Origin of the sequence: Pseudomonas asiatica (assembly GCF_009932335.1) — a bacterium.
Classification (GTDB): domain Bacteria; phylum Pseudomonadota; class Gammaproteobacteria; order Pseudomonadales; family Pseudomonadaceae; genus Aquipseudomonas; species Aquipseudomonas asiatica.
This window is the reverse complement of record NZ_BLJF01000001.1, coordinates 2,269,573-2,327,243: the sequence shown is the minus strand read 5'-3', so window position 1 is coordinate 2,327,243 and position 57,671 is coordinate 2,269,573. Positions and strand designations below refer to the sequence as shown.

The 57,671-nt window shown below is 64.1% G+C and carries 40 protein-coding genes (1 of these 40 running past the window's edge); 15 read left to right on the top strand and 25 right to left on the bottom strand.

Features of this window, described 5'->3' with window-relative positions:
- The first annotated feature begins 8 nt into the window (after positions 1 to 8).
- Entirely contained in the window at positions 9 to 1,682 is a 1,674-nt protein-coding gene (locus GYA95_RS10785) for a fatty acid CoA ligase family protein (protein ID WP_015270566.1), read from the top strand.
- A 183-nt stretch (positions 1,683 to 1,865) separates the two neighbouring features.
- Here the strand turns inward: GYA95_RS10785 and mobA are convergent, their stop codons facing one another.
- From mobA to GYA95_RS10770, 3 genes are all read right to left on the bottom strand, one after another.
- Complete coding sequence (gene mobA / locus GYA95_RS10780; protein WP_015270565.1) at positions 1,866 to 2,441, bottom strand: molybdenum cofactor guanylyltransferase MobA; 576 nt, start codon at positions 2,439 to 2,441, stop codon at positions 1,866 to 1,868.
- 61 nt (positions 2,442 to 2,502) lie between these two features.
- Positions 2,503 to 5,631 (bottom strand): efflux RND transporter permease subunit, encoded by a 3,129-nt coding sequence (locus GYA95_RS10775; protein ID WP_015270564.1) that lies wholly within the window; start codon positions 5,629 to 5,631, stop codon positions 2,503 to 2,505.
- 11 nt (positions 5,632 to 5,642) lie between these two features.
- On the bottom strand, positions 5,643 to 6,818 hold the full coding sequence (locus GYA95_RS10770) for an efflux RND transporter periplasmic adaptor subunit (protein WP_015270563.1): 1,176 nt from the start codon (positions 6,816 to 6,818) through the stop codon (positions 5,643 to 5,645).
- Between the two features lie 273 nt (positions 6,819 to 7,091).
- Here GYA95_RS10770 and GYA95_RS10765 point away from each other — a divergent pair, with 273 nt between their 5' ends.
- Entirely contained in the window at positions 7,092 to 7,793 is a 702-nt protein-coding gene (locus tag GYA95_RS10765; RefSeq protein ID WP_003259958.1) for a response regulator transcription factor, read from the top strand.
- A 6-nt stretch (positions 7,794 to 7,799) separates the two neighbouring features.
- Positions 7,800 to 9,098 (top strand): ATP-binding protein, encoded by a 1,299-nt coding sequence (locus GYA95_RS10760; RefSeq protein ID WP_013972839.1) that lies wholly within the window; start codon positions 7,800 to 7,802, stop codon positions 9,096 to 9,098.
- A 116-nt stretch (positions 9,099 to 9,214) separates the two neighbouring features.
- Here GYA95_RS10760 and GYA95_RS10755 read toward each other — a convergent pair whose 3' ends face one another.
- The 4 genes from GYA95_RS10755 to nfrB all read right to left on the bottom strand — a co-directional run bounded on the left by GYA95_RS10755 (position 9,215) and on the right by nfrB (position 16,445).
- Positions 9,215 to 10,306 carry a GGDEF domain-containing protein gene (locus GYA95_RS10755; protein WP_015270561.1) on the bottom strand — a complete coding sequence of 364 codons (1,092 nt, stop codon included), beginning with the start codon at positions 10,304 to 10,306 and terminating at the stop codon, positions 9,215 to 9,217.
- Positions 10,307 to 10,429: 123 nt separating this feature from the next.
- The gene (locus GYA95_RS10750) at positions 10,430 to 11,269 is read right to left on the bottom strand and encodes a DUF4434 family protein (protein WP_015270560.1); all 840 of its coding nucleotides are present in this window, start codon (positions 11,267 to 11,269) and stop codon (positions 10,430 to 10,432) included.
- Entirely contained in the window at positions 11,269 to 14,274 is a 3,006-nt protein-coding gene (locus tag GYA95_RS10745; protein ID WP_015270559.1) for a phage receptor, read from the bottom strand. Before GYA95_RS10745 ends, GYA95_RS10750 begins: the two co-directional genes overlap by 1 nt.
- Positions 14,271 to 16,445: a cyclic di-3',5'-guanylate-activated glycosyltransferase NfrB gene (gene nfrB / locus GYA95_RS10740; RefSeq protein WP_013972834.1), complete on the bottom strand. Its 2,175-nt coding sequence runs from the start codon at positions 16,443 to 16,445 to the stop codon at positions 14,271 to 14,273. The genes GYA95_RS10745 and nfrB overlap by 4 nt, the downstream gene beginning before the upstream one ends.
- A gap of 193 nt (positions 16,446 to 16,638) precedes the next feature.
- Between nfrB and GYA95_RS10735 the strand changes: the two genes are divergently transcribed.
- Complete coding sequence (locus GYA95_RS10735; protein ID WP_003259966.1) at positions 16,639 to 17,070, top strand: PACE efflux transporter; 432 nt, start codon at positions 16,639 to 16,641, stop codon at positions 17,068 to 17,070.
- A 181-nt stretch (positions 17,071 to 17,251) separates the two neighbouring features.
- Positions 17,252 to 18,811: a threonine ammonia-lyase, biosynthetic gene (gene ilvA / locus GYA95_RS10730; protein ID WP_015270558.1), complete on the top strand. Its 1,560-nt coding sequence runs from the start codon at positions 17,252 to 17,254 to the stop codon at positions 18,809 to 18,811.
- A gap of 232 nt (positions 18,812 to 19,043) precedes the next feature.
- On the opposite strand, the gene GYA95_RS10725 is transcribed toward ilvA, so the two are convergent.
- The 4 genes from GYA95_RS10725 to GYA95_RS10710 all read right to left on the bottom strand — a co-directional run bounded on the left by GYA95_RS10725 (position 19,044) and on the right by GYA95_RS10710 (position 26,461).
- A complete protein-coding gene (locus GYA95_RS10725; RefSeq protein WP_015270557.1) occupies positions 19,044 to 20,225 on the bottom strand; it encodes a hypothetical protein in 1,182 nt (393 codons plus the stop codon).
- Between the two features lie 56 nt (positions 20,226 to 20,281).
- Complete coding sequence (locus tag GYA95_RS10720; protein WP_015270556.1) at positions 20,282 to 20,755, bottom strand: VOC family protein; 474 nt, start codon at positions 20,753 to 20,755, stop codon at positions 20,282 to 20,284.
- A gap of 110 nt (positions 20,756 to 20,865) precedes the next feature.
- Positions 20,866 to 22,485: an NADP-dependent glyceraldehyde-3-phosphate dehydrogenase gene (locus GYA95_RS10715; RefSeq protein ID WP_015270555.1), complete on the bottom strand. Its 1,620-nt coding sequence runs from the start codon at positions 22,483 to 22,485 to the stop codon at positions 20,866 to 20,868.
- A gap of 148 nt (positions 22,486 to 22,633) precedes the next feature.
- A complete protein-coding gene (locus GYA95_RS10710) occupies positions 22,634 to 26,461 on the bottom strand; it encodes a leucine-rich repeat domain-containing protein (RefSeq protein ID WP_015270554.1) in 3,828 nt (1,275 codons plus the stop codon).
- Between the two features lie 339 nt (positions 26,462 to 26,800).
- Between GYA95_RS10710 and GYA95_RS10705 the strand changes: the two genes are divergently transcribed.
- The 3 genes from GYA95_RS10705 to GYA95_RS10695 all read left to right on the top strand — a co-directional run bounded on the left by GYA95_RS10705 (position 26,801) and on the right by GYA95_RS10695 (position 29,973).
- The gene (locus GYA95_RS10705) at positions 26,801 to 27,955 is read left to right on the top strand and encodes a GNAT family protein (RefSeq protein WP_043935668.1); all 1,155 of its coding nucleotides are present in this window, start codon (positions 26,801 to 26,803) and stop codon (positions 27,953 to 27,955) included.
- A gap of 72 nt (positions 27,956 to 28,027) precedes the next feature.
- The gene (locus GYA95_RS10700) at positions 28,028 to 29,146 is read left to right on the top strand and encodes a glycosyltransferase family 61 protein (protein ID WP_015270552.1); all 1,119 of its coding nucleotides are present in this window, start codon (positions 28,028 to 28,030) and stop codon (positions 29,144 to 29,146) included.
- Positions 29,147 to 29,190: 44 nt separating this feature from the next.
- Positions 29,191 to 29,973: an AraC family transcriptional regulator gene (locus GYA95_RS10695; protein ID WP_161551389.1), complete on the top strand. Its 783-nt coding sequence runs from the start codon at positions 29,191 to 29,193 to the stop codon at positions 29,971 to 29,973.
- A 99-nt stretch (positions 29,974 to 30,072) separates the two neighbouring features.
- Here GYA95_RS10695 and GYA95_RS10690 read toward each other — a convergent pair whose 3' ends face one another.
- The gene (locus tag GYA95_RS10690) at positions 30,073 to 30,654 is read right to left on the bottom strand and encodes a LysE family translocator (RefSeq protein WP_015270551.1); all 582 of its coding nucleotides are present in this window, start codon (positions 30,652 to 30,654) and stop codon (positions 30,073 to 30,075) included.
- 396 nt (positions 30,655 to 31,050) lie between these two features.
- Here GYA95_RS10690 and GYA95_RS10685 point away from each other — a divergent pair, with 396 nt between their 5' ends.
- On the top strand, positions 31,051 to 32,622 hold the full coding sequence (locus GYA95_RS10685; protein ID WP_015270550.1) for a TerC family protein: 1,572 nt from the start codon (positions 31,051 to 31,053) through the stop codon (positions 32,620 to 32,622).
- On the opposite strand, the gene rarD is transcribed toward GYA95_RS10685, so the two are convergent.
- A complete protein-coding gene (rarD, locus tag GYA95_RS10680; RefSeq protein WP_015270549.1) occupies positions 32,585 to 33,472 on the bottom strand; it encodes an EamA family transporter RarD in 888 nt (295 codons plus the stop codon). The genes GYA95_RS10685 and rarD overlap by 38 nt on opposite strands.
- Positions 33,473 to 33,504: 32 nt before the next feature.
- Positions 33,505 to 35,091 (bottom strand): EAL domain-containing protein, encoded by a 1,587-nt coding sequence (locus GYA95_RS10675; protein WP_015270548.1) that lies wholly within the window; start codon positions 35,089 to 35,091, stop codon positions 33,505 to 33,507.
- A gap of 300 nt (positions 35,092 to 35,391) precedes the next feature.
- Between GYA95_RS10675 and hppD the strand changes: the two genes are divergently transcribed.
- The gene (gene hppD, locus GYA95_RS10670) at positions 35,392 to 36,468 is read left to right on the top strand and encodes a 4-hydroxyphenylpyruvate dioxygenase (protein ID WP_013972820.1); all 1,077 of its coding nucleotides are present in this window, start codon (positions 35,392 to 35,394) and stop codon (positions 36,466 to 36,468) included.
- A gap of 16 nt (positions 36,469 to 36,484) precedes the next feature.
- Here hppD and GYA95_RS10665 read toward each other — a convergent pair whose 3' ends face one another.
- Positions 36,485 to 37,291 carry a CSS-motif domain-containing protein gene (locus GYA95_RS10665; RefSeq protein WP_015270547.1) on the bottom strand — a complete coding sequence of 269 codons (807 nt, stop codon included), beginning with the start codon at positions 37,289 to 37,291 and terminating at the stop codon, positions 36,485 to 36,487.
- 126 nt (positions 37,292 to 37,417) lie between these two features.
- Complete coding sequence (locus GYA95_RS10660; RefSeq protein ID WP_015270546.1) at positions 37,418 to 38,104, bottom strand: type 1 glutamine amidotransferase domain-containing protein; 687 nt, start codon at positions 38,102 to 38,104, stop codon at positions 37,418 to 37,420.
- A 211-nt stretch (positions 38,105 to 38,315) separates the two neighbouring features.
- Here GYA95_RS10660 and GYA95_RS10655 point away from each other — a divergent pair, with 211 nt between their 5' ends.
- Positions 38,316 to 40,346, top strand: a complete 2,031-nt coding sequence (locus GYA95_RS10655; RefSeq protein ID WP_161551474.1) for a hybrid sensor histidine kinase/response regulator — start codon at positions 38,316 to 38,318, stop codon at positions 40,344 to 40,346.
- Between the two features lie 6 nt (positions 40,347 to 40,352).
- Here the strand turns inward: GYA95_RS10655 and GYA95_RS10650 are convergent, their stop codons facing one another.
- The 7 genes from GYA95_RS10650 to gspG all read right to left on the bottom strand — a co-directional run bounded on the left by GYA95_RS10650 (position 40,353) and on the right by gspG (position 51,024).
- Positions 40,353 to 41,969: a response regulator gene (locus tag GYA95_RS10650; protein ID WP_015270544.1), complete on the bottom strand. Its 1,617-nt coding sequence runs from the start codon at positions 41,967 to 41,969 to the stop codon at positions 40,353 to 40,355.
- 80 nt (positions 41,970 to 42,049) lie between these two features.
- The gene (locus GYA95_RS10645) at positions 42,050 to 43,105 is read right to left on the bottom strand and encodes a tetratricopeptide repeat protein (protein ID WP_015270543.1); all 1,056 of its coding nucleotides are present in this window, start codon (positions 43,103 to 43,105) and stop codon (positions 42,050 to 42,052) included.
- A gap of 276 nt (positions 43,106 to 43,381) precedes the next feature.
- Positions 43,382 to 44,797, bottom strand: a complete 1,416-nt coding sequence (locus GYA95_RS10640; RefSeq protein ID WP_015270542.1) for an efflux transporter outer membrane subunit — start codon at positions 44,795 to 44,797, stop codon at positions 43,382 to 43,384.
- Positions 44,794 to 47,973, bottom strand: a complete 3,180-nt coding sequence (locus tag GYA95_RS10635; RefSeq protein ID WP_015270541.1) for an efflux RND transporter permease subunit — start codon at positions 47,971 to 47,973, stop codon at positions 44,794 to 44,796. The genes GYA95_RS10640 and GYA95_RS10635 overlap by 4 nt, the downstream gene beginning before the upstream one ends.
- Before the next feature lie 12 nt (positions 47,974 to 47,985).
- Positions 47,986 to 49,227 (bottom strand): multidrug efflux RND transporter periplasmic adaptor subunit MexE, encoded by a 1,242-nt coding sequence (mexE, locus tag GYA95_RS10630; protein ID WP_015270540.1) that lies wholly within the window; start codon positions 49,225 to 49,227, stop codon positions 47,986 to 47,988.
- A 169-nt stretch (positions 49,228 to 49,396) separates the two neighbouring features.
- Positions 49,397 to 50,587, bottom strand: a complete 1,191-nt coding sequence (locus GYA95_RS10625; protein WP_015270539.1) for a type II secretion system F family protein — start codon at positions 50,585 to 50,587, stop codon at positions 49,397 to 49,399.
- 11 nt (positions 50,588 to 50,598) lie between these two features.
- Complete coding sequence (gene gspG, locus GYA95_RS10620; RefSeq protein ID WP_015270538.1) at positions 50,599 to 51,024, bottom strand: type II secretion system major pseudopilin GspG; 426 nt, start codon at positions 51,022 to 51,024, stop codon at positions 50,599 to 50,601.
- A gap of 186 nt (positions 51,025 to 51,210) precedes the next feature.
- On the opposite strand from gspG, the gene GYA95_RS10615 reads away from it, so the two are divergent.
- The 4 genes from GYA95_RS10615 to GYA95_RS10600 all read left to right on the top strand — a co-directional run bounded on the left by GYA95_RS10615 (position 51,211) and on the right by GYA95_RS10600 (position 56,798).
- Entirely contained in the window at positions 51,211 to 51,795 is a 585-nt protein-coding gene (locus GYA95_RS10615; RefSeq protein WP_015270537.1) for a lytic transglycosylase domain-containing protein, read from the top strand.
- A gap of 355 nt (positions 51,796 to 52,150) precedes the next feature.
- Positions 52,151 to 53,611, top strand: a complete 1,461-nt coding sequence (locus GYA95_RS10610; RefSeq protein WP_015270536.1) for a sensor histidine kinase — start codon at positions 52,151 to 52,153, stop codon at positions 53,609 to 53,611.
- 297 nt (positions 53,612 to 53,908) lie between these two features.
- Complete coding sequence (locus GYA95_RS10605; RefSeq protein ID WP_015270535.1) at positions 53,909 to 55,402, top strand: sensor histidine kinase; 1,494 nt, start codon at positions 53,909 to 53,911, stop codon at positions 55,400 to 55,402.
- Positions 55,371 to 56,798: a sigma-54-dependent transcriptional regulator gene (locus GYA95_RS10600; protein ID WP_015270534.1), complete on the top strand. Its 1,428-nt coding sequence runs from the start codon at positions 55,371 to 55,373 to the stop codon at positions 56,796 to 56,798. The genes GYA95_RS10605 and GYA95_RS10600 overlap by 32 nt, the downstream gene beginning before the upstream one ends.
- Positions 56,799 to 57,017: 219 nt before the next feature.
- Here the strand turns inward: GYA95_RS10600 and GYA95_RS10595 are convergent, their stop codons facing one another.
- Together GYA95_RS10595 and GYA95_RS10590 are read right to left on the bottom strand one after the other, a co-directional pair.
- On the bottom strand, positions 57,018 to 57,311 hold the full coding sequence (locus tag GYA95_RS10595; protein WP_015270533.1) for a hypothetical protein: 294 nt from the start codon (positions 57,309 to 57,311) through the stop codon (positions 57,018 to 57,020).
- 84 nt (positions 57,312 to 57,395) lie between these two features.
- Positions 57,396 to 57,671: the 3' end of a GntP family permease gene (locus GYA95_RS10590; RefSeq protein ID WP_015270532.1), read on the bottom strand. The gene runs 1,077 nt beyond the window's last position; only the last 276 of its 1,353 coding nucleotides appear in the window; the start codon falls outside the window, past its right edge — the gene reads right to left on this strand; its stop codon occupies positions 57,396 to 57,398.

Genomic DNA, 57,671 nt, shown 5'->3' with positions numbered 1-57,671 from the left:
GACCGCCCATGCCCCAGCCAAGCTACTCCCAGGGCAACCAGGACAAACCCCTGCTTACCCAGTGCATCGGCGACGCCTTCGACACCACCGTCGCCCGCTTCCCCGACCGTGACGCCCTGGTCGTCCGCCACCAGGCCCTGCGCTACACCTGGCAGCAGCTGGCCGACGCGGTCGACCAGCACGCCCGTGCGCTGATGGCCCTGGGCGTGCAGCCCGGTGACCGCCTCGGTATCTGGGCACCCAACTGCGCAGAGTGGTGCATCACCCAGTTCGCCAGCGCCAAGGTGGGCGCGATCCTGGTCAACATCAACCCGGCCTACCGCTCCAGCGAACTGGACTACGCCCTCGGCCAGTCCGGCTGCCGCTGGGTGATCTGCGCCGACGCGTTCAAGACATCCGACTACCACGCCATGTTGCTGGGCCTGGTTCCGGGCCTGGCCAGCAGCCAGCCGGGCGCCCTGATCTGCGAACGCTTCCCCGAACTGCGTGGTGTGGTCAGCCTGGCCGCTGCGCCACCAGCGGGCTTTCTCGCCTGGCACGACCTGCAGGCCCGTGCCGCGGCCGTCAGCCGCGAAGCCCTTGCCGAGCGCCAGGCGCAGCTGCGCTGCGACGACCCGATCAATATCCAGTACACCTCGGGCACCACCGGCTTCCCGAAAGGCGCCACCCTCAGCCACAGCAACATCCTCAACAACGGCTACATGGTCGGTGAAAGCCTGGGCCTGACCGAGCATGACCGGCTGGTGGTGCCGGTGCCGCTGTACCACTGCTTTGGCATGGTCATGGCCAACCTCGGCTGCATGACCCACGGCAGCACCCTGATCTACCCCAACGACGCCTTCGACCCATTGGCCACCCTGCGTGCGGTGGCGGAAGAAAAGGCCACTGCCTTGTACGGTGTGCCGACCATGTTCATTGCCGAACTGGACCACCCGCAGCGTGACGAGTTCGACCTGTCCAGCCTGCGCACCGGGATCATGGCCGGCGCCACCTGCCCGATCGAAGTGATGCGCCGGGTTATCGGCGAGATGCACATGGCCGAGGTGCAGATTGCCTACGGTATGACCGAAACCAGCCCGGTGTCGCTGCAGACCGGCGCCAGCGACGACCTGGAGCGCCGCGTGACCAGCGTCGGGCGCACCCAGCCAAGGCTGGAGAACAAGGTGATTGATGCCGATGGCAACACGCTGCCGCGGGGCGAGATCGGCGAATTGTGCACGCGGGGTTACAGCGTGATGCTGGGCTATTGGAACAACCCCAAGGCCACGGCCGAAAGCATCGATGAGGAAGGCTGGATGCACACCGGCGACCTGGCGGTGATGGACGAGCAGGGCTATGTGCGTATTGTCGGGCGCAGCAAGGACATGATCATTCGCGGCGGCGAGAACATCTACCCGCGCGAGCTGGAGGAGTTCTTCTTCACCCACCCGGCGGTGGCCGATGTGCAGGTGATTGGCGTGCCGTGCAGCAAGTACGGTGAAGAGATCGTGGCCTGGGTGCGGCTTCATCCGGGGCATACGGCCAGCGCGGAGGAACTGCGCGATTGGGCGAAGGCGCGGATCGCACACTTCAAGGTGCCCCGGTACTTCCGCTTTGTCGATGAGTTCCCGATGACGGTGACCGGCAAGGTGCAGAAGTTCCGCATGCGCGAGATCAGTGTCGAGGAGCTGTTTGCCGGGTAAATCACCCATTGAAAAGGAAGTGGGCCCCTGTAGGAGCGGCCTTGTGTCGCGAAAGGGCTGCAGAGCAGCCCCGGCAATTTGTGCATCTGCGCCGAAATCCCGGGGCCGCTTTGCGGCCCTTTCGCGACACAAGGCCGCTCCTACAAGGACCGCGCAGGGCTGATGGTCAGGCAGCAGATGACCTCAGCCCTGCAGCAACTCCGGGCTGTTGAAGTTGCTCAACCTGCGATCATCGTCGGCACATTCCAGCCCCTGCACCGCTTCACGCAGCAAGGCCTTCTGCAAACTCCGCTCGCCCGTCGCCCAGGCCTGCTCCAGCACCGGCAACACCCGGCGTGGCAGCACGCTGAACATCGGCTGCCAGTACCCACCCTGGCGCACCATGGCCGCACTGTCACCCGCCACCGCCAGGTGCAGCAGGTCCTCGATCAACCCCCGGTCAACCAGCGGTGCATCACAGGCCAGCAGCACCACCCATTCATGCCGCGCCACCTTGAGCCCGGCAATCACCCCCGCCAACGGCCCGGGGTAGTCCGCCTCGGCATCGCCGACCAACTGGTCGGCATACGCCCGGTAGGCCTGCTGGTTACGGTTGCAGGAAATCACCAGGTCATCGCTGAGCGGCCGTACCACGCGCTGCACATGCGCCACCAGCGGTTCGCCCTGCCAGTCGACCAGGCCCTTGTCGCGGCCGCCCATGCGCTGGCCGCGGCCACCGGCGAGAATGAGGATGGAGCAGGGGGGCAGGGCATCAGGCATGAAAAAGGGTTCCGGGCAGTCAATGCCGGGAACCCTCCCATTTCACGCGGGGCTTGTCCAGTCAGCTGTCGCTGGTCACGGCCTGCGTGTCGGCATTACCCGCCTGGCGTCGCCCGGCAAGGCGCATCACCACCACGAAGAACACCGGCACGAACACCACGGCCAGGGTGGCGCTGAGCATGCCGCCGATCACCCCGGTACCGATCGCCTTCTGGCTGGCCGAGCTGGCGCCGCTGGCAATGGCCAGTGGCACCACGCCCAGGATGAACGCCAGCGAGGTCATCACGATCGGGCGCAGGCGCAGGCGCGCGGCCTGCACGGCGGCGTCGGCAGCATCCACGCCCTGGTCGACCAGGCTCTTGGCAAACTCGATGATCAGGATGGCGTTCTTCGCCGACAGGCCGATCAGCGTGATCAGGCCGACCTTGAAGAACACGTCGTTGGGCATGCCGCGCAGGGTCACCGCCAGCACCGCACCGAGCACGCCCAGCGGTACTACCAGCAGAACTGCGGTGGGGATCGACCAGCTTTCGTACAGCGCTGCCAGGCACAGGAACACCACCAGCAACGACAGCGCCATCAGCATCGGTGCCTGGCTGCCGGACAGCCGCTCCTGCAGCGACAGGCCAGTCCATTCCAGGCCGGCACCGGCCGGCAGCTGGGCCACCAGGCGCTCGATCTCGGCCATGGCTTCGCCCGAACTGTAGCCGGCTGCCGGTTCGCCGGAAATCGACACCGCCGGGTAGCCGTTGTAGCGGGTCAGTTGCACCGGGCCGCTGACCCACCTGGCCTGGACGAAGGCGCCCAGTGGCACCATCTTGCCGCTGTCGTTGCGCACGTGGATCTTCAGCAGGTCTTCGACCTGGCTGCGCTGGTCGCCTTCGGCCTGCACCACCACCCGCTGCATGCGGCCCTGGTTGGGGAAGTCGTTGACGTAGCTGGAACCCACGGCCACGTCCAGCACCGAACCGATATCGGCAAACGATACGCCCAGGGCGTTGGCCTGGCGGCGGTCGATTTCCAGTTGTACCTGCGGGCTTTCCGCCAGCGAGGCTTCGCGCACGTTGGTCAGCACCTTGCTTTTGCCGGCATTTGCCAGCAGTTCGTCGCGGGCGGCCATCAGCTCGGCGTGGCCCATGCCGCCGCGGTCCTGCAGGCGGAACTCGAAGCCGGTCGACTCGCCAAGGCCGTCGATTGGCGGTGGCAGCACGGAATAGGCCACGGCGTCCTTGAGCTGGGTAAAGGCCATGGTCGCGCGGTCGGCGATCGACTGGGCGCTGTCGTCGGCACCGCGCTCGGACCAGTCCTTGAGCGTGGTGAAAGCCAGCGCTGCGTTCTGCCCGCTGCCCGAGAAGCTGAAACCCAGGATCAAGGTGGTGTTACCCACGCCGGGCTCTTCGGCGTTGTGCGCCTCGATCTGTGCCGCCACCTGCTCGGTGCGCATGCGGCTGGCGCCCGGCGGCAGCTGGATATCGGTGATGGTGTAGCCCTGGTCTTCGGTGGGCAGGAACGCCGTGGGCAGCTGGCTGAAGCCATAACCCAGCACCGCCAGCAGCAACGCGTATACCAGCAGGTAGCGGCCGCTGCGCTTGAGCGCCTGCACCACCCAGCGCTGGTAACCGTTGCTCATGCCCTCGAAGCGCCGGTTGAACCAGCCGAAGAAGCCCTTGCGTTCGTGGTGCTCGCCCTTGGCCACCGGCTTGAGCAGGGTGGCACACAGCGCCGGGGTCAGGCTGAGGGCGAGGAACGCCGAGAACAGGATCGACACTGCCATCGACAGCGAGAACTGCTGGTAGATCACGCCCACCGAGCCTTGCATGAAGGCCATGGGCAGGAACACCGCCACCAGCACCAGGGTAATGCCGACGATCGCGCCGCTGATCTGGCCCATCGCCTTGCGCGTGGCCTCCTTGGGCGGCAGGCCTTCCTCGGCCATGATCCGCTCGACGTTTTCCACCACCACGATGGCGTCGTCGACCAGGATGCCGATGGCCAGCACCATGCCGAACAGGGTCAGCACGTTGACCGAGAAGCCCATGGCCAGCATCACGGCGAAGGTGCCCATCAGGGCCACCGGCACCACCAGGGTCGGGATCAGGGTGTAGCGCAGGTTCTGCAGGAACAGGAACATCACCGCGAACACCAGCAGCATGGCTTCGAACAGGGTGTTGATGACCTGCTCGATCGACACCTTGACGAATGGCGAGGTGTCGTAGGGGATGTCGTACTTGACGCCTTCGGGGAAGTAGCGCGCCAGGTCCTGCATCTTCGCCCGCACCAGGGTGGCGGTTTCCATGGCGTTGGCGCCCGGCGACAGCTGCACGCTGAAGGCGGTGGCCGGCTTGCCGTTCAGGCGCGTGCCGTACTGGTATTCCTGGGCACCGATCTCGACCCGGGCGACATCGCCGATGGTCACCGTGGAACCGTCCGGGTTGGCACGCAGGACAATCCCGGCGAACTCCTCGGGGGTGCTCAGCTGACCCTTGACCACCACGTTGGCGGTGATTTCCTGAGTGCCACGGGTGGGCAGGTCACCAATGCTGCCGGGTGCCACCTGGGCGTTCTGCGCGGCGATGGCCTCGGCCACGTCGTTGGGCGTGAGGTTGAAGCCGATCAGCTTGCGCGGGTCGATCCAGATGCGCATGGCGCGTTCCGAACCGTACAGCTGGGCCTTGCCGACGCCCTTGAGGCGGCGGATCTCGTCCATCACGTTGCGCGCAAGGATATCCGACAGGGCGGTTTCGTCGAGCTTGCCGTCTTCGGAGGTGAGGGTGGCCAGCAGCAGGAAGCCGGTGGAGACCTTTTCCACCTGCAGGCCTTGCTGGGTCACCGGGCGCGGCAGGCGCGACTCGACCACCTTCAGGCGGTTCTGCACGTCGACCTGGGCCAGGTCCGGGTTGGTGCCCGGGGCGAAGGTGGCGGTGATGGTGGCGCTGCCCAGGCTGCTCTGCGACTCGAAGTACAGCAGGTTGTCGGCGCCGTTGAGCTCCTGCTCGATCAGGCTGACCACGCTCTCGTCCATGGTCGCCGCCGAGGCGCCCGGGTACACGGCGTAGATTTCCACCTGCGGCGGGGCCACGTTGGGGTACTGGGCCACCGGCAGCTGCGGGATGGCCAGGGCACCGGCCAGCAGGATGAACAGGGCGACCACCCAGGCGAATACCGGGCGGTCGATGAAGAATTGCGGCATGAATCAGGCCCTCACTGGCCAGTGTGCTGTGCGATGGGCGATGCCCCTGATGCGTTGTCGACCTGCACCTGGTCACCGGCCTTGACGTGTTGCAGGCCCTCCACCACCACCCGTTCGCCGGGGGCCAGGCCTTCGCTGACGATCCAGCGGTCGCCCTGGGCGCTGCCCAGTACTACCTGGCGGTCGCTGACCCGGGCCTGCGGGTCGACCACCAGCACCTTGGGCACGCCAGCGCTGTCGCGCAGGATGGCGCGCTGCGGCACGCTCAGGCCCTTGGGCTGCACGGCCTGCTCGAGGCGCACGCGCACGTAGCTGCCTGGCAGCAGGTCGAGGTCCGGGTTGGGGAACTCACTGCGCAGGGTGATCTGGTTGGTGCTGGGGTCGACGCTGATGTCGGAGAACAGCAGTTTGCCCGGCAACGGGTAGGTGCTGCCATCGTCCTGGATCAGCGTGGCCCGGGCCTGGCCGTCGCCCACCTGCTGCAGCTCGCCGGCACGCATGGCGCGGCGCAGGGCGTTGAGCTCGCGGGTCGACTGGGTGACATCGGCGTGGATCGGGTCCAGCTGCTGGATGGTCGCCAGGGGCGTGGTCTCGTTCTGCCCGACCAGCGCACCTTCGGTGACCTGTGCGCGCCCGATACGGCCGGAAATCGGAGCCGTCACGGTGGCGTAGCCGAGGTTCAGGCGGGCGCGTTCCAGGGCGGCCCTGGCCTCGGCCACTGCGGCATCGGCCTGCAGGTAGCTGGCCTTGGCGTTGTCGTATTCCTGGCGGCTGACGGCCTTGTCGTCGACCAGTTCGCGGTAGCGCTGCTCCTGCAGGCGTGCCTGGTACAGGGTGGCCTCGGCCTTGGCCAGGGTGGCGCGGGCGCTGTCGTGGTCGGCCTTGAACGGTGCCGGGTCGATCAGGAACAGCACATCGCCCTGCTTGACGTCGCTGCCTTCGCGATACACCCGCTTGAGCACAACGCCCGCGACACGTGCTCGCACTTCGGCGGTGCGCGGCGCGAGGATACGGCCGCTGAGCTCACTGCTGATGGCCAGTGGCTGCAGTTGCAGGGTTTCCACCCGCACTTGCGGGGTGGGGGCCTGTTCTTCCTGTTCGGCGCTGTCGTCGCAGCCGGCCAGGGACAGGCTCAGGAGCGCCAGAAGCGCCAACGGGCGCAAGCGTGGGGGGAGGGTAGTAGACATACGGATCTTCCGATGATGACCGCCGGTATGCTACGGCAGGCGTTCCTTGCGTGGCTGTTAATACCTGTAGGACGAGTGTGAAAAAGTGTGAAGAACAATCCTGTCTGCCTGTAGTGTTCTATATCCTGAGTATTCCTGTACCGGCCTCTTCGCGGGCTTGCCCGCTCCCACAGGGACTGCACAGCTTTCAAGTGCTGTTGGGTCCCTGTGGGAGCGGGCAAGCCCGCGAAGAGGCCGGTGAGGTCTTACCCCAACCCAGATTCCCAAGCGCCTATGCCGAATATTTTCCTGGTCGAAGACGACAGCGCCCTGTCCGAACTGATCGCCAGCTACCTGCAACGCAATGACTTCCATGTCCAGGTGATCGCCCGTGGCGATCATGTGCTTGACGAGTACCGCCGGCAAAAGCCCGACCTGGTCATCCTCGACCTGATGCTGCCGGGCATCGACGGCCTGCAGCTGTGCCGCCTGCTGCGCCAGGAGTCGCAGGGCCTGCCGATCCTGATGCTGACCGCCCGCGACGACAGCCACGACCAGGTCCTGGGCCTGGAAATGGGCGCCGACGACTACGTGACCAAACCCTGCGAACCGCGTGTACTGCTGGCCCGCGTGCGTACCCTGCTGCGTCGCAGCAGCGTCAACGAGCCGCGCCTGGACAACGACCTGATCCTGATCGGTGGCCTGCGCATCGACCTGGCCGAGCGCACCGTGAGCTGGCGTGGCGAAGAGGTGGAGCTGTCCAGCGGCGAGTACAACCTGCTGGTGGTACTGGCGCGCAATGCCGGCGAAGTGCTGAACCGCGACCGCATCCTGCAGCAACTGCGGGGTATCGAGTTCAACGGCACCGACCGCTCGGTGGACGTGGCCATCTCCAAGCTGCGGCGCAAGTTCGACGATAACGCCGGCGAAGCGCGCAAGATCAAGACCGTGTGGGGCAAGGGCTATCTGTTCAGCCGTGTCGAGTGGGAGTGCTGACCACCCATGCTGAAGATTCTGGTGCGGCTGTACCTGGTGATCATCGTTGCCTATGCCGGTGCACTGTTGTTCATCCCCGACACCATCGTCGGCCTGTTCCAGGACCGCTTCATGGCCTACAACCTGGACCAGGCCAAGGGCGTGCAGTCGCTGATCGTGCGCCAGTTCCGTCAGGCCCCGCGTGAGCAGTGGCCGGCGGTGGAGCAAGAGCTGGCCAGTGATTTCGCGCCGCTGGAACTGCAACTGCTGCGCATGGACCAGGCTGACCTGAGCGAGGACGAGCAGGCGCGCCTGGAGCACGGCCTGTACGCCGTGCGCATTGCCGAATGGGGCTACTACGAGACGGTGTTGGCGCCGCTGGACAAGGAATGGCTGGTGCGCCTGCACTCACCGCCAGACCCGCTGGATATCAACGTGCTGTCGTGGGGTGTGACCGTCCTGATCGGTGCAGCGATGCTCGGTTGCCTGTTGCTGTGGGTATGGCCGCACTGGCGCGACCTGGAGCGCCTCAAGGAAACCGCCCGGCGCCTGGGCCAGGGGCAGATGGCCGAGCGTACGCACATCTCGCCGCACTCCAACATCGGTGAGCTGGCTGGGGTGTTCGACACCATGGCCAGTGACCTGGAACGCCACGTGAACCAGCAGCGCGAGCTGCTCAATGCGGTGTCGCACGAGTTGCGCACGCCGTTGACCCGGCTGGATTTCGGCCTGGTGCTGCTGTTCGACGAAGTGCCGCCGGCCAGCCGCAAGCGCCTGCTGGAGCTGGTGGGGCATGTGCGTGAGCTGGATGAGCTGGTGCTGGAGCTGTTGTCCTACAGCCGGCTGTACAACGCCGACCAGGCCCGCGAGCGGGTCGAGGTGTCGTTGCTGGAGCTGGTCGACAGCGTGCTCGGCGGCTTTGCCGAGGAGCTCGATGGCCGGGGTATCCAGTGGGAAGTGCGGGCCGAGGGGGATCTGCCGCGTTTTGTGCTGGACCCACGGCTGACGGCACGGGCGGTGCAGAACCTGGTGCGCAATGCCATGCGTTACTGCGACGAAAGCCTGTTGCTGCGCTTGCGTCTGGAAGACGATGGCGCCTGCCTGGTGACGGTGGAGGATGACGGGATCGGTATTCCGGTGGAGGAGCGCGAGCGGATTTTCCAGCCGTTCTACCGCCTGGACCGTAGCCGTGACCGCAATACCGGAGGGTTTGGCCTGGGCTTGGCGATCAGCCGGCGGGCGATCGAGGGGCAGGGTGGCACCTTGACCGTGGCGCAGTCGGCGCTGGGGGGCGCGCAGTTCCGGATTCGCTTGCCTGCCGGGTGATTGGGTGCCTGTGCCGGCCCTTTCGCGGGTGAACCCGCTCCTACAAGAGCCGTACAGATTTCAAACACTGTGGAGCACCTGTGGGAGCGGGTTTACCCGCGAAAGGGCCGGGCCTGCTAATCACTTTCTGCCAGCCGGGCAGACCACAGCACAAACCGGTCCTTGCCACTGTGCTTGGCCTCGTACAGCGCCTGGTCGGCGCGCACCAGCGCCGTGGTCAGGCTGTCGCCCTGGTCCACCCGGGTGAGGCCAATGCTGATGGTTACCGGGTGTTCGCCAACATCTTCACGTACTCGTTGGCACAGCGCCGCCACTCGTTGCTCGGCGCCTTGCTGGTCCAGCCCCTGGAAAAAGATCGCGAATTCCTCACCACCCAGTCGGGCAAACTCGTAACCGGCCATGCTCGCCTTGATATGCAGGGCCACGCGCTTGAGTACTTCATCGCCCACGTCATGGCCAAAACGGTCATTCACCCGCTTGAAGTTGTCGATGTCGATCATCGCCAGGTACTGCTCGGCCGTGGCCAGGCGCAGCTGGTGGCCGGCCTGGGCCATGAACGAGCGGCGATTGGGGATTTCGGTCAGGGCATCGACATAGGCCTGGTCCAGCAGCACCTTGGACAGGTAGAAGTTGTGCAGCTTGGCCTTGCGCATCTGCAGGTAGCTGTAGATGACCAGGCCGCTGAGGAACACCGCGTAGCTGATCAGCATGGCGCCTTCGAGTTCGTCCGGCCCGATACGGGTGTGGTAGAACGGGTTGAGCACCACCCAGGTGATGGCCATGGCGCAGAAGAACGACCAGCGCCGCACCGGTAGCACCGAAACGGCATACAGCACGGTGGACACCCCGAGCACCAGCCATACCGGGCGCTGGGCCACCGGGATGCCTTCGATCACCAGGCGCATGCCCAGGGTGATGGCGGCGATGAACAGCAGGTTGAGTACATCGAAGTGATGGCTGCGACGGGTGAACCGCAGTACCACGGTGAGGCTGCCGAGCAGGGTGATGAACAGATAGGACAGCCAGGTGAAACCCTGGCCGCCGAGGAAGCTGACGATCAGGTCGAAAACCAGCCAGATCAGAATGCTGACGCAGAATACCAGCAGGCAGAACGGGCGCATGAGCTCGAATTCGTGCTGGCGGAATTCGGCGCGCAGGGCGGCGGGGGCGACCTGTTTGCGAACGTGGGCTTCGATGGTCTTGAACATTCGGGCTCCTGAGAGTACTACCATGCCGGTCCCGGCCCTTTCGCAGCACAAGGCTGCTCCTACAGGTGACGCATTTCTCCTGTAGGAGCAGCCTTGTGCTGCGAAGAGGCCAGGCCTGGGGACTCAATTGGTGGGCAGAACACCCCGGGCCCATGGCCGGTAACGCAGGTCGAACACCGCCTCGGCATGGCACCCGGCGCCCAGCTTCGGCTGGGCAGGCTCAGCCCGAAACGCCTGGCCTGGCGCGCTCACCTGGCGGAACGCCTCGCGCACCACGCCAACCCGGCACGGCAAAGCCTGCTCGTAACCCTGGCGCACCAACGCGGGCAAGCGCCCGGTCCCGGCGCCATCCTGCCACCACACAGTCAAGCCCAACCCGGCCAGTTGATCCAGCCATGCGGCATTGACCCGCGGTGAGAGTTTGCCGGCGCTGAAAGCACTGATGTGCAAAGGCTTGTCCAGTTGCCGGTTGAAGGCCTGCAACTGGCTGCGCAGGGCATCCCGGCGCTCGGCCTCGCGAAAGTGATGGTCGTCCAGCTCCATGGGCAGGTACCAGCCGTCCACCGGCAACTGCCACGCCTGGCGCAGTTGCTGATACTGGCTGAGCGAGCGCCCCAGCTGCGCCTTCCAGTAGCTGTTCAGGCCTTCACCGTCCAGCTCGTCGATGCGCTGGTAATAGGCCGGGTCCATGTACAGCCCCAGCACCAGTTGCAGGCCCTGGGCACGCGCGCTGCGCAGGCTGTCGGCCAGCCAGCCCTGGGCACCGCCGAAATCGCTGTCGCCATAGGCGCTCCACTGCACGATCAGGGTTTTGCCGCCCTGGGCCACGGTGGCGTGCCACAGTTGCTGCCACTGGGCGGGGGTGACATTGGCGTCGCGGTTGAGGGGTTGGTAGAACAGGCGCTGGTCGGCGCTGGCTGGCAGGCACAGGGCAACCAGGCAGAGGGCTAGGAACGTACGCATCAGAAGGTCATCTCCGCACCGACCAGCACGCCATTGGCGCGCTCGTATAGATTGCCGCCCAGCGATTGCTGGTACTCGGCACGCACTTTCAGCGAACCGCGGTAGGCATTGTAGCGGTCGTCATCGAACCACCATTGCCAGCGCACGCCCACCCCGGCCCGGGCGTCCTGGCGCCAGTCGTTGCTCGGGTCCTGGCTGGAAAACTCGACAAAACCATAGGGCATGATGGTTTGCGGTGAGCTGCCCGGCAGCTTCCAGGCGTGGCCTTGCTGGTAGCGCGACAGCCAGGCGTGGTCGCCGGCACGGGTCCACCAGGCGGCGTCGAGGTAGAGGAAGCGTTCGTTCCAGTCGTCTTCATCGACCCGCCAGTCGTTGCGCCAGTCGCCCTGGTCGAGGAAAGAAGCGGTGGCCCGCAACAGCAGGTCGTTGCTCGATTCGGCGTGGTGACGCAGGTCGCCCCAGTTGCCGCCGACCTTGGCGGGGCTAAGCAGTTGGCCCAGGCTCAGCCCGCGGTAGTGTTCCTCGTCGATCTGACGCTGGTGGTACAGCTCGGCATACAGGTTGAGGTTGGCCTGGCCGAATGGTTTGTAGCGCAGGCCGACACCGGTACCCATGCTTTGCGCGTAGTCGGTGCGGCTTTGCCCACCGAACAGCACGCGGCCATACACAGACAGGGTGCTGCCGTTGCGGCTGGGCTCTTCGCCCAGGGCGTGGTCCCACATGGCCAGTTGCACGTTCTGCGATTGCGCGCGGCGCGAAGTGCCGCTGCGCTGGCCATTGTCGAGGAACTTGTCGTTGGTCGAGGTGCCGGCCGGCGACCAGGTGCTGGCCAGGGTGATGGTGTCGCGCCGTGACAGGCTTTCGTGGGCGCGGCGCTGGCGGTACTTGCGCGCTTCCAGGCTGCCGTATTCGTCGTCGCCGTCGACCAGGTCCTGCTCCACATCGAGGATGCGGCGCAGTTCGCGGCGCGCCGAAGCGCTGTCTTCGGCTTCGTCGTAGCGCAAGGCCAGCGTCTCGCCAAGGCGGTAGTCCTCGGGGAAGTCGTGGGTGGCGCGTTCCAGGTAGGGGATCGACTGGCGGCGCTGGGCCTTGTCCGTCGAGCCGGCCAGGCGCATGCCGTAGTCGGCGCGGTAGCGTGGCTGGTCGGGAGCCAGGCGCACGGCTTCTGCCAGCCAGGCGCTGCTCTGGGCACTGTCGCCAGCCAGTTGCGCGGTGCTGGAGGCCGCGTAGTAGTGGTCGGCCCGCGGGTTGTGTGCCAGGGCCTGGCGCTGGAAGCCCAGCGCCGCCTGGTAATCGCCTTGGCGCTGGGCGATGGCGGCACCCAGGGCCCAATCGTCGGCGCTATCGTGTGCGGCGGCGTCCCAATAGCGCCGGGCCGCTTGTGCGTCGCCGGCGTTCAACGCGCCGCGAGCGGCAGTGAGGCGGGCGTTGTCGGTCCAGGCGCTGTCCGGCTGGGTGCGCCAGATGGGCAGGGCCGCTTCGGAGTCACCAGCGGCTTCCAGGGCATAGGCCAGGGGCAGGCGGCTCCCGCTGTCGCCCAGGCGCTCGGCGGCCTGGTAGTAGACCACCGCTTCGCCTGGCTGGTCGGGCATGGCGCAGCGGCCCAGGGCGCGGTACTGGCCAGGTTCGCTCGGGGTGGCCGGTACTGCCTGGCGCACGGCATCGCACTGGCCAGCCTCGGCAAGGCGGCCGAGCAACTGGGCCCGGGTACTGGCGTCGACCCGAGGGACCAGGCCGAGCATGCGGCGGGTGTCCAGCGGCCCGTCGTTACGTGCATACAGGTTGCCAAGGCGTTGCAGCAGCGACGGTGCAAGGCGGCCTTGGTGGCGGTCGTAGGCCTGCTCCAGCAATTGCCGGGCGTGTTCGTCATGGCCTTGCTGCATCAGCAGGAAGGTAGCTTGCTCCAGTGCGGCCATATCGCCGCTCTGCCGATAGCGTTGCTCCCACTCGGCGGCGGTACGTGGTTGCGGGGGCTGGGGCGGGTCGCCGTACAGGCGTTGCTTGAGCACGGCGTAGGCCTTTGGGTCAGTGCTGGCTGTGCAGCCCTTGAACTGCTCGCGCGCCAGCTGCGGGTCGCGGCGCGACAGCCAGTCGACGGTTTCCAGGCAGGGGCGTTGCAGTTCGTTGCTCAGGCGCTGCACCAGCGGCGCGTCGTCGCCTGCGCGGGCCAGCTCCCACAGTTGCTGGCGCTGCTCGGGCTGGTTCAACTGCTCGGCGGGCAGTGCCTGCAGCCAATGCCGGGCCTGCTGGTTCTGGCCGACGGCGATGGCGCGGTTGGCCATGGCCAGGCGGGCCTGGTTGGCTGCTTCGGGGGAAGGGGCGCTGGGCAACAGCGCGTTCAACCCTTTTTCATCCACCTGCTGGATATACGCATTGGCCAGGCGCTGCCAGTCCTGCGCAGGCAATTGGCCTTGCTCGGCCAGCGGCTGTAACTGCTCGATGGTTTCCTTCCAGTTGCGCAGTTGTTCGGCGAAGTTGGCTCGGGCCAGGCGCAGCACTTGGCCGTCGCCCTGTGGCGGCAGATGGTTGAGCCAGTCCAGCGCCCTGGCAGCACCCCCGAATCTGGCCAGGCTCAGGCTGTAGGCCTGCCACAGGCGAACCCGTTGAGCGCCGTCGCTGCTGGCCAGCCATTGTTCCACCTGGCTGGCCGGCGGTGGGTCCTGTTCGATCCAGGTCAAGCGTAGTTCCAGCAGGGCGTTGGCGTGTTCGGGGCTGTCACCCAGTTGTTCGGCAAGGGCTTCGGCCTCCTTGTAGCGGCGCTGATGAGCCAGTGCCTCCACCAGCAGTGCACGCGCTTCGTCGTTGTTCGGCACCCGGCCCAGCACGTGGCGGGTCAGGCGTTCGACCTCGGCCCAGTTGTCCTTCTTCGCTTCGCGGTAGCTGCGCTCCATGAACGGGTAACTGGTGAACCGCTGAAAGTCGGTCATCGGCGCCGAAGCGGCGCAGGGCAGGGCGGCGGAACACAGCAACAAGCCAGTGAAGGTGAGGGAAAAGCGCGGCTTCATGCCACCTCCCGGGTCAGGTCAAAGGCGGCCTGCTGTTCGCTGGCCTGTTCGATCAGCGCCTGCTGCAGCACCTGCTCGGTGATGATGCCGCGGGCGATCAGGTGCTCGCCGAGGCTCTGGTGTTCCGGGTCGAAGTCGATCAGCGCCTGGTTGAACAAAGTGACCGGGACCATGCCGCGCACCTGCAGCAGGGCGCCGAGCATTACCTGGTGATGGCTGACCTGTTCCAGCAGCACTTCGTCGTCCTGGTGACGCTCGAGGATGGCCAGCATGTCGCGGGTTTCCGGCTTCTGCCAGGGGCTTGGGTAGTGGTAGCGCAGGCCCAGGGTCACCCGGCCCTGGGGCGCCAGGCGGGCGCTGACCGGGCGCTTCAGGTGGCGGCTGATTACCCCCAGCGACACCTGGCTCACCGGGCTTTCGCTGGCCAGTACCAGCGTGTCGCCGTCTTCGGCCACCGGCAGCACGCCATAGTGCGTCGCCAGCTTGCGCGGCAGTTTGGCGATCAGCTGCGGGTCGAGCTTGAACGGGTTCAGCGGCGCCCAGGGCAGGTCCATCTGCTCAGCCAGGGTGGCGACCAGCTGTTCGCTATTCAGCCAGCCGCGCAGCAGCAGCTCGCGGCCCAGGCGCCGGCGTACCGGGCTGGTGATCGCCTGTTGCAGTTGTTCGTCGCTGATCAGGCCCTTGGCCACCAGGCGCTGACCCAGCGGCGTGCGGGCGGGGGCAGCGATGGCGGGGAATTCGTGGGTGGTCTTGTCCCAGGCCACGCGCCGCGAGTCACCCATTTCCATCACCTGGCGCAGGGCACGCAGGTTGGCGAAGAAGTTGACGAAGTTGCTCCACATCATCCGCGGTGCCGACAGCAGCCCTTCGCCGATGCCATAGAAGCGGGTGACGAACCAGGCGCGCTGGAACAAGCGGTTGAACAGCATCAGCCCGTTCAGCCACAGCAAGGTGGTCAGCAGCCAGCTGTCGCTGAGGATCGACATGAAGCGCCACGACTCCGGCGCAATCACCGTGACCAGCCACATGGCCAGCAACACCAGCAGCAACAGGTTGACCAGGAAACTCAGCAGGTAGGCGAACAGCCCGCGGCGGTCGCGCCAGAGGAAGTAGTTGAGCGCGCCCTTGCGACTCCAGCCGAGGTTGCTGGTGCCCTGGAACACGATGCCGACGATCCACCGCGACTTTTGCCGGATGGCATGCTGCCAGTCGCGCGGGAAGTGCTCGCGCACGCAGATCACCTGGGAAAATTCGCGGCTCATGCCCGGGCGCCATTCCTGCTTCAGGGTCAGCGCCGGGTCGGTGATGGAGTAGCGGGCGAAAATGCACTTCATGCCCTTCTGCTTCAGGCGGAAGCCGATGTCGTAGTCTTCGGTGAGGCTCTGTACGTCGAAGGCGATGCCGTCGCCGTCCTCGAGCAGCGCGCTGATGGCGCGGCGGCTGAAGCAGGTGCCGACCCCGGCGCTGGGCACCTGGCCGGTCAGGGCCTCGCGCACGATCACGTCCTTGCCGTGGTTTTCGGCGAACTCGTCGACATAGTGGCCGGCGGTGAAGCCTTTCCATTCCGGTGCGTAGGGGTACACCGGGATCTGGATCATGTCCTTGTTCGGCAGCAGGTAGTTGAACAGGCGCAGCTCCATGGGCGAGATCACGTCTTCGGCGTCGTGCAGGATGAAACCGGCAAACTCGATGCCGGCGTCCTGCTGGAAGCGCAGCAGCGCGTCGATGATGTTGTTCAGGCAGTCGGCCTTGCTGGTGGGGCCGGGGCGGGCGCAGACCACCTTGTGCACGTTGGGGTAGTGCAGGCACACGGCGTCGACATCGGCCTGGGTTTGCGGGTCGTTGGGGTAGGTGCCGACGAAGATCTGGTAGTTCTCGTAGTCGATGGTCGAGGCTGCCAGGCGCGCCATCTCGCCCACCACGCCCACTTCGTTCCAGGCTGGGACCATGATGGCCAGCGGTTTCTCCGGCACCTCGAACAGGCGTTTTTCGTCGGCTTTCTCGTACTTGTCGTAGATGCGAAAGCGCCGGATCAGCTTGCGGCCCCAGTAGCACAGGTCGATGAACAGATCATCCAGACCCAGCAGGAACATCAGCGAGGCCAGGATGATCGCGAGGATCTTCAGGCCGAACAGCACGTAGGTGAGGAAGTCGATGAATACCAGGCTCATTTGCCGGTCACCGACAGGAAGGGGTGGGCCATCGTCTTTATCCTCGTTCGATTCCCTGGACGAAGTTGTACGACTTGCTGCCGTTTGTACTGGATAGATACAAGCAGCCGAACGCGGGGTTGTCCAAATTTCAGGCTTTTTCTTGTGGGCCACTTCTTGTAGTTTTACAGGTCGTTTACCCAGGGAGCTGAACATGCAAGGCAAGGCACGCAAGATCGTCCAGGCCATCCTTTACGAGGCCATCGCCGTCGCCTGCGTGGCGCCCGCGCTGGAGCTGGCGTTCGGTGCCGGCATGGCGCAGTCGACCGTGCTGTCGGTGCTGATGTCGGGCATCGCGATGAGCTGGAACATGGCCTACAACTGGGTGTTCGAACGCTGGGAAGCGCGCCAGCACCGGCGTGAGCGCACTTTCCTGCGGCGTCTGCTGCATGCGCTGGGCTTCGAGGGCGGGCTGGTGCTGATCCTGCTGCCGCTGGTGGCGTACTGGCTGGATGTCAGCCTGTGGGCGGCGTTGCTGACCAACCTGGCGTTGTTCGTGTTTTTCTTCGTTTATGCGTTTGTCTTCCAGTGGGGCTTCGACAAGGTGTTCGATGTGCCGCTTTCGGCGCAGCAGGCCAAGTGTTGACTTTGTGCTGCGCTACCGGCTAAGTTCCTACCCCATGAAAACTTTCCAGCACGTCAACGCCATTATTATTACCGCCATTATCAGTTTGGCGGGCTAGCGCGTACGTGCACCGAACCCGCCCTGGAGGCGGGTTTCTTCTCTCTGACTCCTGGGCAACGTGAACACAGCCAAGGAGTCATCGATGACCAGCTTCGTCAGCCCTCGTTCTACCGTCACCCCCCAGCAACTGCTGTCGGAGCAGGTGCGGCGCATTCTTGCCGCCCCGGTGTACGACCTGGCCATCGAAACACCTTTGCAAGCTGCGCCTGCGTTGTCTGCCAGCCTGGGCAACCAGGTATTGCTGAAGCGGGAAGACCTGCAACCTACCTTTTCGTTCAAGATCCGCGGTGCTTATACCCGCCTGTCACGGCTGAGTACCGTGCAGCGCGAGCGCGGGGTGATCACCGCCTCTGCGGGCAACCATGCCCAGGGCGTGGCCCTGGCGGCATCGCACCTGGGCATGAAGGCCACCATCGTCATGCCTACCACCACGCCGTCGCTGAAGGTGGAAGGGGTACGTTCGCGAGGTGGCCATGTTGTGCTGCACGGCGAGAGCTTCCCCCATGCCTTGGCCCATGCGCTGAAACTGGCCGACAGCGAAGGCGCCACCTTCGTGCCACCGTTCGACGACCCGGATGTGATCGCCGGGCAGGGCACCGTGGCCATGGAAATCCTGCGCCAGCGCCCGGGTGCGCTGGACGCCATCTTCGTGCCAGTGGGCGGTGGTGGTCTGATCGCGGGTATTGCCGCTTATGTGAAGTACCTGCGCCCGGAGGTGAAGGTGATCGGCGTCGAGCCGGAGGACTCCAACTGCCTGCAGGCTGCCATGGCGGCCGGTGAGCGGGTGATCCTGCCGCAGGTCGGCACCTTCGCAGATGGCGTGGCGGTAGCGCAGATCGGCGCCCATTGCTTCGAGTTGTGCCGGCACTTCGTTGATGAAGTGGTGACCGTGAGCAGCGACGAGCTGTGCGCGGCGATCAAGGACATCTACGACGATACCCGCTCGATCACCGAGCCGTCAGGCGCCCTGGCCGTGGCGGGGATCAAGAAATATGTGGCGCGCGACGGCGTGCAGGGGCAGACCCTGGTGGCCATCGACTCCGGGGCCAACGTCAATTTCGACCGCCTGCGCCATGTGGCCGAGCGTGCCGAACTGGGCGAGCAGCGCGAGGCGATCATCGCTGTCACCATTCCGGAGCAGCCGGGCAGCTTCCGCGCCTTCTGCCAGGCCCTGGGCAAGCGGCAGATCACCGAGTTCAACTACCGCTATTACCCTGGCAAGGAGGCGCGGCTGTTCGTTGGGGTGCAGACACACCCACTACACGACCCGCGTGAGCAGTTGCTGGCCAGCCTGCGTGAGCAGGGCTACAGCGTGCTGGACCTGACCGACAACGAACTGGCCAAGCTGCATGTGCGCCATACCGTTGGCGGCCATGCCGCGCCCGGGGCTGACGAGCGGGTGCTGCGCTTCGAATTCCCCGAGCGCCCGGGTGCTTTGCTGGGCTTTCTGGAACGGCTTGGCAAGCGCTGGAATATCAGCTTGTTCCATTACCGCAACCATGGCGCGGCAGAAGCACGGGTATTTGCGGCGCTGGAAGTACCGGGGGATGAGTTGGCGGGGTTGCCGCTGGCGCTGGATGAGATGGGGTACCGGTACTGGGATGAGACCGACAACCCGGCTTACAAGCTGTTCCTGGGTTGATACGCAAACCTCATGCAGCCTGTATGGGCCTCTTCGCGGGCACGCCCGCTCCCACAGGGACGGCGCATGGCTTGAGGTTGGTGCGGTCCAGGTGGGAGCTGGCTTGCCGGCGATGGGCCGCGAAGCGGCCCCTGGGTTTCAGCACTAGTGCATGAATGGCAGGGGCTGCTTTGCAGCCCATCGCGACACAAGGCCGCTCCTACAAGGTTTTGTGTGTGCCGGTAGAGGGGGCTCAGCGCTCACGCATGAAGAAGCCGGCGACGAATTTGCGGAAGGTTTCCAGGCTCTTGAAGTCGGCGTAGCGCTTGAAGTTCTCGGTATCCGGTTCGGGGCCGATTGGCTGCTCCAGCAACGATACCGACAACACCCGGTCCTGGTTTGAGGTCATTACCAGTTCGTCCATCACCTGGCCGCCGATCACCGGCCGGCGCATCTGCACTTTCACGCCTTTGCCGGCCATCCAGTCGACCAGCGACACCAGGGCCTTGAGCGGCTCGCGTTCTTCATCGCGGTAAACCGGGAACAGATGAGCACGCGATAGCACCGGCACGCTGGCCACATGGATCAGTTCGTAGTAATGGCTGCCGGCACTGGTCGGTGAATAGAGCATCAGCGCCAGCAATGGCCCGCTGGTGCGGTTGCCGCCCCAGTAGAGGTGGTGCCCCTGGAAGTCGAAGCCGTCGTCACTTCGGTTATTGAACAGCTTGCGTCCCTTGATCTGGTCCACGCAATCCAGCAGCAGGCCGTGGCGGCGGTGGTTGCCGAACACCGTGGCTTCACGCAGGCGGGACTTGAGCATCATCATGTGCTTCATGTCCAGGCGGGTTTCCAGGTAGTTGCTTGCGGGCACCCGTTCCAGCAGCGGATAGCGGCTGGCAACGCTGCGCAACTCGGCAAACTGCCCGGTCAGGTCCTTTTTCAGGTGCGTGGCATACAGGTTCAGGCCGCTGGTCTCGATCCAGGTCAGCAACAGTGACAGCAGGCGCTGTTGTTCACGCCGTTCGCTGCCGTCGCCACCACTGCTGGTGGTGCTGCTGCGGAAATCACCAATCAGGCGCAACGGTGTGTCGGGCGGTAGCCAGGCAGCAGGTGGCGCGGGGTCGTTCTCGCGCTCGGTCGCTTCGCGCTCGTCCTTGGTGAACGGGCAGCCAGGCGCGTGTTCGGCAGTTCCCGGGTTGTTCTTGAGAAACAGCGTACCGGTGCTGCCGTTGAGGGTGACATTCAGCACCGGCAAGGCATCGTTGCGGCAATCGCAGGCCAGCCACTGGTTGGCGTTGCGCACCTTCATCAGCAACTGGTTGGCCTGCAGCAGGCGCGGGCCGGTGAGGCTGCCGGTGGCAAAGCCGACCAGCAGCTCTTCTTCTGCAGGGGTCAGGCTACGGACCTGTGCGGCGGTTTTGTCGATGATTCGCATGAAGCAGCTCCCAGCTACGAGCCCCAAGCTTCAAGCAAAGTGGCGCCGCTTTCAACTTACTGCGCAGTGCCAGCGAACATCTTCGCAGCACGGGCGCGAATTTCATCGGGGGTCAGGTCCTCCTTGTGGGTGGAAACGAACCAGATGTTGCCGAAGGGGTCTTTCAGGGTGCCGCTGCGGTCGCCGTAGAACTGGTCCGTCACTGCACGCAGCTGGGTGGCGCCGGCCGTCAGGGCCTGGGCATAGACCTTGTCGCAGTCCTCGACATACAGGTGCAGGCCTACGCTGGCGCCGCTGAGCTTCTGGCTGGCGGTGAGGCCGCCTTCCATGTCGCAGGGGTCGCCCAGCATCAGCGACGAATCGCCGATTTTCAGCTCGGCATGGCCAACGCGGCCGCCAGGGGCATCGAGGCGGAACATTTCCACCGCGCCAAAGGCCTTCTTGTAGAACTCGATAGCCTGGGCGGCGTCGTTGATGGCCAGGTAGGGCGTAATGCTGTGCTGGCCTTCGGGAATGGGTTTGGCTGCCATGTTCGACTCTCCTTGGAAGTGGGCGCCGGTTGGCGCCCTTTTGCTTAGAGTCGTTTGCGCAGATGGAAAATCGACAGGGGTGATAGATCGATTCTCTATAAGCGTGGCGGTCAGAAGATGTAGTCGGTGGTCAGGAAGGTCGACTGCCGGTTGCGAATGATCTCGCTGATCAGTTCCTTGTTGGCCTCCTGGAAGCGCGTCGCGACCAGCGTGCGGATAGAGAACACTCGCAGGGCGTCGTGTACCGACAGGGTGCCTTCGGCGCTGTTCTTGCGGCCGTTGAACGGGTAGGTGTCGGGGCCGCGCTGACATTGCGCATTGATGTTGATGCGCCCGACCTGGTTGGCAAAGATGTCGACCAGGCTGCCGATGGTCGCCGGGTCATTGCCGAACAGGCTCAGTTGCTGGCCGTAGTCGGAGTCCAGCACATAGTCGATCACTGTCTGCAGGTCGCGGTAGGGCACTATCGGCACCAGCGGGCCGAACTGCTCCTCGTGGTACACGCGCATGTCGCTCTTCACCGGGTACAGCACGGCGGGGTAGAAGAACGAGCCACGGCTGTGCCCGCCGCGTTCGTTGAGCACGCGGGCGCCCTTGGCGGTGGCATCGGCGACCAGGCCATCGAGGTAGTCGACCTTGCCGGGCTCGGGCAGCGGTGTCAGCGCCACGCCAGGCTCCCAAGGCATGCCAGGCTTGAGCGCGGCCAGCTTGCGCTGGAACTTGTCGAGGAACGCATCGACCACATCCTCGTGCACGAACAGGATCTTCAGCGCCGTGCAGCGTTGGCCATTGAACGACAGCGCACCAGTGACGGCCTCTTCGACGGCGTTGTCGAGGTCCACCTGGGGCAGCACGATGCCCGGGTTCTTGGCATCCAGCCCCAGCGCGGCGCGCAACCGGTGCGGGCGCGGGTGCAGTTTCTTCAGGTCGCTGGCGGCCTTGTGCGTGCCGATGAAGGCGAACACATCGACCTTGCCGCTGGCCATCAGCGCGCTCACCGTTTCCCGGCCACGGCCGTAGATGACGTTGATCACCCCCGGCGGGAAGCTGTCGCGGAAGGCTTCGAGCAACGGCCGAATCAGCAGCACGCCGAACTTGGCCGGCTTGAACACCACGGTGTTGCCCATGATCAGCGCCGGGATCAGCGTGGTGAAGGTCTCGTTCAGCGGGTAGTTGTATGGGCCCATGCACAGGGCCACGCCCAGCGGTGCTCGGCGGATCTGGCCGAGCGTGCCCTGTTCCAGCTCGAAGCGGCTGGAACGGCGGTCGAGGTCCTTGAGGGCGTTGATGGTATCGACGATGTAGTCGCAGGTGCGGTCGAATTCCTTTTCCGAGTCCTTGAGGTTCTTGCCGATTTCCCACATCAGCAGCTTGACCACGGCCTGGCGCTGCTCGCGCATGCGCGCCAGGAAGGTTTCGACATGCTGGATTCGCTCGGCCACGCGCATGTTCGGCCAGGCGCCACGGCCTTTGTCGTACGCCTGCACGGCGGCATCGAGGGCGGTGAGCGCGGTGTCGGCATCGAGCAGTGGAGCGCTGCCCAACACCACCTGGTGCTCATCGTCGCCTTCCTTGAGCCAGACCGGGCTGCGCACTGTGGCCAGTGGGCCGTCCCACCGCCTGAGCTCACCGTTCACCAGGTAGTCGCGTTGTTCCAGGGGGGCTTCCAGGCGCCAGGTTTCTGGGATGTCCTCGGCGCTGGGGAAGAGTGAATCGAGCAGACGGTCCATGGGTACTGCACCTCACATTGCTGGGTGGGTTTCGAGCTGGGTGAAACGCTTCAGCAGCGAGCATGCACCGCTCGCCGGAAAAACACCAGTCTGGCCTAACATGACCACCCGCGCCTGCCTGTTGGACAGGCAGGCATCGGTATCCCTGTCAAAGCGGGAGGTTGAACAGGTCATAGGGTGGGTGCGTCAACCATTGCTGGCGCAGGGCCGGGTCTGCGTCGATCAGGGCCAGGCGCCGCCAGAACTCTGCACGGGCTTGCCGTGGGCGGGACACGAACGGTTCAAGTTCAAGCAAGGGCCTGAGGTCGCGCCGATACTGCAGCGGCAATCGCTGCCACAGGGCCATTTCGGCCGGGCCGGTCTGTTCGAAGAATTCCAGGTAGTCGCCTTCGCACACCAGCAGGTCCACTTGGTGCATCGCGTTGTAGGCCTCGATCTGCGCAAGCACTGGTGAACCCAGCCATTCGCTTTCCAGACGCAGGGCGTTTGCGACTGGCCGTGGTACGTTGAAACCGTCAGGCAGCCGCAGCAGTTGGTTGTCGCCAATGTCCAGGATGATGGGCTCGATCATCTGATCCAGGCCTTGCGGCAATTCGCTGAGCGCACAGTGGTTCAGGAACAGCGTCCTCAGGTAGGCCAGCCCGCGCAGGTCCGGGGCCTGCAGCAGTGGGTTGCCCGAAAGGTCCAGTACTACAAGCCCGGAGCAGCGGTTCAGTGCCTGCTGGGCTTGGCTACTCCAGGTAATGCGGTTGCCTTCCAGATCCACCCAGGCGAGGTGCTCAGTGTTACCCAGGCGGGGCACGGTGTCGAACCGGCAGTCGGCCAGCAGCAGGCGATTGAGGTTGGGGAAGCGCTCGTAGAACCCGGTTGGCAACTGGCTGAGCGAACGGTTGTAGCTGAGTGACAGGTGCTGCACATGGGTGAAGTCGTCTGGCAAGGCCAGGCTGGCCAAGTCCTGGTTGTCCAGCTCCAGGCCGGACAGGTCCAGGCTGTGCAGGCTGCCACCCCCTTCAAGCGCTACGGTCGACAGCCGCCGCCAGGCGTTGAGGATGGGGCGGATGGCCAGGTGCCGCTGGTGAGGGCGCTGCGGATCGGGCCGGGCCCATTCATGCAGGTCGCGGCGCAAAGTATCCAGACGCTGCTGCAGGTCGTGCAGCCGCTGTGTGGGTGAGCGAATGTCATCGACGTACGGGTTGTCCTCGTCGTTGCCGAGCCAGTTTTCGAATTCCCAGTCGGTGGCGTCGGGGAACAAGCGCCGATAGGCCCCGGCCAGCGAGCCTGCCAGGCGCGGCTGAGGCGGTTCGGGGTCAAGCGGCCGACCGCCGCGCAAGCTGCCCATGGGCTTGCGCAGCAGCGCGCGATGACCCCAGAGGCGTTGGGCCAGTGTCTGCCTGTGCAGGTCGACCCAACCCAGTACGCGCTGGCGTAGCGAGCTGCCATCGGCCGTCGGGAAACCCAGCGTATCGCGATGCGAGCGTGGCAGTGCCTGCTCTATGGCACGGCAGAGGTCCGGATCACGCGGTCCAGGTGCAGGGCGCTCGCCCCGGTCGACCTCATAGCCTTCGGTCGTTTTGATCACACGGCGCAGTGTGCTGGCCTGGTCGCTGCCGACATGCTCCAGCAAAGGGCCTTGGGGGCTTGCGCCATGCAGCTCCAGGCGCAGGTCCGCAGGCCAGTCGGGCATGGCATCCAGGGCGCTGAACAGCAGGCGTTCGCTGTCGCTGCTGGCTCGGGCCGGCTGAAGCACACCCTCCAGGGCGCGTACCAGGGGCAGCTCGCTGTGCACCTGTTCCAGTGCCTGGCGAACCTGAATGGGTAGCTGACCCTGCTGTTGCCAGGCGAGCGATTCAGCCTCGCCCAGCGGTGTCAGCAAACACGTGGCCAGGGCAGGGGAAAGCCGCGGATAGGCAGCGAGCAGTTTCTGCGTTGACGGGGTGGTGGGCGCGCTGCCGTTGTAGAGGCGCTCGAACAGGCCCGGCGTGGCCTTGTCGGCCAACGCCTCGACCTCGGCCTGTGCCGCCATGCGTTGCAGGGCATCGAGCAACAGCGGGGGCGTTGCTCGGCCTTCCAGGTGCACCCGGCGCAACTGCGCGGTGTCGATGCCGCAGAGGCGCCCTGCCTTAGCCAGCTGTTCTGGTGTAAACGCGGCATACGCCTCGCCAAGACGGCGCGCCAGCTTCGCGAATGGCCACTGGCCGGGTTGTTCATGCTGGCCGCGCCAGGCACCTTGGGCATTGTGCGCCAGCGGTGGCTGCCAGGCATCGGGCGTGTCGGGGTGAATGGCCCGCCATTGCTGCAGGTTGTGGTCAAAGCGTTGTTCGAAGAGCTGGCCGTCCATGCGGATGAAATACCGGCCCTGGTACAGGTACTGGCCAAGTGCATTGGGCTGCAGGGTTTGCGGCAGTGTCACGGCACTGCGGTAGGGGGTGAGGTCTTCATTCCAGAGCCGGTAGCGCCCGTCGCTGCCGCGTACCTGCTGCAGGCTTTCCATCAACGGGCTGTTGAACAGCTTGGGTACCACCTTGCCCGCCGCCACGAAGCCGCCGATCAGGGCCAGGTTCAGGCCAACCGCCTCCAGGTGGCGCAGCGCCAGGTGACGGTCGCCTTCATGCCAGGCCTGGTAGCCTTCGAAGGCCTCGCCGAGCAGTTGGCAGGCCGTGACGGCCAGCATCAGGGTGCCTGCACCTGGGATGAAGAACACGGCAATATTCAGTGCATCCAGGCCAAGGTTTTCCCACTCATCCAGGCGCCTGGCCCGCGCGTTGGCATCGGCCATCGCGGTGGGGACCGCCAGCAGGCTGGCTTCGTGCTTGAGGCGGGCCAGGTGCAGGTCCTGGTAGTGGCCGAAAGGCTCGGCCGTGATGGCCACGCGTGTGGGACGCAGGTCCGCTTGCGCTGCGCGCTGCCAAGGGCGGTCATAGGCAGTATTGCCTGTGGCGTCGAGGTTCTGCTGCAACAGGTCGAGAAAGTGCGTGCGCTGGTCCTGCCTGATGTAGGCCGTGAAGGCTTGGCGGGCATCGGGCTCCAGCAGCAAGGTCGCCAGCGTGTCGTGTACCGCGTCCAGGTTGCTGCATTGGCGCAGGGCCGGGTCATGGCCGGGCAGATACAGCGCCAGCCCCGCACCGCCGGCATCGATCAGCATGACCTCGTGCAGGGGCGTGCCGAACAGCGCCAGTTGCCAGCACGGTACGGTGCCACCCTGCAACAGCCGTTCGATCTGGTCAAGGGTGCTGCCATCAAGCAGGTGCCGCATATAGGCAAGGTCGGCCGCCAGGCGCAGGCGGTCTTTCTGCACCCTGATGGCCAAGCCCCGTGTGGCGGGTTGGGCGAGGTGCTGTTCCAGGTGGGCCTGGTAAGCCTTGCCCAGGTCCAGGTCACGGCACAGGGTGGCGAAAGCGGCCGGTGCGAGTGGCAGCCGTTCCACCTGGTAGTGCTCCGACTGCAATGGAAAGTGGGCGATGGGCACTTGCATGCCAACGGGGACGGCGCCTTGTATCTGAATCGGCGTGACGTGAATGTTATCGCCCAGGGCAATGGCACTTTCAGCAGTGAACACCTCGTCGCTGGCGAAGTTCTGCAGCGCGGCCTGCAGCAGGTTGTCGCGTCGATGGCTGAATAGATAGCGCAGGGCGGCCCAGTGCCAGTTGCGCTCGACCCGCAATAGCTGGCTATTGCGCAGCTGCGCGTGAAAGCCGTGTTCGGCAAGACGCCGTTGCAGCAATGGCTCGGCGAATTCTGTGATTTGTTTCAGGCCTTTGAGTGAGTTGGCCAAGGCTGCTTGCGCCTGCATCAGGCGCGCCTGGCTGGCACACGCTGCTTCACGCAGGTCGGGGGCAGCATTGGCGAACCAGTCCTGCCTCTTCCACGGGGCGACCTGGGTTCGCTTCAACGCGGCCCACTGATTGGGCGTTACCTGGCGAGCCCAGTGCGGCAGCTGCGCCTGAAGCAGGGGTTGATGGGGATTGATGGCTGGCATGTCGACGCTCCTTTCAGGCAAAGGGGGCATCAAACGTCAATTCCAGACAGGCGAGTGGTAATGGGATAACGCGGCTTGGATATATCGATGGAAATTCGCTGTCTGAATCGGCCATTCATGCAGGAAATTTGACGTCATGAAACTTTACATGGCGTGAGGAAGCTTTAAGGAAATGCAATCAAAGTGCCACTTGATAAAGTGTTTGGGCGCACCTTAAATTGTTAATTGATATGGGGGTTTCTGGATAATTTCCGAATATCAACATGATACGTGCTTTTTACTGAATTGCTGTCCTTTTCCGATTGACCATGCTGTGTCTCAAAGGACGTCGAAGAAGAAATGAAAGCGACCTTGACGGCAGCGGCGAGGAAACTCGTCTCGCCCTCCATACGCTACGAAATCAGACACCTGGCCAGCAAGGTGTCTGAAGCGATGGCGCGTGCCTGTTTCTGGCGCTGGGAAATCGCCAGGTTCAGGTTGCAGCAGGAAAGCCCCTACGAAATCATCTATATCGGCCGGAAGCAGCAACGGGAAATGGCCAAGCTGCTGATTGCCGGCAAGGGTTCGGGCAATGCTGCAATTGTTGACAGCGCAAGCGCGACGGTAGCAGCCAACCACGTGGTGGTGGTCAGCGAAATGCCGACGTCGGGGGCATTGTCGGTACCGCATTACCTGAGCGCCGTGGTGCCGCTGGGGCGCTCGCTGGAGGATATCACCGCGCGCTACGACAGCGAGTTGCGGCGCAGCATCCGCAAGAACCGGCCGCTGTACCAGATGCGCCAGGCCCGGTCGGATGACGAGATCGCCATGGCCGACCGCTACCTGCTGCGCCCTTATGCCAGCGCCAGGCAAGGTATCCATGCCGCGCAGTTTCCCACTGAAGAAGTGTTCCGCATTGCCAGGGGCGTCGGTCGGCTCGACTTGATCACCTTGGGCGATGAAGTGATCGGCTGCCACCTGGGCTGTGAAGTGGGGCGTGGTGGCAAGCGTTATTGGAGCACCCTGCGTTTCGGCTATTGCGAGGCGGTGTTCACCGATGCACGGAAGTTGCGCGAGGTAAATTCGATCACCACCTTCATGGCCCTGGAGTGGGCACTGGAGCAGGGCTTCGACTATTACGATATCGGCCTTTGCCTGGCGCGCCCGGATGACGGTTTGTTGAAGTGGAAGCGCCGCCGCGGTGGCGATATCGACTCGCTGGGTAACCATGCCTACCTGTTTGTCCGCTTGCCCAGAACCGGCACGGCGAAGTTCCTCTGGGACACACCGATGTTCGCGGTCGAAGGCGACAAGCTCACGCTGCACCTGGGGTTGCCCGAGGGCGCGAGTGACGAGGAAGTTGCCAGCCGCTATCAGGAAATGGTGTTTGGCGGCCTGCACAAGATCTACTTCTATGGGGGCAACGGTACGGGCGAAACGTTCGTGGAAAGCCTGCGTCACCGTTACGCCAACCTGCGGTCACCACCCACCATGGAAAGGGTCACGTGCAGCTGAGCGGTTGCCAGGAGGCGTTGATCTGGCGCCTTGCGCCAGGCTTTTGACCTTGTCATCAAGGGAGGACGCTTCATGGGAAGCGACATCTCGAAGTTCAGTGCATCGCCTGCGGCCAGGCAGCACACCTGGACCCTGGCCGCCTACCGCTACATGGCGCGCAAACGGCTAGGCAGGAACAGCGGCATCGACCTCAAGAGCGTGGCGGACAAAAGTTGGGACATTGCCCCGGGGGAAGTCACGGTTTCGCCCCCGGCCGTTTTCCTGCCAGGCCAGCTGGAGCGAGTAACGGGGTGGGAAGGCAAGCGTTTCTATCCCTACGTGCACCCTGCGCGTACCATGGAAGGCGGCATCAGCACACTGCAAGGGCCAACCCGCGGCTACCTGATCAAGGACGTATGGCTGGTCGACGGGGCGTTGTACAAGGGCAAGGCCAGCCATTGGCTGTCGTTGAAGCCGGGCCCCTTTCCGAGCATCGTCGTGGAAAACGAAATCGACCGCGCGGCCATCTATTGCACGCAAAACGGCAACACGTGGTTCGGTACCTGGCTGATGGAGGATTGTCCGACCTATGCGCTGGCCTGTAACGAAGGCATACCGGTAACCACCGCGCCCTCGGCCAGATACCCGCTGTTTGCCCAGGCCCCGGCCTATGAAGACTGGCTGGAAATGAACCCGCTGCGCCTGCGCAGTGCGTTTTTCCGTGAGCTGGTGCTGTTCGATGACCAGGCCAACAACCGCAGCCGGCATGCCCGCTACCGGGCCATGGGCGACAAGTTGCTGTCGCATGTGCCGCATGCGCCACATCCGGGGGTGTTCCTGCTGCGTGGTGGCGATGGTGACCTGCGCCTGCTGCGCAATGAGCTGGCGCTGGCGGAGCATTTGCGCGCCACCCGCGGTTTTCGCATCGTCAACCCGCTGAAGTCCGATGTGCCGAGTATCGTCGCGGCCTGCGCCGGGGCGAGGGTGGTAATCGGTGTGGAAGGTAGCCAGTTGGTGCATGGGGTCAACGTACTGCAGGCCGGTGGTTGCCTGCTGACGTTGCAGCCGCCCAATCGGTTTGTCAGCTACTACAAGTACCTGACGGACCGAGACCACCAGCATTTCGGCTTTGTGGTCGGGATACCGGACGGCGATGGTTTCACGATCGATGTCGGCGAAGTTGAGCGGACGCTGGACCTGTTTCCGCGATAGGCGTGTAGTATTCAGGCGCATGGCAGCGGCGAGCGGGGTGAGGGATGATCGAGGTATCACGGTTCTGGCGCGACCCGGCGTTGCCCTTCGTCGAGGCCCGGCGGGTAGGGGACGGGCGCCAGGTGTGCTACGCCGCGCATTCCCATGAGAGCTTTTCCATCGGAGTGATAACGGGGGGGCGCAGCTCCTATCTGTACGGTGACCAGTGCATAGAGGTGGCTGCTGGTACCACGGTGCTGATGAACCCAGGTGTGGTGCATGCCTGCAACCCCATCGACGGGGAACACTGGTCCTACCTGATGATGTTCGTCGATATGCCTTGGTTGCAGGCACTGGGGTTCACCTTGCCGGCCCGGCCCTGGAGTAGCTCGCCGGTGTTGTACCGGAGCCTGTTGCAGGCCTTTGCCGACCTGTTCGACGCCGGCGTGCCAGACCGGGAAGGGCGCCTGGCGGCGCTGTTTGGCGCACTTCCAGGTTTGCTTGGCGGCGATGCCAGCGTCAACGACGAGGGCAACCCACGACTGGACACGGCGGCAGCGTTCATTCGCGTCCATCGTGGCGACCCGCTGAGCCTGGACGACATCTGCGCGGCGTGCGGCCTGTCGCGTTCCTACCTGATTCGCGCGTTCCGCCAACGCTTCGGCCTGACGCCGCATGGTTACCTGCTCGACCAGCGCGTGCAGCTGGCCAGGGCGCAATTGCGTCAGGGCCGGGCTATTGCCGAGGTTGCGCAGGAGGCCGGGTTTGCCGACCAGGCGCACCTGCAGCGGGCCTTCAAGCAGCACCTGGCGGCGACACCGGGGCATTACCGCAATGCATTCGGCTGAATTGCCATTTTTGGCGGTGGTGGCCCTATCGCCGGCAACCCAGCTCCCACAGGTACTGCGCAGGTCTTGAGGGCAGCGATAGGGTCGGTGCAGCCAGGCTCAAATGACCAGGTAGACCGCACTGCCCACGAGCAGCAGCGCCAAGCCCCGATTCAGCAGGCGCATGTGCCGTGGGTTGCCCAGATACTGGCGAACCACGCTCCCGGCCCACGCCCAGCTGGCCACTGAAATGAAGCAGATCGGCCCGTAGATCCAGGCAAACAGCCACAGCAGCTGCTGCTCACCGGCGGTATAGGCACCAACCCCGGCCACCGCTGCCAGCCATGCCTTGGGATTGAGCCATTGCATCGCCGCGCCGTGCCAGGCCGAGGGAGCCTGGGTGGGATGGGCACTGCCCAGTTGCCCATCGTCGCTGGCCAGCTTCCATGCCATGTACAGCAGGAACGCCACGCCGCCCCAGTGCAAAAGCAGGCCCAGCAAAGGCCAGCGCAGCAACAATTGATGCAGGCCCAGCCCGACCAGCACCAGCAGCAGGCAGAAGCCCAGCGTGGCGCCAGCCACATGTGCCAGGCTGGCACGCAGGCCATGGCGGGCACCGCTGCCCAGCGCAACGATGTTGACCGGGCCGGGGGAGATCGAGGCCGCCAGTGCGAAAGCGGCCATGGACAGGGACAGGCTCATGAGGGGGATCCGTTTGGTTGAGGTTGGCCTTCATGCTCGGGCATCGACAGCCTGCGGTATTGAAGAAAAGTACCCCACGCCCGGCCAGCGCATTTTTGTGTAGGAGCGGCCTTGTGTCGCGATCGGGCCGCAGAGCGGCCCCAGCTGTTGATGCAGCGCTCCTGAAACCCGGGGGGGCGCTGTGCGGCCCGTTCGCGACACAAGGCCGCTCCTACAAGGTTGTTACAGGTTTTGTAATAGTTTTGCGCTATTACGGAAAGCTGCTGTGCTTGTAGGATCATTTTCCCAATTTGCTAACAAGGTCTATATGAGCACCTTCGCGGAGCCCCCCAGTCCCCGGTCTTCCCGGCCTTCTTTCTCCCGTCCTCGTGACGCTGCCCTCGTGAGTACCCGCTAATGGAATGGCTAGCCGACCCCACGGCCTGGCTGGGCCTGTTGACGCTTATCGTCCTCGAGCTGGTGCTGGGTATCGACAACCTGGTGTTCATCGCCATCCTCGCCGACAAACTGCCGCCGCATCAGCGCGACCGCGCACGGGTCATTGGCCTGAGCCTGGCGTTGATCATGCGCCTTGGCCTGTTGGCCAGTATCTCGTGGATGGTCACCCTGACCGCGCCGTTGTTCGAGGTGTTCGAAAAGAGCTTCTCGGGCCGCGACCTGATCATGCTGTTCGGTGGCGTGTTCCTGCTGTTCAAGGCCACCATGGAGCTGCACGAACGCCTGGAAGGCCACGTGGCCCAGGCCAGCGGCACGGTACGCCATGCTGCGTTCTGGCCGATCGTTGCGCAGATCGTGGTGCTTGATGCGGTGTTCTCGCTGGACGCGGTGATCACCGCGGTTGGCATGGTCGAGCAGTTGTCGGTGATGATGATCGCGGTGATCTTCTCGATCGGCATCATGATCGTTGCCAGCAAGCCGCTGACCCGCTTCGTCAACGCCCACCCCACGGTGATCATGCTGTGCCTGGGCTTCCTGATGATGATCGGCTTCAGCCTCACCGCTGAAGGCCTGGGCTTCCATATCCCCAAAGGCTACCTGTACGCGGCCATCGGCTTCTCGATTCTGATCGAGCTGTTCAACCAGCTGGCCCGTGCCCGCCGCAAGCGCAGCCTGCAGCAGCACCGGCCGCTGCGTGAGCGCACCGCGCATGCCGTGCTGCGCCTGCTGGGTGGCCGCCGGGTCGAGGCTGACGAGGTGGGCGAGGAAATCGCTGACCTGGTCGAAGGCGGTGAGGAGCAGGTGCTGTTCGACCGCCGTGAACGGGTGATGATCAGTGGCGTGCTGAACCTGGCCGAGCGGCCTATCCGCACGGTGATGACCGCCCGCGCCGAGGTCGATGTGATCGACCTGGCGCAGCCGGCCGACGCCATTGCCCAGGCCCTGGCCAATTCGCCGTACTCGCGCCTGCCGCTGATCCGCGATGGCCGCGTGGACGAGCCACTGGGCTTCGTGCACAAGAAGGAACTGCTCAAGGAGCTGCTGTCGGGCAACCAGCCCGATCTGGAAGGCATGGCCCGAGTACCGCTGAACCTGCTGGAGAGCTTCAGCATCCTCAATGCCCTGGAGCAGATGCGAGGCCAGTCGACGCACATTGCTTTCGTCGTCAACGAGTTCGGTGACTTTACCGGCCTGCTGACCATGACCGATATTCTGGAGTCGATTGCCGGCGAGTTGCCGGATGCCAGCGAGGTCGAAGGCCCGGGCATCGTTCAGGAAGGTGAAGGCTTTGTGGTCAGCGGCGCGTTGAACCTGGGCCAGGTGCAGGCACGTACCGGCTTCTGCGCCCGAGCCACCGAGGACTACCAGACCCTCGCGGGCCTGGTGATGAGCCTGCTCGACCGCCTGCCTATGGTTGGTGACCGCCTGGCCTGGAATGGCTGGACGCTGACCGTGGAGGCGGTCGAGGAGCGGCGGGTGCGTCAGGTTCGGCTTACACCGAACGGCGACGTTGACGCAGCAGGTGCTTGAAACCCTCGATCACCAGTACCAGCACCGCGGCCCAGATCGGAAGGTAGGTCAGCCACTGATCCGGGCCGATGGTTTCGCCCAGCAACAGCGCAACGCCTACCAGCAGCACTGGCTCGACGTAGCTGAGCAGGCCGAACAGGCTGAAAGGCAGCAGGCGGCTGGCCAGCACGTAGGCGATCAGGGCCGAGGCGCTGATCGCCCCGAGGATCGGGATCAACGCATACAGCCCAGGGTGTGCCTGCAGATCCGCAGGGGAAAGCGGGCCCTGGATCACGAAATACAGCGCCCAGGGCAACAGCAGGCACATGTCGCACCACAAACCTCCCAAATGGTCGGTGCGGCAGCGCTTGCGCAACACGAAATAGATCGGGTAGCCGATCGTCACCACCAGGGTTTCCCAGGCGAAACTGCCATGCTGATACAGCTCGTGGCCCACGCCGAGAGCAGCGCAGGCCACGGCCACCTTCTGCAGGCGTGACAGGCGCTCGCCATACACAAGTCGCCCGGTCAGGACCATGGCCAGCGGCAGCAGGAAATAGCCCATCGACACTTCCAGGCTGCGCCCGTGCAGGGGCGCCCAGAGGAACAGCCACAGCTGCACGCCCATCAGCCACGATGTGCCGACCATGCCCAGCAACAGCAGCGGCGTGTGTTTTACCCGGGCGAGCAGTTCGCCCACCCGTTTCCAGTCTTTCGAGACAAGCATGAACAGGGTCAGGCAGGGCAGCGTCAACAGGGTGCGCCAGCCAAAGATCTCCTCGCCATCGAGCGGCGTGAGCAGAGAGGTATAGAAGTACATCACGGCGAACAGACAGGACGCCATGACCGACGAAAGAATGCCTTTTGACACGAATGCCTCGAATAGGGAATTGAGCAGGTGGATCAGCCGCGCATGATCTCAGGGGGCGCGGCTTGCGGCAACCGCGACGCAGCCGGGCGTGCGGCCAGCGCTTCGAGGAACTGGGCAGCCGGCATGGGCCTGGCGAACAGGTAGCCTTGCTGGAAGTCCACCTCGTGACGGGCCAGGTAGTCGCGCTGGGCTTCTGTTTCCACGCCCTCGGCAACGATGCCCAGGCCCAGCTTGGCCGATAGCTCGATGATGGTCTCGAGGATGTGCACCGACAGCGCATCGCCACCGATCATGGCCACGAAGCTCTGGTCTATCTTCAGGTAATCGACCTTGAACTGGCGCAGGTAGTTGAGGCTTGACTGGCCGGTGCCGAAGTCGTCCAGGGCGATCTTCACACCCATGACGTCGAGCTTCTCGAACAGCTCCAGGGCCACCGGCGTGGGCTCGATCAGCTTGCGCTCGGTCAGCTCCAGGGTCAGCACCACCCGGCCTGGCGGGAAGTGCTGGAGGAAGGTCCGGCAATCGTCCAGCAGGCTGAAGTCGCGGCAGTGGTCGGCGGTGATGTTGATGCCGATATGGAAACCGTCCTCCAGCAGCCCGGCAAAGGGAGCCAGGCTCTGCGCGGTGTGCATCATCAGCGCACGGGTCATGGCGACGATCTGCCCGCTGTGTTCGGCGTAGGGGATGAACAGGTCGGGGCGCACCAGGCCTTCGCGCGGGTGGTTCCAGCGCATCAGCACTTCGGCGCCGGCCCAGCGGTAGTCGCCCTTGCGCACTACCGGCTGGAAGTACGGCAGGAACTCGTCGGCCTCCAGGGCCCGGCGCAGTTCGGCACGGGGCGAGGTGGCGCGGCGAACCTGCCAGCGGCACACCAGGCCGGCCACCGCGCCCAGTATCAGCAGCAGACCGAACAGGGCGGGATAGTGGCTGAGCCACAGCTGGCCCTGCTTGTCGGCGCCGTAGCCGCCATGCACGCTGAACGGGTAACGGGTCGAGCCCAGCTGCACATTCGCGCTGGCCGCGGCAGGGGGCACGCCCTTGTGCACGATGCCATCCTTGCCCAGCCAGGCATCGCCCACGCGGATCTGCAGCTCTTCATCGGGGCCGATCAGGCGCAGCGCCGTCAGCAGGTGTTCACCATCGACCGTACTGATCGCGCCGCGGTCGCCATCGCTGGCCCGATACACCAGCAGCGGGTGGCCAGGGGTGACCGAGTTGCCGTCCATCAGCCACAGCTTGCCGTCGATGTAGTCGCCGGGGTTGACCGGCTCGTCGAATGCGCCGAACAGCGAGGTGCAATAAAGGGCGTTGTGCCGGAACAGGTTGGTCGAGCGCACGAAGGCGTTGCGCGTGACCTGGGCGCGCAGCATGAGCTGGACCTCGTCGCACGGGCTGTCGACAAGCGGCAGCAGAGCATGGGCAGCGCTGGACAGATTGTCGAGAATGCGCTCGACGTGCTCCACCACCTGGCGGGTGGTAGCCTGGCTGCTGGCGTGCATTTCACGCTCGATCTGCCAGTTCATCACGGCCAGGCCGCATGCCACGGGCAGCACGCCGACGACCCAGGGCAACAGGGTGCGCCAGCCGAGGCCGGCGCGGCGTTTGACGGTAAGGGGCATGCTGACCCTGATCTGTATAAAGGATTACGAGAGGATAGCCGCTTGTCGGGACCGGTGAGCAACTAAAGGGCGACAAACCATTTTACGCAATGTAGAATCCATTTACGAATACAACAATAAGGTCCTTCGATGCCGAAGGATCAAGCCCGCCGAGAATGGGTCCATATGACATACCATGGGTTCAAGCTGATAATAGGTGATTTCCTCGCCCGCAGCGTGCGGGGTATCCCGTGCTCCCCGCCGTTTCCGTTCCACATCCCACGCAATCAATAATCTTTCGCTGCAGATGAGGACACGAACATGGCTGATATCTTCGACAATCCGATGGGCCTGATGGGCTTTGAATTCATCGAACTGGCTTCGCCGACCCCTGGCGTGCTCGAGCCGGTATTCCAGATGCTGGGCTTCACCAAGGTCGCTACCCACCGTTCCAAGGATGTGCACCTGTATCGCCAGGGTGACATCAACCTGATCCTGAACAACGAACCCAAGAGCATCGCCTCGTACTTCGCTGCCGAACACGGCCCGTCGGTATGCGGCATGGCGTTCCGCGTGCGCAATGCCCATGAGGCCTATGCCCGCGCCCTGGAACTGGGCGCCCAGCCGGTGGAAATCGAAACCGGCCCGATGGAACTGCGCCTGCCGGCGATCAAGGGCATCGGCGGTGCGCCGTTGTATCTGATCGACCGTTTCGAGGAAGGCAGCTCGATCTACGATATCGACTTCAAGTTCATCGAGGGTGTGGACCGCAACCCGGTGGGTGCCGGCCTGAAGATCATCGACCACCTCACCCACAACGTTTATCGCGGGCGCATGTCGTACTGGGCTGGCTTCTACGAGAAGCTGTTCAACTTCCGCGAAATCCGCTATTTCGACATCAAGGGTGAGTACACCGGCCTGACTTCGCGTGCCATGACTGCACCGGATGGCATGATCCGCATCCCGCTGAACGAAGAATCGTCCAAGGGCTCCGGGCAGATCGAAGAGTTCCTGATGCAGTTCAACGGCGAAGGCATCCAGCACGTCGCCTTCCTGACCGATGACCTGCTCAAGACCTGGGACGCCCTCAAGGGCTTCGGCATGCGCTTCATGACTGCACCGCCGCAAACCTACTACGAGATGCTCGAAGAGCGCCTGCCAGGTCACGGCGAGCCGGTCGACCAGTTGAAAGCACGCGGTATCCTCCTCGATGGTGCCTCCCAGCCTGACGACAAGCGCCTGCTGCTGCAGATCTTCTCCGAGACCCTGCTCGGCCCGGTGTTCTTCGAGTTCATCCAGCGCAAGGGGGATGACGGCTTTGGCGAAGGCAACTTCAAGGCACTGTTCGAATCCATCGAGCGCGACCAGGTACGTCGTGGTGTGCTGAGCACCGAGTAACCCCAGGGTACCGCCGTCACGATTCGATGGCGGCGGTATCAACCCTTCTCTTGCCCGAAATGGTCAGGCCCAGGTACATGATGAACATGCTGGCGACCCCGACCAGTACCAGCGAGGGCAGTACCTGATGCAGGGATAGGCGAAACTCCTGGGTGGCGTATCCTTTGGGGTAACCGCCGATCACCACGTAACCATATTTCTGGGAAACCGATCGCTCGGTGAATTCGACCTGGGAGGGCCGTTGTGCGTCGCGGCTGTCTCCCTCGCTCCAGATATACAGGTCGCTAAATTCCAGAAGCAATGTCAGGCCGTCCTGGAAAGCACGCAGTTCGTCACGCAGCTGCCGACCGTACGCTGTTGCGATTATCCCAGGGTCGCTGTTCGGTCTCTGGACTTTGATGATCGCCGCGTTAGGCGACGATGGAGCGTCGAATGCCAGCTCTGTCTGCCGTCCGGACAGGGCAAAAGCCGAGTTATACGCCAAAGGGTCCATGTCCGTCGCACAATACGCTTGTTGGTCGCGGGTGAGTATCAGTGAACGAAGGTGCGGGCTGTTGGCGACTCTCTGCTCCAGCGTACCAAGTACTTCGTCACAGGGCTTGCCTGCCAATGGCAGGATCAGGTCCAGATCGCCTTCCATGCGGCCCAGTGCCTGGTCGATGCTGAAAATCGCCTCTTGAACAGAAACCTTGGCATTCTCCTCAAGTTTTCTATCCAGTTGATAGTTCATCATCAGTAACCCGGACAGTACCGGTATTGCGCCGATGGACAATATCAACAGTAACTTCCGCCAGTTGATGCCGAGACTCGGTATTGCTGCCATAGGACCGCCGCTCCGTTGAACCTTGCTGTTCGGGTTGAACAGGTCAGCGCTGATCCTATGTGCTTGATGATGCTCCGGCTGTAGGCCAAAAGTGTTGCGGTTTTACAGAAAAGCAGAACTTCGTTGTCAGCCTCGCTTCAGCCTGGCGAGCACTTTTTCGGCCAACTGGGCCGTAGAGGCCGGGTTCTGCCCGGTGATCAGCCGATCATCGGCCACCACGAACGGCTGCCACGGGTCTTCATGCTTGCTGTAGGTACCACCTCGGGCACCCAGCTCGGTTTCCGTCAGGAAGGGGACCACCTTGTCCAGTTCGACGAGCTTCTCCTCGGTATTGGAGAAGCCGGTCACCTGACGGTCCTTGAGCAACAGGCTGTTGTCGCTGAGCTTGATGTTCAGCAGGCCGACAACGCCATGGCAAACCGCCGCGACAATGCCCTTGTGCTCGTACACCCGGCGGGCCAGCTCTTGCAGCGGCTGGTTGTCGGGAAAGTCATACATCACTCCGTGCCCGCCGGTGTAGTAGATGACGCTGTACTCTTCTGCCTTCACCTGGCCAGGGCTCAAGGTGTTGCCCAGGCGGGTCATGAAGCGCTTGTCGTCATACCACAGCCAGTCCAGGTCGGGGGCCATCTGCAGGCTATGCGGGTCGACAGGGACGTAGCCGCCCAGCGGGCTGACATAATCGACCTCGTAACCGGCTTTTTCGACTTTTTCGACAAAGTGCACCGCTTCCCCCAGCCACAAGCCGGTCGCCCGCTTGAGGGTCGGATACTTGGCTGTATTGGTCAGCACCACCAGCATTTTCTTGCTCATGACCACGCTCCCGTCGGCAACCTGAATGGGCCGTTGCTCCCCCGGCCCGAGGGAAAACCTAATGAGCATAGCTCTCAGGTGCCAGTACGCCATATTGGGTGGCGTGTGTTGTGCTAACGTGAACCACATTCACGCAGCGCCTGTACTTTTTCTGAATCATGCTGGAGTCACGACAGTGGTCACAAATGGTACGCCGCGCGAGCCTGCGTCGATGGTCATCCTGCAGCCGTCTGTGCTGGCACCGGTTGACCTCATGGGCGAACGGATTGCACGGTTCGACTGGGGGCGTACACCGCTCGGGCCGCTGCCGCGCTGGCCGGCTTCGTTGCGCATTGTCGTCGACATGATGCAATTGTCACCGTTTCCGTGTGCCGTGGTCTGGGGACCAGACCTCAGCGTGGTCCACAATGAAGGCTATCGGGCATTGCGGCGGGTTGCCCCGAATGCATTGGGCATGCCCTTCGACGCGCTGTGGAGCGATGAATGGCCGGCGATGGGGCCGTGGGTGTTCAAGGCGCTCGAGGGGCGCTCGAGCTTTGTCGAGGACCCACCACTGCATATTGGCCGCGGCCAAGGCGGGGAGCCGTTGTGGTGTGCGTTCGGCTACACACCGTTGCACGATGAACTGGGCAACGTGGCAGGGTTTCTGCACGCGGTGATCGAAACCACGGCCAGCGTCGAGGCGCATCGCCACTGGCGGGAGCAGGCGCAAGAATTCCAGCGGCAGGTCGAGCGACACCTGGTGGAGCGCGAGCAGTTCTGGCAGCTGTCGCGTGATGCGATGATGACGGTCACTCCCGAGATGAAGGTGTGTGCCGCCAACCCCGCCTGGTATCGCATCCTGGGCTGGTCCGAAGAGCAGGTACTGGGCACTCCGGTGCTGGATCTGGTACATCCGGCAGATCGCGCTGAGGTTGAGGTGGCCGTTTCCGGGTGCCTGCAGTACCGGGATACCGAGCAGATAGAGACGCGCCTGCGCCACCGCGATGGCCATTACCACTGTTTTCGCTGGAGTGCACGGTTCGATGGCAGCCTGCTGATTGCCGTTGGCCGGGATATCACCGGGGAACGTGAGGAGGCTGCTCGTCAATCCGAAGCGCTGATGCGCAACAACGAGCGTCTGGAGGTGGTCGGGCAGTTGGCCGGGGGCATGGGCCATGAACTGAACAACTTGTTGTCCGGCATCGGTGGCAGCCTCGAACTGCTTCAGCGGCGCCTGCAGGAAGGACGGCTGGAGCGGGTGGAGGCGTATGTCGAGGTCGCGCGAGATTCGGTGCAGCGTGCCATGGAGCTGACCCATCGCCTGCTGGCGTTTTCCCGTCATCAACCTTTGGCGCCCAGGCCGCTGGATTTCAACCGGCAATTGCGCTTGAGCGAACCACTGCTGCGGAGCACGCTGGGCGCCGAGATGCGCTTGCACTGGCAGCTGGATGTCACGCCGTGGGCGGTGAACCTTGATATTTCCCAGCTTGAAAATGCCTTGATCAATCTTTGCACCAACGCCCGCGAAGCGTGCCTTGATCGCGGCAATGTCACGCTGCGCAGCATCAACCAGCGGCTGACAAGGTGTTTCCCGGATGAGAGCGGCCTGCCACCAGGCGACTACGTTGCGTTGTATGTGGAGGATGATGGCCATGGCATGCCGGCCGTGGACATTGCCAGGGCCTTTGAACCGTTCTTCACCACCAAGCCGGTCGGGCGTGGCTCAGGCCTTGGTTTGTCGATGGTGTATGGGTTTGTCGGCCAGTCGGGGGGCTACGCCTGGATCGAGTCGGCGCCGAACCAGGGCACCAAGGTCTGCATGCTTTTTCCAAGGTGGCATGACCCGGTACCCGAGGCGCCTGCGGTTGTGCACCGGACGCAGCGCATGGCCGGGAGGCAGCGCCTGTTGCTGGTCGATGACGAGCTCGGTTTGCGTGCTGTGATGTGCGAGTACCTGACCGAACGTGGTTTCGAAGTCATTGATGTGGGCGACGCCAATAGCGCACTGGAGCGCTTCCGCCATGACGGCCCGTTCGACCTGGTGATCACCGACATCGGCTTGCCGGGTGGTTTCAGTGGCCGCCAGGTGGCCAAGGCCATGCGCATGCAGCTGCCGTTGCAGAAGATCCTGTTCATTACCGGCTATGCAGGTCAGCCGATCGAAGCGCAGTTGCTCGAGCAGCCGGGCACGGCATTGATGAACAAACCGTTCCCGCTGGCGGACCTGGTGGATGAAGCGCTACGCATGCTCGAGGAGTGAAGCGGTTCAGGGCTTGCCCAGTATCTGGGTCACCTGGGCCTGCAGCTGCTTCAGCTCGAAGGGCTTGCTGATCAGGTGCATCCCCGCCTCCAGGAAGCCCTCGCGGGCCATGGCGGTTTCTGCATAGCCGGTGATGAACAGTACTGGCAAGCGTGGGCGCAGGTTGCGGGCAATCTCGGCCAACTGGCGGCCATTCATGCCGGGCAAGCCGACATCGCTGATCAGCAGATCCACCGGTTGTGTCGAACGCAGTACCTTAAGGCCCTCATTGGCGTCGGCGGCACTGTGGCAGGCGAAGCCATCCTCGCGCAGGGCCTGGCAGAGCAATTGGCGTACATGGGGGTCGTCCTCGACTACCAGCACGTGATGGCCCTGGTAACCTCGCACGGGTTGTACGGGTTTGACCGGTGCCTGGCCCTGGTCGACGTGGCGCGGCAGATAAAGGTCCACCCGGGTCCCTTGGCCGATCTGGCTGTGCAGGGTGACATGTCCTTGGGATTGCTTGCTGAAGCCGTAAACCATCGACAGGCCAAGGCCGATGCCCTGGCCGATCGCCTTGGTGCTGAAGAACGGTTCGAAGGCATGCTCCAGCGTGCTTTGCGCCATGCCCTGGCCGTCATCGATGACTCGCAGGCGTACATAGTCGCCGGCGCACAGGGCACCGCCAGCGAATTGCCCGGCGCCGATGTGCTGGTTACTTGCCTCGATGCGCAGCTGACCGCCATTGGGCATGGCTTCGCAGGCATTGATCAACAGGTTGTCGAGGGCCTCCTGCAACTGTTGGTCATCGGCTTCGACCGACCACAGGTTCTTGGCGATTTGCACCTGCAGGGTCACGGTCGGGGTCACGCAAGCCTTCAGGCGTTTTGCCTGGAGCAGGTCGTGCAGGTCGACCTGCTGGGTGTGCAGCGATTGCCGAGAAGAGAAGGCCAGCAGGCGGTGGGTCAGGCGCGCGGCGCGTGACACCGCCTCGCGGCCCATGCGCAGCACGTTGTCCAGGCCATCGCTGCGACCCTGGCGCAAGCGCCGGTCAATCAGCTCGAAGCTGCCACCAATGCTGGTGAGCAGGTTGTTGAAGTCGTGGGCGACCCCCCCGGCCAGTTGGCCGATGGCCTCCATCTTGCGCGTCTGGTGGCGTACGAACTCGCTGCGTTGCTGCTCTTCGCCGGGAGGTGCGGCCTTGGCGTCAAGGCGTTGCTGCAGGTCTTGCAACTGGTCGCGTGCCAGATACTGCCGACGCCGGTTGCGCAGGGCGGACTGGGTCATGCGCAGCAGCTGGGCGTTTTCGAATGGTGCGACCAGCAGGACCAGGTTGCCCACCGGGAGGTTGGTCGAGCCCTTGGCCGCTTGGCTCCCTTGACCGAGCAGCACGATGGGCAGGTCCGACCAGCACGGTTGCTGGTCGATGAATTCTTGCAGCAATGCACTTGGGCCCTGTTTGAACGCTTGCTCGGCAATGATCGCCAGGCCTGCGCCTTCGGCCAGGCAGGCTTGCAGGTTGGCCAGGTCGACCGCGCACAGGCTGTCGATGCCCGCAGAAGCGAGCAGGCGAGCAGTATCTGCGGCTATTGGCGGGGGCGCCAGGATCAATGCACGTTCGTCCAGCGCCAACGAACTGGCCAAAACGACTCTCCTGCAGGGTGGTCTGATATCCACTGGACCTTGGGCACAGCCCCAGGGTTCAACAAATTTTCGGACGTTGCCTACAGGCCCTGTTGCAGCACGGGGTCGTCCGGGTTCTGCCGCTCCAGTTCTGCCAGCAGTACCTGCACGTTCTGCAACTGGCCGGTTTCCTTCCAATACTTAATCAGCAACACCCGTGCCCGGCGATTGGCCGGCTGGCGGCTGAGCACGGTTTCCAGTTGCTTTTGTGCGGCGTCGAGTTGTTCCAGTTCATGCAGGGTGACTGCCAGTGTATAGCGGTAGTCGGCGTTGTCCGGGTCCAGCTCGACCGCGCGGGACAAGGCCAGCAAGGCGTATTCGCGCTGCTCGTGGCGGTTCAGCCAGAGCCCCAGTTCGTACTGTAGAAAGGCCGAATCGGGGCTTAGCGCCAGGGCTTTGCCCAGTATCTGACGCGAGGCGTCGTGATGGCCCTGGCGCTCCAGCAGGCGTACCTGGGTCGCCAGTGCGTCGAGGTTGCCTGGCGCTACCGCCAGGGCTCGCTGCAGGGCGGTGTCGGCCAGGGTGTAGTCGTTTTCGTGCAGGTAGAGGCGCGCCAGGTGGACCTGGGCGTCGGCGTCTTCGGGTTGTTGCTCGAGTGCCTGCTGGTATTGCTCCAGGGCGACCTGTAGCGGGCCGAAATAAAGGCCGATGTCATCCGGAGCAAGGCCGAGCAGGGCATCTACCGCGGCAAAGCGCACGCTTTGCTCGTCGTCGTCCAGCAGTGGGCCGAGTACCAGGCTGCGCTGCGCCGCCGGCAGCAGGCGGCGAATACCGGCAATGGCTGCACGGCGCACCTGCGGGTCGGCATGCTCGAGGTCCTGACGGGCGAGTTTCAATGCCTGGGGCGAAGGATAGTTTGGCAGTTCGGCATACAAGGCGGCACGGCGAATGGGTGGCAGGTCGGTGCGCTGCAGTTGCTGGTACAGCACCCGTGCTGCGCCGGGTTGGCCCTCATGGGCCTGGCGCAGGGCCTTGGCGTAGCTGTGCGCAGGCAGGGTAGGCGGGGCTGGCGGAGCGTCGCGCCACAGGTAGCCGAACAGGGCCGATACCAGGATCAACAGCAGCAGGGCGATCAGGTAGCGGTTGCGTCTGGGCATCGGACGATCCGGGGCGACGGGAAGGGCAGAGCTTGGGCTAGCCGGGGGGTAAATGCAACCGAGTGAGGGTTGCGTGGTGCCTGCCTCGGGTTCTGCGGTGGGGCATAAATCGAGCGCCGCCCGCGCGGCGCTCGGTCTCACAGGCAATGAAAATGTTGTGGCGAACACCCACCCCGAAACACACTTCCAAAAACATAAAAAAGCCCCACGGACCAAGGCCTGCGGGGCAAACGGTTGGGGGAGGGGCCAACCAAAGGAGTCGTTGAAACGGGTGTATCAGCGCGCGCTGGCTACGGTCTCCGGTTGCCAACCGCCGCCCAGGGCCTTGTAGATGGAGACGATGCCCCGGTACAACTCGACTTCACCCTGGGCCTGCGCATCTTCAGCGCTCAGCCGCTCACGCTCGGCATCGAGCAGCACCAGGTAATCCACCGTACCCTCGCGATAGCGAATCGAGGCCAGTTCCGCCGCCTTGCGGCTGGCGTCGCTCTGGCGCATCAGCGACAGCAGCCGCTGTTGGGTCTTGTCGTAGTCGCTGAAGGCGTTGGCCGATTCTTCCAGGGCCAGCAACACCTGCTGTTCATAGTTGGCCAGTGCCCCCTCGGCATCGGCCTTGGCACCGCGCAGTCGGGCGCGCACGCTGCCCAGGTCGAAGGCGGCCCACGTTATGCTCGGGCCCAGCGCCCAGGCATTGGCTGCCGAGGAGCCTATCTGCGAACCACGTGCAGCAGTAAAGCCGAGGAAGCCACTGAGGCTGACGCGCGGGAACAAATCGGCCGTGGCCACGCCAACGTTGGCGGTGGCAGCCGCCAGCTGGCGTTCGGCGCTGCGGATGTCCGGGCGGCGGCGCAGCAGTTCTCCCGGGTCACCCACCGGTAGCGCCTTGGCGATGGCCGGCAGGGCCTTGGGCGACAGGTCGACGCTGAGCGCCTCGGGGCGCTGACCGAGCAGGGTGGCGATGCGATGCCGGGCCCGTGCCTGTTCCGCCTGCAGTTGCGGCACGGTGGCTTCGACCCCGGCCAGGCGCGCGTCGGCCCGCACCACATCAAGGTCGTTGCCCACGCCGGCATCGCGCAGGGTTTCGGTGATGGCCCGCGATTCCTGCTGGGTCTTGAGGTTGGCCAGGGCGATCTTCTCGCGCAACTGCGCGCCACGCAGCTGGCCGTAAGCATCCACCAGTTCGGCGATCAGGCTGACCTGCAGCTGCTGCAGGTCGGCCGCGGCTACTGCTTCCTGGGCTTCGCTGGCTTCGATCTGGCGCTGGATGCGGCCGAACAGGTCAAGCTCCCAGGCCATGTCCAGGCCCAGGTCGTAGCGCTCACTGTTTACCCGCTGCGTGGTCTGGCCGGGGATCTGGCCCTTGCCGATGTCGCTGCTGGCGCGGCTGGTGACCACCGGAAACTGATCGTTTTCCGCGTCTTCACGGATCGAACGGGCCGACTTCAGGCGGGCGAAGGCCACGCGCAGGTCACGGTTGCCATCCAGCGAAGCCTGCACCAGCTGGTTCAGCACCGGGTCGTCGAACTGCTTCCACCACAGGCTTTCGAAACGGCTACGGTCGTAGGCCTTGGCCTGTATGTCGCTGGCCAGCTGCGCGGGCTCGGTGGCCGGTGCCTGGTAGTCCGGGCCTACTGCACAGGCCGCCAGGGCGAGCGCCAGCAAGCTCGGGGTCAAGGGTTTGAGCAGGTTCATGCATGGCTCTCCAGCGATTGGGCGCGTTCGGCCTTGCGGGCCTGGCGACGCTCGACGAAACGGCGAATCAGGAAGAAGAACACCGGGGTCAGGAACAGGCCGAACACGGTAACCCCGATCATTCCCGAGAACACCGCCACACCCATGGCATGGCGCATTTCAGAACCTGCACCGGAGCTGAACACCAGTGGAACCACACCCATGATGAAGGCGATCGAGGTCATCAGGATCGGCCGCAGGCGCAGGCGGCAGGCTTCCAGTACCGCAGCCAGCGGGTCGAGCCCCTTGGCCTGTTCGTCCTTGGCGAACTCGACGATCAGGATCGCGTTCTTGCACGCCAGGCCCACCAGTACGATCAGGCCGATCTGGGTGAAGATGTTGTTGTCACCCCCCGACACGATCACCCCGGTGATGGCCGACAACAGGGTCATCGGCACGATCAGGATCACTGCCAGCGGCAGGCTCCAGCTTTCGTACTGGGCGGCAAGCACCAGGAAGGCCAGCAGCACGCACAGTGGGAACACGAACAGCGCGGTATTGCCTGAAAGGATCTGCTGGTAGGTCAGGTCGGTCCACTCGAAGGTCATGCCGTTGGGCAGTTCCTCCTTCAGCAGCTTCTCGATGGCAGCTTCGGCCTGGCCGGAGCTGTAGCCCGGTGCCGCGGCGCCGTTGATCTCGGCGGTGATGAAACCGTTGTAGTGCATCACCCGGTCAGGCCCGGAGGTGTCGCTGACCTTGAGGAAGGTCGCCAGCGGGATCATCTCGCCGAGGTTGTTGCGCACCTTCAGCTGGCCGATCTGCTCGGCATCGAGGCGGAACTGCTGCTCGGCCTGGACGTTGACCTGATAGGTACGGCCAAAGCGGTTGAAGTCGTTGGTGTACAGCGAGCCCAGGTAGACCTGCAGGGTGTCGAAGATGTCGGTGATCGCCACGCCGTGGGTCTTGGCCTTTTCCCGGTCGATGGCGGCATCGACCTGGGGCACGTTGACCTGGTAGCTGGTGAACAGGCCCGCCAGTTCCGGCACGTTGTGGCTCTTGGCGATGATGTTCTGGGTTTCCTTGTACAGCGCCTCGTAGCCCAGGTTGCCACGGTCTTCGATCTGCAGACGGAAGCCGCCGATGGTGCCCAGGCCTTGTACCGGCGGTGGCGGGAAGATCGCGATGTAGGCGTCCTGGATGTCGGCGAACTGGGCATTCAGCGCAGCCGCGATGGCCGCCGCCGACTGGCTCGGGTCCTTGCGCTCGTCGAAGGGTTTGAGCGGGGTGAACACGATGCCGCTGTTCGGGCTGTTGGTGAAACCGTTGATCGACAGGCCTGGGAAGGCTACCGAGTCGGCGACGCCAGGCTGCTTCAGGGCGATTTCGCTCATGCGCTTGATCACCGCTTCGGTGCGATCGAGGCTGGCCGCGTCAGGCAGCTGGGCGAACGCCACCAGGTACTGCTTGTCCTGGGCCGGCACGAAACCGGTCGGGGTGGACGAGAAGCCGAGGTAGGTCAGGCCCATCAGGCCGGCATAGACGAACAGGGCGATGCCGCTGGAGCGGATGACCCGACGCACGCCGCCGACGTAGCGGCTGGAAGCGCGGTCGAAGAAGCGGTTGAACGGGGCGAACAGCCAGCTGCCCAGCAGTTTTTCAAGTAACCGCGAGAAGCGGTCCTTGGGTGCATGGTGGTCCTTCAGCAGCACGGCAGCCAGGGCCGGCGACAGGGTCAGCGAGTTGAACGCCGAGATCACGGTCGAGATCGCGATGGTCAGGGCGAACTGCTTGTAGAACTGCCCGGTCAGGCCGGAAATGAACGCAGCAGGTACGAACACCGCGCACAGCACCAGGGCGGTGGCGATGATCGGGCCGGTCACTTCGCCCATGGCCTTTTGCGTGGCTTCCAGCGGTTTCAGGCCCAGGCCGATGTTGCGCTCGACGTTCTCCACCACGACGATGGCATCGTCCACCACGATACCGATGGCCAGGACCAGGCCGAACAATGACAGCGCGTTGAGCGAGAAGCCGAACAGGTGCATCACGGCAAAGGTACCGATCAGCGATACCGGCACGGCCATCAGCGGGATGATCGAGGCACGCCAGGTCTGCAGGAACAGGATGACGACCAGCACCACCAGCACCAGCGCTTCGAACAGGGTGTGTACCACGGCTTCGATGGAACCACGGACGAACACGGTCGGGTCATAGACGATGCTGTAGTCCATGCCCTCGGGGAAGTCCTTCTTCAGCTCGGCCATCTTCGCCCGCACTTCGTCGGAGATCTCGATGGCGTTGGAGCCTGGGCGCTGGAAGATCGGAATGGCCACCGCCGGCTGGTTGTTCAGCAGCGAACGCAGGGCGTACTGGCTGGAGCCGAGTTCGACCCGGGCGATGTCCTTCAGGCGGGTGATTTCGCCATCGGCACCGGCGCGGATGATGATGTTCTCGAACTCTTCCTCATTGACCAGGCGACCCTGGGTGTTGATCGACAGCTGGAAGCTGGTCGAACCGGGGGCGGGTGGGGCGCCCAACTGGCCGGCGGCCACCTGGCGGTTCTGCTCGCGGATTGCAGCCACCACATCACTGGCGGTGAGGTTGCGCGAAGCGGTCTTGTTCGGGTCCAGCCACACGCGCAGCGAGTAGTCGCCCATGCCGAACAGCTGCACATCGCCCACGCCGCCCAGGCGCGCCAGCTCGTCCTTGATGTTGAGGATGGCGTAGTTGGACAGGTAGAGCATGTCGTAGCGGTTGTCCGGCGAGGTAAGGTGCACGACCATGGTCAGGTCGGGCGAGGCCTTGTCGACCGTGATACCAATGCGGGTCACTTCCTCGGGCAGCTTGGGCTGGGTACGGGTGACGCGGTTCTGCACCTGCACCTGGGCGTTGTCCAGGTCGGTGCCCAGAGCGAAGGTGATGGTCAGCGTCAGCTTGCCGTCAGCGGTGGACTGGGAAGACATGTACAGCATGTTCTCCACGCCGGTAATCGCCTGCTCCAGTGGCGCGGCGACGGTTTCGCCGATGACCTTGGGGTTGGCGCCTGGGAAGTTGGCGCGCACCACCACGGTGGGCGGCACCACTTCGGGGTATTCGCTGATCGGCAGCTGGAACAGCGAGATCGAACCCGCGATCAGCAGCACCAGCGACAGCACCGCGGCGAAGATTGGCCGGGTAATGAAGAATTTCGAGAAGTTCATCGGTGTGGTCCCTTAACCGCGTGGCGCCTGGGCGCTGGCGACTTTCACGTTGTTGCCCGCCACCTTCGGCGCCGGGTTGCTGGCCTCCAGGGCCTGGCGCTGCTGGGCGAGGGCGGCGAGGGTCTGTTCGCTGGCCATCGGTGTCTCTTCCGGGGTGACCGGTGAGCCAGGGCGCACACGCTGCAGGCCCTTGACCACGATGCGGTCGTCCTTGCCCAGGCCGCTGCGCACGATGCGCAGGCCTTCCAGCTTCGGCCCCAGCTCCACGGCGCGGTAGGCGGCCTTGTTGTCCTTGTCCATGACCAGCACGAACTTCTTGCCAAGGTCGGTGCCCACGGCTTCGTCGTTGATCAGCACGGCCTGGTACTGGGCGCTGCCCACCAGCTTCAGGCGTGCATACAGGCCTGGGGTGAACTGGCCGTCGCTGTTGTCGAACACCGCACGGCCACGGATGGTGCCGGTGCGCGGGTTGACCTGGTTGTCGACGAAGTTCATCTGGCCCAGGTGCGGGTTGCCGGTTTCGTTGGTCAGGCCCAGGTACACCGGGGTGCTCTGGCCGCGCTGGCCTTCGCGGGCCAGCTGGGTGTACTTGAGGTACACGCGCTCGTCGGCGTCGAAGTAGGCGTAGACCTTGTCGGTGGAGACCACGCTGGTCAGCGGGGTGACATCGGCGGTGACGATGTTGCCGGCGGTGAACTGGGCGCGGCTGACACGGCCGCTGATGGGCGCGGTGACACGGGTGAAGCTGAGGTTCAGGCGTGCCAGGTCGAGCTGGGCCTGGATCGCGTCGACCCCGGCGCGGGCTTCGGCGGCGGCGCTGCTACGCGATTCGGCCAGTTCTGCGGAAATGGCGTTGCTGTCACGCAGGCGTTCGCCACGGCGGGCTTCGTTGGCGCTGCGAATGGCGGTGGCCTTGGCCTGCTGCAGTTGGGCTTCGAGGCGGCGGACCTCTGCCTGGAACGGGCGTGGGTCGATCTGGAACAGCAGGTCGCCTTTCTTGACCTGGGCGCCTTCGGTGAAGGCCACCAGGTCGATCTGGCCGGACACCCGTGGGCGTACCTCGACGGTTTCCGGGGCTTCGAGGCGGCCGGTGAACTCGTCCCATTCATTGATCGGTTGCTCGATCACCTTGGCCACGCTGACCTTCGGCGCGGTGGGAGCCTGCACTGCGTCTGGGGTTCGGCCACAAGCGCTGATCACCACCACTGCCAGGGCAGCGAGGGGGAAGCGCAAGGGTTTGAATGATTGTTCCATGGAGAACTCCGCCAATGTATTAGTAGTGGGCGGAGTGTGAGTGTCTTGCGCGTGAGGCACGAATCGAACGGGACGAAGGTTATTATCACGATGAATGATATGAGCAGATCATTCATCGATTGCAGACATGGCCAGCTCGGTCGTGGGCTTTCATCCTGGGCCTGAGATTTCAGTGAATGCTCGAGGCCAGTTCGAAGATCGGCATGTACATCAGGATCACGATCAGGCCGATCAGCAGGCCGATGAAGGTCATCAGCAGCGGTTCGAACAGCTTGACGAACCATTCCACCCAGCGGCCGATTTCCTGGTCATGGAAGTCGGCGCAGCGCTCCAGCATCTCGCCCAGGTTGCCGGACTGCTCGCCGGCGCGCAGCAGGCGCAACGATACCGGCGTCACCAGTTGCCCGGCCTCCAGTGCATCGGACAGCGGCAACCCTTCGGCGACCCGCTGGCTGGCGTGCTCCAGGCCCTCGGCCGCCGCGCTGCCGAGCAGGCCGCGGGCCATGCCCATGGCGGTGAGGATGGGGATACCGCCTTGCAGCAGGATTCCCAACGAGCGATAGAAGCGCGCCAGTTCGTACATCATCAGGCGTTGGTGAAGTGCCGGCAGGCGCCGCAGCTGGCAGGCTGCCCAGCGCCGTACCCATGGCTGGCGGCGCAGCAGCCACAGCGCAGTGGCCGCACCGAGGGCGCCCAATGCCAGCGGTAGTTGCTGGGCATGCAGGAACAGCCCGATCTGCATCAGCAGCCGAGACAGCCAGGGCAACTCGGTGCCCATGCCCTCGAACACCTGGCTGAAACGCGGCACCACGTAGCCAAGCAGGAACAGCACCACGCCACCGCCCACCAGCAATAGCAGCATCGGGTAGACCGAGGCACCCACCAGCTTCTGCCGGACCAGGTCCAGGCGCTGGCGGTAGCTTATGTAGCGGGCGAGGGCGTCGCCGAGCGCGCCGGTACGCTCGCTGGACTGCACCAGCGCCACGTATAACGGCGGGAACACCCGTGGCTGTTGGCCCAGGGCCTGGGACAGCGAGCGGCCTTCGTACAGTTGGCGGACCAGTTCGGCGAGCACTTTGCGCGCTGCGGCTGCGGGGGCCTTTTCCGCCAGGCTTTCCAGCGCGTCGATCAGCGGCAGGCCGGCGTTGAGCAGGGTCGAAAGTTCCTGGCTGAACAGCACCAGGTCAAAGCTTGCTTCGCGGCGCCAGGCCATGCCGCGCAAGGCGCTGCCGTGGCCACGCAGGCTGAGCACGCGCAAGCCCTGGTCCTCGACCTGGCGGCGGGCCTGGTCGGCGTCCTCGGCGTCGATCTGCAACTGCACCACACCCTGCCTGCCCAGGGCCTTGAGGCTGTAGCGCATGGCCGTTCTCCCTACTGCCAACTGGTGATTTCGGCGTTTTCCCCGTCGCCACCGGGCTGGCCGTCCTTGCCCATCGACAGCAGGTCGTACTCGCCGCCGTTCTCGCCGGGTTGCCGGTAGATGTATGCGCGGCCCCACGGGTCTTGCGGCACGGCCTTCTGCAGGTACGGGCCGGTCCAGCGCGCTTCGCCATTGGGGGCGACCACCAGGGCCTGCAGGCCCTGCTCACTGCTGGGGTAGTGGCCGACTTCCAGGCGGTACAGGTCCAGGGCCTTGCTCAGCCCCTCTATCTGCGCCCGGGCCACCTTGGCTTCGGAGCGGCCGAGCTGGCTGAAGTACTTGGGCGCGACGATACCGGCCAACAGGCCGAGCACCACCAGCACCACCAAAAGTTCGAGCAGGGTGAAGCCACGTTGAGGGTTGGATCTGCGCTGCATGGTGAAGCCCTCCGCTGCATGGGGACAAGCTTTTGCAGGCTCCATGCAACAGCCGTGCACGCCTGCGCTGGCGCCTTGCACCATGCGGCACGCGAAGCGGCACAGTGCTTGCGTCGTGGTCATCGACCCCGGGTTTTCCGGGGTATATCCCCCAACATCGGGGGAGACCACGAAGAGGCGACCGACATGCGTGGACTCATTCTCGGTTTGATCTGGCTGGTGGCAGGTGCTGCCCAGGCCGATGTGTACATTTCCATCGACGCCAAAGGCAGCTACATACTGACCAACGTCCATCGACCCGGGCGCCTCTATGAAACGGTGATCAGCGAGCCTAAGGCCCAGGCCGGCCCGGCCAACGCGCAGCTCATCACCGGCCGCCCCTACGCCAAGCTGGTCGCCGCCGCGGCGCGCACCCACGACGTACCCCCGGCGTTGCTGCATGCGGTGATCAAGGCCGAGTCCGGTTACAACCCCAAGGCGCGTTCGCCAGCGGGCGCGGTGGGGCTGATGCAATTGATGCCGGATACTGCCCGCGAGATGGGCGTGGAAAACCGCCTGGACCCGGAAGACAACGTGCAGGGAGGGGCCCGCTACCTCAAGCGCATGCTCAATTTGTTCGACAATGACATCACCCTGGCCGTGGCGGCGTACAACGCCGGCCCCGAAGCAGTGTTGCGCCGTGGTGCGGTACCGCCGTTCGCCGAGACCCGACGCTATGTGCCCAACGTACTGCGGGAGTACCGCCGCTTGCAGGGGTTGACGGGTGAATAGCCTTTGCAACTTTCATTGTGGGAGATTGCCCATCCCTTTTGGGCTGCGCTGTAGCGCAGAGAACAAATATCGCTCGTCTGACGCGTCCTTTGTAGGAGCAGCCTTGTGCTGCGAAGAGGCCGGTACAAGCAATAGACAGGCTTTGTCAGTACCGGCCTCTTCGCAGCACAAGGCTGCTCCTACAGAACCTCGCCGAACCAATGAGTCATGTATTGTTCTATGAGAGCCGGCATCTGCAGGCGCCCCTCGGCAAGGACAGAAACAATACCCTTCGGCGGATGCCACCAAGCTGACCCGATTGTTTCCCCAACTCTGGGCTATAACCTTCTGAAGGTGCCCAGTTGTGGAGTCCGCCATGGACATCGCCCCTTGTTCCGACGTTATTGAAGGACCCGCCGGTAACGAACTGGCCACCCGACGCAAGCCGTTCAATCTGCTGCGCTGGTACGCCTGGGTCAGCCTGGCCATCATCCTCTCGGTAGCGGTCGGGCTGGGGTTGATTTCCAGCCGCTTCATCGTCGACGAGAGCATCGAGCGCGATGCCTTGCTCACCGCGCAGTTCATCACCTCCATCGCCGATGCCGAAGTGCGCCATGTGTCGATCCCTAATGTGCGCACCATGGGTGAACTGCTTGACCCGCGCATCGACCGCGCCAACCTGCTCGATGTCGACCCGGACGCCCGGCGCAGGGCGCGTGGCGAGTTCCTGGACCACATTGCGCACCTGCCCGACATGCTGCTGGCCAACATCTATGCCCCGGACCGTACGGTGATCTGGTCCAGCAACCCGGCCCTGGTCGGCAAGCTGATCGAAGGCGACGAGGACCTGGAGCAGGCTTTCGAGTACAAGATGCGAGTCTCGGCCAGTTACCACAACTTCGACCAGGCCCGCGTCGAGCAGAAGTTCGTCATCCCACCCGAGCAGTTGTTCATCGAAAACTATATTCCGCTGTTCGATGCCGATGGCGAGCAGGTCACGGCGATGGTCGAGATCTACAAGGAGCCCCATGACCTGATCGTGCGCATCGAGCATGGGCTGATCCTGATCTGGCTGGCGATCACCATCGGTGCCGCGCTGGTCTACGTAGGCCTGTACGGCATCATGCACCGCGCCGCGCGCCTGCTGGCGGTGCAGCAGAAGCGGCTGATCAGCAACGAAACCTACGTGGCGCTGGGCGAGGTGTCCTCGGCGGTGGCCCATAGTCTGCGCAACCCGCTGGCCAGCATCCGTTCCAGTGCCGAGTTGGCCCAGGCGTTCGACGATGGCCCGGCGCAGCGCAACGTCAACGACATCATCAGCCAGGTCGACCGCATGTCGCAGTGGATCCGCCAGATGTTGCAGTCCTTGCGCCCGCTCAACGATGAGGCCGTGGCGGTGGATTTGCCGCTGGCATTGCAGGAAAGCCTGCAGACCTACGCAGTGCCGCTGGCGCGCGGCGGAGTGAGCCTTGACCTGCAACCGATACCGGCAGTGCAGGTGCTGGGGCATCCGGTGTTACTGCGGCAGATCTTCAGCAGCCTGATCGCCAACGCGCTGGAGTCGATGGAGCAGGGTGGGCGGTTGCGTGTCGAGGTGGTGCGTCATGACCGGCGTAACCTGACCCTGCGCCTGTCCGACAACGGCAAAGGCATGACCGAACAGCAGCAGCGCATGGCCTTCCGGCCTTTCTTCACCACCAAGCAGGGTGGGTTGGGCGTGGGCCTGGTGTTGGTGAAACGCATCATGGAACGCTTCGGGGGCAGTGTCCGCCTCAGCAGCAGTGAAGGCCATGGCACCCGGGTTTCGCTGAGTTTCCGACTGGTCAAGGGCTCCTGACTTACATTAATAAATGCTCGTATCTCATTGTTTATAAAGGATTTAAAGTTTTTTGGGTGAATACCCCCAAACGTGGGGGATAGACCTCCAAGTTAATTTAAGATGTGTATGCAAGCTATTGATAATCAAGGATAAATTTAATCGGCATGGTGGCTGGCTGGGTTCTTGCAATGTGACAGGCAGAGCGCAACACACGACAAATGGCGGCTGCGGCTGCACGGGTGGAGTGCTATCAATTGGCTACTATTTGTCGCCTTGATGCATTTCTGAATGGACGCCCTGGGCGGGAAGCACGCGATGCAGATGCTGGATAAAGAAGTTCCTGACAAGGCCAGTACTACCGCCAACGGTGTGGCCGTGCCATTGCGCGAATTCAACCTGCTGCGCTGGTTTTCGGTCATAAGCCTGCTGATCATCGCCTCGGTGGCGGGCGGGCTGGGTTATGTGTCGACGCGTTTCGTGGTGCGCGACAGCGTCGAGCGCGATGCCATGCTCACCGCCCAGTTCATCCAGGCCATGGCCCAGGCCGAAGTACGTCATTCGCAGTTGCCGCCGGGCACCACCATGGGCGAGTTGCTTGACCCGCGCCTGGACCAGCAGCACTTGCAGTTCAACCCGGAGCTGGCCGAATCGACCCGGGTCGAGTTCCTCGACCATGTGGAGCACCTGCCGGACACCTTGCTGGCCAACGTCTATGCCCGCGACCGCACCATTGTCTGGTCGACCAACCGGGAGCTGATCGGCAAGCGAATCGAGGCCGATGGTGACCTGGACCGCGCCTTCCGCTCGCGCAAGACGGTATCGGCCAGCTACCACCAGGCCGAGGATGACCGCGAAGAGCAGAAGTTCCAGCGTGAACCGCGCTTCCTGTTCATCGAGAACTACATCCCGCTGTTCGACAGCCAGGGCGAACAGGTGCTGGCCATGGTGGAAGTCTACAAGGAGCCGCAGGACCTGGTGTGGCGCATCCAGCGCGGTTATGTGCTGATCTGGGCTTCTACCCTGGTGGGCGGGGCGCTGGTCTACTTCGGCCTGTTCTGGATCGTGCGCCGCGCCGCGCAGCTGCTGCACCTGCAGCAGGACCGGCTGGTGGCCAGTGAAACCTATGTGGCCCTGGGCGAGATGTCCTCGGCCGTGGCGCATAGCTTGCGCAACCCGCTGGCCAACATTCGCTCCAGCGCCGAACTGGCTCAGGAAATCGCCAACCCCGCGGCGCAGAAGAACATCACCGACATCATCAGCCAGGTCGACCGCATGTCGCGCTGGGTGCGTGACCTGCTGGTGTCGCTGCGCCCGACCAGTGACGATGCCGAGGCCGTGGACCTGGTGACGGCCATCGAGGACACCCACCTGGCCTTCGCCCAGCAGATCGAACGCAACGGTGTGCACTTCTGCTACGAAGGCCCCCGGTCACAATGGGTGGCCAGCCAGCCGCTACAGCTAACGCAGATTCTCAACACCCTGTTCTCCAATGCCCTGGAAGCCATGCCTGAAGGTGGCATGCTGTGCGCCCAGGTCAATGTGCAGGATGGGCAGCGTGCAGAGTTCGTCCTTAGCGACACCGGCAAGGGCATGAGCCAACAGCAGGAACGGATGGTGTTCAAGCCGTTCTACACCACCAAGCAGGGCGGCCTGGGTGTAGGCCTGGCCCTGGTCAAACGCATCATGGAGCGTTTTGGCGGCTCGGTCAGCCTGAGCAGCCGCGAAGAGGAAGGAACCCGCGTCAGCCTCACATTCAATATCGCAGCGGGAGGGGACCATGGAGCACAGCATCCTGGTAGTCGAGGATGATGAAATTCTCGCCGACAATATTCGCACCTACCTCGGCCTCAAGGGCTTCGAGGTCACCGTGTGCCACAGCGCGGAGCTGGCGCTGGAGCAGATAAAACGGGGCCAGCCCGATGCGGTGCTGACCGACAACTCGCTGCCGGGCATGAGCGGGCACGACCTGCTGCGTACCTTGGTGGCGCAGGTGCCGGACCTGAAAGTGATCATGATGACCGGCTATGGCAACGTGGAAGATGCCGTGCAGGCAATGAAGGAGGGCGCCTTCCATTACCTGACCAAGCCCGTGGTGCTGGCCGAGCTCAAGCTGACCCTGGACAAGGCGCTGGCCGCCGAGCGCATGGAGCGAACGTTGTCGTTCTACCAGGAGCGCGAGGCGCAGAAGTCCGGGTTGCAGGCATTGATCGGCGAATCACCGGCGATGCTCACCCTCAAGCACACCCTGCGCCAAGTGCTGGATGCAGAACGGCGCATGGCCAGCGACGACCTGCCACCGGTGCTGATCGAAGGCGAGACCGGTACCGGCAAGGAGCTGGTGGCCCGCGCCCTGCATTTTGATGGTTCGCGCAGCAAGGGACCGTTCATCGAGTTCAACTGCGCCTCGATCCCGGCCAACCTGCTGGAGGCCGAGCTGTTTGGCCACGAGAAGGGCGCCTTTACCGATGCCAAGGAGCGCAGGGTGGGCCTGGTGGAGGCTGCCGATGGGGGCACCTTGTTCCTCGACGAGATTGGCGAGATGGACCTGGTGCTCCAGGCCAAGCTGCTGAAGTTGCTGGAAGACCGCAGTATCCGCCGGATCGGCGCGGTGAAGGAGCGCAAGGTCGACCTGCGGGTGATCAGCGCTACCAACTGCAACCTGGAGCAGATGGTGCAGCAGGGCAAGTTCCGCCGCGACCTGTTCTTCCGCCTGCGTATCATTGCCCTGAAGGTACCGCGCCTGTATGCCCGCGGGCAGGACGTGCTGCTGCTGGCGCGGCATTTCCTGGCCCATCATGGCCGGCGTTATGGCAAGCCGAACCTGCGCTTTTCCGCCGAAGCGGAAAGCCTGATGCTCGGTTACAGCTGGCCAGGCAACGTGCGCGAACTGCGCAACATGCTGGAGCAGACCGTGCTGCTGGCGCCGAACGAGGTGGTGCAGGCGCACCAGCTCAACCTGTGCATGACCTTGATCGACGAGCCGCTGGTGCAGCAGGCGGCGCCTGCGGTGTTCGAAATGCCTCGGCACGAACCGGAGCCCGGCACCAGCCTGCCGGACATGGAACGTGACCTGGTATGCAAGACCCTGGACCGCACCGACTGGAACGTGACCAAGTCGGCGCGCATGCTCGGGCTGTCGCGGGACATGCTGCGTTACCGGATCGAGAAGCTGGGGCTGACCAGGCCGGACAAGCGCCAGTGGTGAGCAAGGGGCTTGCGGGAGCGGTATTGCCTCGAGGTTGTCGCTGTACCTGTAGGAGCGGCCTTGTGTCGCGAAAGGGCTGCAAAGCAGCCCCAGCAATTTCAACTGTTGCGCATCAATCCTGGGGCCGCGTTGCGGCCCTTTCGCGACACAAGGCCGCTCCTACAGGGATTGCGGCAACTTTTGGAATTTGAGCAAAACAGTTGCATTCAGAGGCATTGATCAACGCTGATTATCGGCTGCTCCCTGCCGCCCGGTACCTTCCGAGCCACTGCCATCCATCCCTGGCAAATCCCGGTTGTCATTCTGTTCAGCAGGCGGGCTGTCCGGGTCGTTGCCCTTTATGCGTGGGTCTGTGTCCCGCGGCAAGGGCTTTTCGATCGGGTTGAGGGTGCTGTCCGCGCCCGGCTTGGGCGCCGGGTTGTGCGGGTCGTCGGGGTAGGTGGGGCCGGTGCCGGCAGCAATGGCCAACGGCGCGGCGAGCAGGGCAATCAGCAGGATGCTTGAGCGGGGCATGGCAGGCTCCTTTGCTTCTGGTAGGGCTGATACTTCCCTTCGGCCCTACCCGAAGCTTCAAGGTGCCATTACCCCGATCAACGGTTACACCACCAGCGACAGCAACATGATGAAGATGATGCCGACGATCGACAGGATGGTCTCCATCATGCTCCAGGTCTTGAAGGTTTCCGCCACGGTCATGTTGAAGTACTGCTTCACCAGCCAGAAGCCGGCGTCGTTGACGTGGGACAAGATCAACGAGCCAGCGCCGGTGGCCAGCACCAGCAGCTCACGGTTGACCCCCGGCACCAGGTCGATCACCGGTGCAACGATGCCCGCACCGGTAATGGTGGCGACCGTGGCGGAACCGGTGGCGAT

Coding starts and splice junctions, on each gene's coding strand:
- GYA95_RS10605 (WP_015270535.1), top strand. CDS start 53,909: ATGCAGATGCTGGATAAAGAAGTTCCTGACAAGGCCAGTACTACCGCC.
- GYA95_RS10685 (WP_015270550.1), top strand. CDS start 31,051: ATGGAATGGCTAGCCGACCCCACGGCCTGGCTGGGCCTGTTGACGCTT.
- GYA95_RS10615 (WP_015270537.1), top strand. CDS start 51,211: ATGCGTGGACTCATTCTCGGTTTGATCTGGCTGGTGGCAGGTGCTGCC.
- GYA95_RS10705 (WP_043935668.1), top strand. CDS start 26,801: ATGAAAGCGACCTTGACGGCAGCGGCGAGGAAACTCGTCTCGCCCTCC.
- gspG (WP_015270538.1), bottom strand. CDS start 51,024: ATGCAGCGCAGATCCAACCCTCAACGTGGCTTCACCCTGCTCGAACTT.
- GYA95_RS10745 (WP_015270559.1), bottom strand. CDS start 14,274: ATGAAGCCGCGCTTTTCCCTCACCTTCACTGGCTTGTTGCTGTGTTCC.
- ilvA (WP_015270558.1), top strand. CDS start 17,252: ATGACCAGCTTCGTCAGCCCTCGTTCTACCGTCACCCCCCAGCAACTG.
- GYA95_RS10645 (WP_015270543.1), bottom strand. CDS start 43,105: ATGCCCAGACGCAACCGCTACCTGATCGCCCTGCTGCTGTTGATCCTG.
- GYA95_RS10655 (WP_161551474.1), top strand. CDS start 38,316: ATGGTCATCCTGCAGCCGTCTGTGCTGGCACCGGTTGACCTCATGGGC.
- hppD (WP_013972820.1), top strand. CDS start 35,392: ATGGCTGATATCTTCGACAATCCGATGGGCCTGATGGGCTTTGAATTC.
- GYA95_RS10725 (WP_015270557.1), bottom strand. CDS start 20,225: ATGCGAATCATCGACAAAACCGCCGCACAGGTCCGTAGCCTGACCCCT.
- GYA95_RS10660 (WP_015270546.1), bottom strand. CDS start 38,104: ATGAGCAAGAAAATGCTGGTGGTGCTGACCAATACAGCCAAGTATCCG.
- mobA (WP_015270565.1), bottom strand. CDS start 2,441: ATGCCTGATGCCCTGCCCCCCTGCTCCATCCTCATTCTCGCCGGTGGC.
- GYA95_RS10690 (WP_015270551.1), bottom strand. CDS start 30,654: ATGAGCCTGTCCCTGTCCATGGCCGCTTTCGCACTGGCGGCCTCGATC.
- GYA95_RS10600 (WP_015270534.1), top strand. CDS start 55,371: ATGGAGCACAGCATCCTGGTAGTCGAGGATGATGAAATTCTCGCCGAC.
- GYA95_RS10640 (WP_015270542.1), bottom strand. CDS start 44,797: ATGAACCTGCTCAAACCCTTGACCCCGAGCTTGCTGGCGCTCGCCCTG.
- GYA95_RS10715 (WP_015270555.1), bottom strand. CDS start 22,485: ATGGACCGTCTGCTCGATTCACTCTTCCCCAGCGCCGAGGACATCCCA.
- GYA95_RS10610 (WP_015270536.1), top strand. CDS start 52,151: ATGGACATCGCCCCTTGTTCCGACGTTATTGAAGGACCCGCCGGTAAC.
- mexE (WP_015270540.1), bottom strand. CDS start 49,227: ATGGAACAATCATTCAAACCCTTGCGCTTCCCCCTCGCTGCCCTGGCA.
- GYA95_RS10635 (WP_015270541.1), bottom strand. CDS start 47,973: ATGAACTTCTCGAAATTCTTCATTACCCGGCCAATCTTCGCCGCGGTG.
- GYA95_RS10755 (WP_015270561.1), bottom strand. CDS start 10,306: ATGTTCAAGACCATCGAAGCCCACGTTCGCAAACAGGTCGCCCCCGCC.
- GYA95_RS10765 (WP_003259958.1), top strand. CDS start 7,092: ATGCCGAATATTTTCCTGGTCGAAGACGACAGCGCCCTGTCCGAACTG.
- GYA95_RS10695 (WP_161551389.1), top strand. CDS start 29,191: ATGATCGAGGTATCACGGTTCTGGCGCGACCCGGCGTTGCCCTTCGTC.
- GYA95_RS10720 (WP_015270556.1), bottom strand. CDS start 20,755: ATGGCAGCCAAACCCATTCCCGAAGGCCAGCACAGCATTACGCCCTAC.
- GYA95_RS10750 (WP_015270560.1), bottom strand. CDS start 11,269: ATGCGTACGTTCCTAGCCCTCTGCCTGGTTGCCCTGTGCCTGCCAGCC.
- GYA95_RS10760 (WP_013972839.1), top strand. CDS start 7,800: ATGCTGAAGATTCTGGTGCGGCTGTACCTGGTGATCATCGTTGCCTAT.
- GYA95_RS10625 (WP_015270539.1), bottom strand. CDS start 50,587: ATGCGCTACAGCCTCAAGGCCCTGGGCAGGCAGGGTGTGGTGCAGTTG.
- GYA95_RS10700 (WP_015270552.1), top strand. CDS start 28,028: ATGGGAAGCGACATCTCGAAGTTCAGTGCATCGCCTGCGGCCAGGCAG.
- GYA95_RS10675 (WP_015270548.1), bottom strand. CDS start 35,091: ATGCCCCTTACCGTCAAACGCCGCGCCGGCCTCGGCTGGCGCACCCTG.
- GYA95_RS10665 (WP_015270547.1), bottom strand. CDS start 37,291: ATGGCAGCAATACCGAGTCTCGGCATCAACTGGCGGAAGTTACTGTTG.
- nfrB (WP_013972834.1), bottom strand. CDS start 16,445: ATGAGCCTGGTATTCATCGACTTCCTCACCTACGTGCTGTTCGGCCTG.
- GYA95_RS10710 (WP_015270554.1), bottom strand. CDS start 26,461: ATGCCAGCCATCAATCCCCATCAACCCCTGCTTCAGGCGCAGCTGCCG.
- GYA95_RS10595 (WP_015270533.1), bottom strand. CDS start 57,311: ATGCCCCGCTCAAGCATCCTGCTGATTGCCCTGCTCGCCGCGCCGTTG.
- GYA95_RS10775 (WP_015270564.1), bottom strand. CDS start 5,631: ATGCCGCAATTCTTCATCGACCGCCCGGTATTCGCCTGGGTGGTCGCC.
- GYA95_RS10735 (WP_003259966.1), top strand. CDS start 16,639: ATGCAAGGCAAGGCACGCAAGATCGTCCAGGCCATCCTTTACGAGGCC.
- GYA95_RS10770 (WP_015270563.1), bottom strand. CDS start 6,818: ATGTCTACTACCCTCCCCCCACGCTTGCGCCCGTTGGCGCTTCTGGCG.
- GYA95_RS10785 (WP_015270566.1), top strand. CDS start 9: ATGCCCCAGCCAAGCTACTCCCAGGGCAACCAGGACAAACCCCTGCTT.